Genomic DNA, 57,671 nt, shown 5'->3' on the forward strand with positions numbered 1-57,671 from the left:
CCCGGCGGCCCCCCCCCCCCCCGCCCCCCCCCCCCCCCCCCCGGCCCCCCCCCCGGGCCCCCCCCCCGGGGGGGGCCCCCCCCCCCCGGGGGGGGGGGGGGGCCCCGCGCCGTTTCCGCCGTGCGGCGTGACGCGGTGAGGCGTCAGCCGCCCAGGATCTCGCGAGCCAGCTTGGCGGTCTCGGTCGGCGTCTTGCCGACCTTCACGCCCGCGGCCTCGAGGGCCTCCTTCTTGGCCGCGGCGGTGCCGGAGGAGCCGGAGACGATGGCGCCCGCGTGGCCCATGGTCTTGCCCTCGGGGGCGGTGAAGCCCGCGACGTAGCCGACGACCGGCTTGGTGACGTTCTTCGCGATGAAGTCGGCGGCACGCTCCTCGGCGTCGCCGCCGATCTCGCCGATCATCACGATGAGGTCGGTCTCCGGGTCCGCCTCGAACGCCGCGAGGGCGTCGATGTGCGTGGTGCCGATGACCGGGTCGCCACCGATGCCGACGGCGGAGGAGAAGCCGATGTCACGGAGCTCGTACATCATCTGGTAGGTCAGCGTGCCGGACTTGGACACGAGACCGATGCGGCCGGGCTTGGTGATGTCGCCCGGGATGATGCCGGCGTTGGACTGTCCGGGGGTGATCAGGCCGGGGCAGTTCGGGCCGATGATCCGGGTCTTGTTGCCCTTCGAGCCGGCGTACGCCCAGAAGGCGGCCGAGTCGTGGACGGCGATGCCCTCGGTGATCACGACGGCCAGCGGGATCTCGGCGTCGATCGCCTCGGCGACGGCGGCCTTCGCGAAGGCCGGCGGCACGAAGAGGACGGACACGTCGGCGCCGGTCTTCTCCATCGCCTCGGCGACGGAGCCGAACACGGGTACCTCGGTGCCGTCGAAGTCGACGGTGGTGCCCGCCTTGCGGGGGTTCACGCCACCGACGATGTTGGTGCCGTCGGCCAGCATGAGCTTGGTGTGCTTCATGCCCGTGGCGCCGGTCATCCCCTGGACGATGACCTTGCTGTCCTTGGTGAGGAAGATAGCCATGGTGTTGGAGTCCCTCGTCCCTTACTTCGCAGCCGCGGCGAGCTCGGCGGCCTTGTCGGCCGCGCCGTCCATGGTGTCCACGCGCTGAACGAGCGGGTGGTTGGCGTCGGAGAGGATCTTGCGACCCAGCTCCGCGTTGTTGCCGTCGAGGCGCACGACCAGCGGCTTGGTGACGTCCTCGCCCTTGGACTTGAGCAGCTCCAGGGCCTGGACGATGCCGTTGGCGACCTCGTCGCACGCGGTGATGCCGCCGAAGACGTTGACGAAGACGGACTTGACGTCCGGGTCGCCGAGGATGATCTCCAGGCCGTTCGCCATGACCTCGGCGGAGGCGCCGCCACCGATGTCGAGGAAGTTGGCGGGCTTCACGTTGCCGTGGTTCTCACCGGCGTACGCGACGACGTCCAGGGTCGACATGACCAGACCGGCACCGTTACCGATGATGCCGACCTCGCCGTCGAGCTTGACGTAGTTGAGGTTCTTGGCCTTGGCGGCGGCCTCGAGGGGGTTGGCCGCGGCCTTGTCCTCGAGCGCCTCGTGGCCGGGCTGGCGGAAGTCGGCGTTCTCGTCGAGAGACACCTTTCCGTCCAGGGCCAGGATGCGGCCGTCCTTGGTCTTCACCAGCGGGTTGACCTCGACGAGGAGCGCGTCCTCGGCGACGAAGGTGTCCCACAGGGTGACCATGGCCTCGGCGACACCCTCGGCCACCTCGGCCGGGAACTTCGCCTGGGCCACGATCTCGCGGGCCTTCTCGATGTCGACGCCGTCGACGGCGTTGACCGGGACCTTCGCGAGGGCCTCGGGGGTCTTCTCCGCGACCTCCTCGATGTCCATGCCGCCCTGCACCGAGGCCATGGCCAGGAAGGTGCGGTTGGTGCGGTCGAGGAGGTAAGAGACGTAGTACTCCGCCTCGATCTCCGGGGACAGCTCGGCGATCATCACCTTGTGGACCGTGTGGCCCTTGATGTCCATGCCGAGGATGTCGGTCGCGCGAGCGACCGCCTCGTCCGGGTCTGCCGCCAGCTTCACGCCGCCGGCCTTGCCTCGGCCACCGACCTTCACCTGCGCCTTGACGACGGACTTGCCGCCCAGCCGCTCGGTCGCCTCGCGGGCTGCCTCAGGCGTGTCGATGACTTCACCGGCCAGCACCGGTACACCGTGCTTGGCGAAGAGGTCCCTCGCCTGGTACTCGAACAGGTCCACGCGCGTCCGTCCCTTTTAGTGGTCTCGCGGTTCGTTTTCTGCGTGGGCGTGCCGCGAGGGCAACGTGACTGCGCAGTCACTAGGGAGGCGCACACGGTGACCGGGTACGCGGCATGTCCATCCGGCAGGTTATCCCCGCGCTCGTCCGGACCCTAAATTGCGGATCACACCTGGGCGGTGATAACGGTCACAGATCACGCTGGTGGCCGCGTTGCCGGGGACAAAACGGCGCGTGTTCCCCACGGCCGGGAGCCGCTCCGGGGGCGCACGGCCTCGCCGCCGTCCGCGGAGGGCTCTGCCGCAGCGGTCCCCGTCGCAGCGGGCTCTGCCAGGCACGGCGGAGACCGGCCCCCGCCCCGGTCAGACCCCGGTGTCCGGTATCGGCAGCGGCCTCTTCTCGAGCGCGGCCGCCATCACCTCCGGGAAGAGGTCGGGGGTGCAGGCGAAGGCCGGCGCGCCGAGTGCCCCGAGCGCCGCCGCGTGCTCCCGGTCGTACGACGGCGCGCCCTCGTCGGACAGCGCCAGCAGGGTCACGAACTGCACGCCGGACGCCCGCATGGCGGCAGCCCTCTCGATCATGCCGTCGCGGATGCCTCCCTCGTGGAGATCGCTGATGAGCACGACGACGGTGTCGGCAGGACGGGTGATCCTGGACTGGCAGTAGGCGAGCGCCCGGTTGATGTCCGTACCGCCGCCGAGCTGGGTGCCGAACAGGACGTCGACCGGGTCGTCGAGCTGGTCGGTGAGGTCCACGACGGCCGTGTCGAACACGACGAGCCGGGTGGCCAGGGTGCGCATGGAGGCGAGCACCGCGCCGAAGACCGAGGCATGGACGACGGAGGAGGCCATCGACGCCGACTGGTCGACGCAGAGGATGACGTCCTTCCTCACCGACCGGTCCGAGCGCGCGTAACCGATGAGGCGCTCGGGGATCACGGTGCCCGTGCCGCCTCCGCCGGGCAGCGGCACGTAGTGCTTCAGGTTGGCGCGGATCGTGCGGTCCCAGTCGATGTCCCGGTGGCGCGGCCGGCCCACCCGCGCCGAGCGGTCCAGAGCGCCGGTGAGCGTCGCCCGGGTGCGGGTGGCGAGGCGGCGCTCCAGGTCGTCGACCACCTTCCGCACGACGGCGCGGGCGCTCTCCCTCGTGGTCTCCGGCATGGCCTTGCCGAGCGAGAGCAGGGTGCCGACGAGGTGGACGTCGGGCTCGACGGCCTCCAGCATCTCCGGTTCCAGAAGGAGGGTGGACAGCCCGAGGCGGTCGATCGCGTCCCGCTGCATCACCTGGACGACGGGGCTGGGGAAGTATCTGCGGATGTCGCCCAGCCAGCGGGCCACGGAGGGCGCGGAGGCCCCGAGGCCCCCCGTACGCTCGGCCGGGCCTCTGCCGCCCGGCCTCCTCGCGCCGCCCGGCTTCCCGCCTTCGCCGTAGAGCGAGGTCAGTGCCCCGTCCATCTCCGCGTCGCGGCCCGCGAGCGCGGGTCCCGTGGACTCGGCGCCGTCCGCGCCCAGCACCAGGCGCCAGCGCCTCAGCCGCTCCTCGTCCGCCGGATTCGCGGTCATCGCCCTCTCCTCCCCGTCGTCCCTCGTGAGGGCGTCCACCTCACCCACGGGCTCCGCTGCCCTGTCCGTCGTGGGTCGTTGCCGCCCGGAGCCGCCAGTCGCATCGGAATGCCTCGCATCGGAGTGCCTCGTGGCGGCTGTCGCGTCGCCGGCCCTCGCGGCCCCCCGGTCCGGCTGTTCGCAGGGGCTGCTGTTTCGTTGCCATGCCTCGTGCCCCCTGTCCGGACTCCCGCTCCCAGGGCTTCCGGTCCGTGGCTGTGCCTCGTGACCGCCGTCCGGCCGTCCGGCCGTCCGTCGTGGCCGCCCTGCCATCCTGCGCCGGGCCCGTAGGGGATGGGCCGTGCCGTCGACGCAGGTCGCGCCGCCGACGCGGCCCGTACCGTCGATGTGAAGGGCCGCATGCCTCTGGGTCCACCGTCCGGGGCGTCGAGGCCCCACGCCTCGGCGTCCGCCCGCTCCATGGTCATACGGCCCCCGCGCGATCCGCCGGGGTCCCGGGGCCGAGCAGCAGCCGGAGCACCGGGACCACGGCGTCGGCCCGCTCCTCGTCGAGGCCTTCGCCGAAGCCCCGGACGGGGGAACCGCCCGCCCCGTCGGCGCTCCCCGCTCCGGGCCCCCGGCGGACGAGGTCGCCCAGAGCGCGCCGTACGCCCGGCTCGTAGGCCGAGAACGTGCGGCGCAGCAGGGGCAGTACGCCGGTGAACTCGCCGGCGGGTATGCCCGTCAGCCAGCCGTCGACGAGCCCGAGGAGCCGCTCGTCGTGGACGAGCAGCATGGCTCCGCCCGAGGCTGCGCCGACGAACCCCTCGATCCATGCCGCAGCCTCGGCGGGCGGGGTACCCGGTGAGAGGGCCAGGCTCATCAGCCGTGCCGGCTCACCCCCCGGGAGCCGCCCGTCGTCCAGCAGCAGTCGCGTGGCCCGTCCCCGGATCACACCGGCGACGGCGTCCCTGGCGGCGAGCCTGCGCAGGGTGTCCGCCCAGCGGTCCGCCGGCCCCTCGGACCCCACGGCGCCGGTGAGCAGTCCGATCGCCGTGTGCACCCCGTCCAGCCGGCCGTGCATCTCGGCCGCGGCGTCGGCGTCGATACCGGTACAGGCGGGCGGCAGGCCGATGCAGACGCGCTCGGCGATGCCGACCGCGACCTCGCCCAGCGCGGCACCGTCGGTGGACCGGACGTCCCCGTACCGCAGGGAGCGGGCCAGGGCGGGCAGCGCGTCGGCGAGGTGGCTTACGTCCGCGTCGAGTGCGGCCCGGTCGGCGAGCGCCCGCATCACGACGGGCAGGACGTCCGACAGCCCTCCCAGCAGACACCGCTCGGCCAGCGCGGTGACTCCGGCGAGTGACGGGACCGACAGGGCGTCCGCCTCGGCCTTCGCGGTCGCCGCGCCGAGGACGGTCGTTCCCCAGACCCCGGCCTCCGCGATCCGTACGAAGAGCTCGGGCTCCCAGCGCACCCGCCAGCTCTCGCGGAAGGTCCCCGTGCTGCCCCGGCCCGCGACGGGGACGCCCCAGTCCACCCCGAGGAGCCGCAGCCGGTGCAGCAGTCTGCTGCGGGCGGCATCGGTCTCCTTGCGCAGGTCCAGGTCCACCTCCCGCTCGCGCGCTTCGGGTCTGAGCCTGAGAGAGCGCTGCTGTCCGTCCAGGTCCCGCTGGAGGGGGACGGCCGGGGCACTGTCCGGGACCTCCCCCAGGATCTCGCCGACGACGAGCCGGTCCCGCACCAGATCGAGCGGCACGTCCGACCCTTCGCACATGACGGCCCGGACCGCGTCGGTGGCCTCGGTCAGACCGACGGCCGGGCGGTCGCGCAGGGCGGCCAGCGTCCCGGCGAGCCGGACCGCCTCGATGACGTCCGCGGAGGAGACGTGCCGGTCCTCCTCCCGCAGCAGTCCGGCCACCTTCGTCATCCAGCGCTCCACCGGGCGGTCCTGGGCAGCGAACACGTGCCCGTACCAACCGGGTGACTCGATCCCCGCCCCGTATCCGCTGCGCCGGGCGAGCCTGCGATGCGTCCAGGGCACCCAGGTCAGCTCCGTCCTCACCTTGGGAATGCCCTTGAGCAGCGCCCGGTCGGCGGCGACGGTCGTCCTCGCGGCCAGGGCCGGGACGTGCCACGCACCGCACACGACGGCGACGTCGTCGCCGAACTCCCTGCGGGCGGACCGCAGCTGAAGGCGCATACAGGCCTCGCGGACGGCGTCCTGAGGGTGGCCCCCGTCCCCGTGGGCCTCGCGCAGCGCCGTCATCGCCTCGGCCAGTGCCGCGAAGGACGCGAGGGGGTCGGCCGTCCGCCCGTCCGCGCCACGGTGCTCGACGACGTCCTCCCACCAGCGCTCGGGGTCGTCGTAACCCGCGGTCGCCGCGAGGATCCCGATCGGGTCGACGGCCCGTCCCGCCTGCCCCTGCTCCTTCGCCGCATGCTCGGCCAGGGCCAGGGAGTTGGCGGCGGGGAGGTCCACGAAGCGCACCGGAATGTCATGGGCCAGCGCCCAGCGGATCGCCACCCACTCCGGCGAGAAGTCGGCCATCGGCCAGAACGAGGCCGACCCCGGGTCGTCCACGGCATGGGCGAGCAGCGCGACCGGCGGCTTCATCCGGTCGTCCGCCGCGAGCGGCAGCAGCGCGTCGCCCTCGGGCGGACCCTCGACGAGCACCGCGCTGGGACGCGCGGCCTCCAGGGCCGCGCGGACCGCGCGGGCGGAGCCGGGACCGTGGTGTCGCACCCCGAGCAGCAGCGGACCGTCGTGCCCCGGGTCCCGGGGCGTCATCCGGCCGCCTCGCGGCAGGCGCGGTAGAAGTCCTTCCAGCCGTCCCGCTCCCGGACGACGGTCTCCACGTACTCCTGCCATATGACGCGGTCCGACGTGGGATCGCGGACGACCGCACCGAGGACGCCCGCCGCCACGTCCCCGGGGCGCAGGACTCCGTCGCCGAAGTGGGCGGCGAGCGCGAGGCCGCCGGTGACCACGGAGATGGCCTCCGCCGTGGACAGCGTGCCCGACGGTGACTTGAGCTTCGTGCGGCCGTCCGTGGTGACGCCGTCACGCAGTTCGCGGAAGACCGTGACGACGCGCCGGATCTCGGCCATGCCCTCGGGCACCGCCGGGAGGTCGAGCGTGCGCCCGATCTGGGCGACGCGCCGGGACACGATGTCCACCTCGGCCTCGGGTGTGGCGGGCAGGGGGAGCACGACGGTGCTGAACCGGCGGCGCAGGGCGCTGGAGAGTTCGTTGACCCCGCGGTCGCGGTCGTTCGCCGTGGCGATGAGGTTGAACCCCCGGACCGCCTGCACCTCCTCGCCCAGCTCAGGCACGGGGAGGGTCTTCTCCGAGAGGACCGTGATGAGAGCGTCCTGCACGTCGGAGGGGATGCGGGTGAGCTCCTCGACGCGGACCGTCATGCCCTCGGCCATGCCCCGCATCACCGGACTCGGCACCAGGGCCGCGAGGCCGGGCCCCTGGGCCAGCAGCTGCGCGTAGTTCCACCCGTAGCGGACGGCCTCCTCGGGGGTGCCCGCGGTGCCCTGGACGAGCAGCGTGGAGTCCCCGCTGACGGCCGCCGCGAGATGCTCGGACACCCAGGTCTTGGCGGTGCCCGGCACGCCGAGCAGAAGGAGCGCGCGGTCCGTGGCCAGGGTGCTCACGGCGACCTCGACGAGACGGCGCGGGCCGACGTACTTCGGCGTGATCAGGGTGCCGTCGGGGAGCGTCCCGCCGAGCAGATAGGTGGACACGGCCCAGGGCGAGAGCTTCCAACGGGCGGGCCGGGGACGGTCGTCGGCGGCGGCCAGCGCCTTGAGCTCGTCGGCGAACACGTGCTCGGCGTGCGGCCTGAGGACATCGCCTGCTGCGTCGGTCGCTACGGACGTCGGTGCGGACACGGTCATGGATCCCCCTCCGGATCGGTCGACCCGATGTGGTTTCCACCGTGCACCATGCCACTGACAATCGGCCCCGGCCCTGGGCCCGGGGCCGATGTGGAGCCGACGGGGGGCGTGAACGTCAGCCGGTGACGCCTGAGATGGCCCTCTCGAACTTCGGCTCCCCGCCATCGCCGCCGCCGTGCAACCGGATCTCGTCCACGCCGGTGACGGCGACCTCGCGAGTCCCGCCCACGCGTTCGTCCCGCCTGCGCTCACCGTCTCCTCGGCGGAGCCGGGCACGCGCCGGCACCGGGGGCGAGGGCACCGACGGCCGGCGCGGACACCGCCGCACGGACGGTGCGTCCGAGACGGGTCGCTCCTCCTTGCGGGAAAGAGCTCCCGCACAACGCTCGGCTCCGCCCGGAACGCACGGAGCCGCAGCTCAGGGCGCGTTGTCAGTGGCGCGCTCTACCGTCAGTCGCATGGTGCTATCCGACGGGGGAGATCCGGTCCGGACCGAGCGGGGACCGGCAGACAGCCGAGCCGCGTCACCGGACGCCGCCCGGTCGCCGGCGGCCGTCCGGCGGGCGGACCGCAGAGCCGGTCGTGTCACCGGCGGGACGCGGGAGCTGGAGCAGCGTCTCGCCGATCTGCTGCGCGGCGGGCTCGCCGCGGCCGACCGGCCCGGAAACGGACTGTGGGAGGAGACGGCCGCCCGCATGGTCGACGCGCAGGCCCCTGGGCTGGCCGCCCGTGTGAGGGAGTTGGGGGCGCTGCCTGCCTCCGGAGCGGGCTGGCCTGCGCGGTTGCTCGAGGAGTGCGCGCTGCTGCACCTGCTGGACTCCGCCTGGCTCGGCCTCGACCGGCTGCCCGCTCCCCTGGCCGCGACGGTGCGCACGCGCGTGGGGCTGACGGCCTCCCCCGAGGGGCCGGCCGTCCGCGACCGCTGGCTGGTCCTCGCGCAGTACGACACCCCGGAGGGCAGGATCGTCACCCGCCGCATCTGGTTGTACGGCGGGGAGTCGGACCGCACGGCGCTCGTGCTGTCCTACGGTGCGCCGGGGCGCGTCCCCGCGCAGACGCTCCCGGTGGGGGCGGTCGTCGACGCCGAGGTGACTCCGTATCCGGGGGGTGGACGCCTGCGGGTGGAGCTGGGCGCGCGACTCGCCGATCCCGTGTGCACGGCGGTGCCTCCTCCGGGCGTCACACCGGCCGGCGCCGTGGCGGCCTACGGTCGCGCCCTGCGTGACGATCCCTGGCTCGAGGCCTGGCCGGTCACCCTGGACGGCGTCATACCCGCGCCGTCCGGGGACGGCTGGCAGCTGATCGACCCGGGGGACGGCTCCGCCCTGCCGCTCGCTCCCCCGGCGCTGTCCCGGCCCGGTTTGTGGAAGCTCGTGGCGCTCTCCGGTGGCAGCCCTCTGACCGTCTTCGGCGAGTGCGGGCACCGGGGCTTCGACCCGATCGCGGCCTGGTCCCCGGAACCGTCCGGCGAGGGCGGACCGGTGGCGCTCGTCTGACTCACCGCTTCTCCTGATCCACCCGTCGCCGGCCAACGGAGGGGACCCGATGCCCGCCACTGACTTCACCCCCACGACGTACGGCGCGCCCATGGAGACGTGGGAGGAACTCGTCACCTCGGCGCTGCTCGGCACCGACCGGCGACCCCTGCGGCCGACCGGGGGCGCTGCGGGCGGACCGGCGGCGCTGCTCGACGCCGCGGCGGTGCACACGGTGCGGCGCAGGGCCGGGCTGCGGCCGGCCGTCGGGGCCGCGCTCCCGGCGCCCGCACCCGACGACCCGCGCCCTGCGCTGCCGGCCGCCGCGCGGGACCGGCTCGCGCAGCTGCTGGCCGACCGTTCGGCGCCGCCGGGTGGTGGACGGCGGGGCACGGCTCCCGATCTCACCGAACTCATCCCCCAGTGGCTGGCCCTCGCGGGGGCCCGGGGCTTCCGTCCCCCCGCGGAGCTGCTGCCCGCGCTGCTGGACGCCGCCCGCGCGCGTACGGACCTGCGACCGCTCGCCCTGGCGTTCGCCGGGCCGCGCGGGCTCTGGCTGGCCTCGCTGAACCCGGAGTGGAGGTTCGCGCTGCGCGCCTCCTCCCGGGTCGCGCACCGGCCGGACACCGAGGACCCGGAGGCGGTACGGCGGCTCTGGGAGGAGGGCCTCTTCGCGGAGCGGGTCGCGCTGCTCGACGCCGTACGGGAGCGGGATCCCGCAGCCGCCCGGTCCCTGCTCGCCGCCACCTGGTCCACCGAGCGGGCCGAGGACCGGCTGATGTTCCTCGACTCCCTGCGGGCCCGCCTCTCCGGAGCCGACGAGGCCTTCCTCGAAGAGGCTCTGGCCGACCGCAGCCGCAATGTCCGCTCCACGGCGGCCCAACTGCTCTCCGCCCTGCCGGAATCGGCGCTCGCCCGGCGGATGGCGGCCCGTGCCACCTCCTGTGTCAATCCCGACCGCACGGACGGGGCTGTCTCGATCGCGGTGGAGGCGCCGCACGAGTGCGATCCGGCGATGCAGCGGGACGGCCTCGTGCCCGTGCCCCCCTCGGGGCGGGGCGAACGCTCCTGGTGGCTGGGCCAGTTGGTGGAGGCGGCACCACTGGACGTCTGGCGGGAGACGTTCGGCGGTCGCACGCCCCAGGAGCTCGTGTCGCTTCCGGTGGCGGACGGCTGGGCGGGCGAACTGCACGCAGCCTGGTGCCGGGCTGCGGTCCGGCAGCGGGATCCCGAGTGGGCACGGGCTTTGATCGGCGCCCCTTCCACGCCTCCGGCGGACGGCCCGGGAACCGCCTCCCTGGCCGAGAGGTCCACGCTCCTGTCCACCCTGCCCTCGGGAGAGCGAGCCCTCTGGGTCGCCGGATTCATAGCGGCGCACGGGTTGTCCGAGGCCTTTCAGCTGCTCGGCGTCTGCGCCGTGCCCTGGGACGGGCCGCTCGGCCGGGCGGTGGTCGACGCGCTGGACATCGCCCGGGACGCGGGGAGCTACCCCTGGAGTTTCAGCGGAGTGATGGGCCTCGCCGAGCGCTGTCTGAACCCTGCGGAGGCGGACCGGCTCGCGGTGCTCACCACCACACCGGACGAACCGGAGGGTGCGTCACCAGGTGCGGGCGGCTACTGGTCGGAGGCGTTCCAACGCCTGGTCTCCACCCTGCGTCTGCGCGCCGCGATGGACGCGGAACTCGCGGAGGACGGACAGGAAGGCAACGACGACGGAACGGTCTGACCCACGGCACGCCCGGCACGGGCACCGGGTCCCCGAGCATCGGTACCCCGCCAGGGGCGCGACCTGGCCGCGCGGCGCTCACCCGCGCACACGAGCCGCCGGCCCCGGGGCCCGGACGGTGCACTCGAGCCGGGCACCGCCGTCGCCTGCCCTCGCCTGCGCGCGCGGGGCGGCGGGCCCGTCACGTACGCGAGCGGGGCAGCGGCCCTGGTGTCGGGTGCGTACCGGGAACGAGCCGCCCGGCTGAACCGGACGGCCCCCGCGCCGGAACCGCACACGCATGTCACGCACATGCGCCCGGCACCGGCCCGTCACGCACGTGCGCCCGGCACCGGCCCGTCACGCACGTGCGCCCGGCGCCGGCCCGTCACGCACGTGCGCCCGGCGCCGGCCCGTCACGCACGCGAGCCGGGCAGCGCCCTGGTCGCATGCGTGGGCCAGTCACCCGGGCGCCTGCCTCAGCCCAGCGCCCCCTGGCGCATGCGCGCGCCGGACACTCCCGACCGCCTGCACCTCTCCCGCCCGCCACGGACCGGCGGAGTCACGTCTTCCCCGGCCCCGCCCGCCACGGACCGGCGGAGTCACGTCTTCCCCGGCCCCGCCCGCCACGGACCGGCGGAGTCAGGTCTCCCCCGCCCCCGCGCGCCACGGACCGTCGGGGTCAGGCCTCCCCCGCCCCCGCGCGCCACGGACCGTCGGGGTCAGGCCTCCCCCGCCCCCGCGCGCCACGGACCGTCGGGGTCAGGCCTCCGCGGGCTGTCGTACGTGTGCGTTCACCCAGTCGACGATCGACGCGGTCGTCGCGCCCGGGGTGAAGATCTCCGCGACGCCCTGCTCCTTCAGGGGAGCGATGTCCGCCTCCGGGATGATGCCTCCGCCGAACACCTTGATGTCCGCCGCCTCGCGCTCCTTCAGCAGCTCGATCACCTTGGCGAAGAGCGTGTTGTGGGCACCGGAGAGGATCGAGAGGCCGATGGCGTCGGCGTCCTCCTGGATCGCCGTGTCCACGATCTGCTCGGGGGTCTGGTGGAGCCCCGTGTAGATGACCTCCATGCCCGCGTCCCGCAGCGCCCGAGCGATCACCTTGGCCCCGCGGTCATGGCCGTCGAGGCCCGGCTTCGCCACCACCACACGGATCGGACCGGTCACACCCATCAATGCCTCCACATGCGTCTCCCGTGCCTGAAGGCCCGGCAATGTGAACGAACGTTATCCACAGCATCCCGCACGGCGTCGTTTCGCGGTGGACCGGGAGGGGGAAATCACACATGGGACATGTTCGCCACGCGTCGATCCCCGCACCGAGCGGCCCGAGGGCCAGGCAGGGGACCGCCGCCACGGGAGCCGCAACGAGGTCGCCGTATCACCGCGCCGTCAGCCGCACGGCACGGTGATACGGCCCTCGGCCGCAGCAGAGCGGCCGACCGCCTCCGCGACTCCCACGAGGGCGTGCGGGGCACAGGAGCCGCCTCCCCGCAGGCCAGTGCAGGAGGTCGGCCATGAAGGTCCTGTCCTTCCTACCCCTACTGCTGCGCAGCACCTGTATGCACCCTGTCCGGCTGCCGTCGGCACTGGTCAGAGCGACCGTGCTGGATCTGCTGATCCTCGCCGGGCATGTGCTCATCTACCCCTCCGGCCTCACTCCCGAGCGCCGGACCCCCATGCCCCTGCCCGGCTCCACGGACGCCACGGGCACGGAACCGGAGGCACGACCGGGCACGGGGACGGGCTCGGAAACGGGGGCGGACACCGGCCCCCCGACGACCACGCCCTCCAGAGCGGCGAAGGACAGCACACCCGCCGACCGAATCACCCGTTCGGCCGACACGGCCCTGCTGCCCACCGTCGGCGACCGCCCGCCCGTCGTCCTGCTGCACGGCTTCATCGACAACCGCTCCGTCTTCGTCCTGCTGCGCCGTTCCCTGGCCCGGCACGGCTGGCGTCACCTGGAGTCGCTGAACTACTCGCCGCTGACCTGCGACATCCGCACGGCGGCCGAGCTGCTCGAACGCCATGTGGAGGAGATCTGCGCCCGCACCGGCCACCGGGAGATCGACATCGTCGGTCACAGCCTCGGCGGCCTGATCGCGCGGTACTACGTGCAGCGACTCGGCGGTGACCGCCGGGTGCGCACCCTGGTCAGTCTCGGCACCCCCCACGGCGGAACGGCGGTCGCCCGCCTGGCCGGCGCGCACCCCATCGTCCGCCAGATGCGCGGCGGCTCCGATCTCATCCAGGAGCTGCGCCGTCCCGCCCCGGGCTGCCGGACACGGTTCGTCAGCTTCTGGAGCGAGCTGGACCGGGTGATGCTGCCCGTCGAGACGGCGTGCGTCGACCACCCCGACCTCGACGCCGTGAACGTACGCGTCACGGGCATCGGTCATCTCGCGCTCCCGGTGCACCCGGCGGTCGCGTCCGCGATCCGCGAGGCACTCGAGTCGGACGGCACCTCCCTCAGCACTCCGGGAACGGCGTCCGTCGCCTGACTCTCCCGCAGCCGGCCCCCTGATACCCCCAAAACCCTCCGGCGAATAGAACGAATTTCGAACATAGGGCCAAGCCTGACTCTCCGGTCCACCGAAAGGCGGCCGATTGCCCGTTTCCTGGAGGGTCGTGTGCCTCCGAAGATTGTCGTCCTCACGTACCGCCGGGTACAGTCGCGGCCACTGCTCACCCGGGGATCCCCCCATCGGAACCCGGAAACAGGTCCTGCTGCCGAGGCGAGAGAGAAGTTGGTGAACGACCAGCACCCCCACGCCGGGTATGCCGGATACGACAGCCAGTCAACCGGCAGCTTCGACACCGACCCGCTCTTCGGAACACTGCCGGGTCAGCACGACACCAGCCACCAGCCCACGTACGACGCCGGTTACGCCACGGCGTACGACGGCGGTTACGGCGCTCACGACACCTCCCAGTGGGACACCGGAGCGCATCAGCAGGCCACGTACGACTCCTACGACGCGCAGGCCCATCCGCAGGCGCCGCAGGGGTACGAAACCACGGCGGCCTGGATGCCCGAGGCCGCGGTCCCCGGGCCGACGGCCACCGCCGAGGGCACCGGCCAGTGGGACACCGCCGCTTGGGGCCACACCGGCCAGGGCGACCAGTGGGCGACGGGCGACACCGGGGCCTTCCCCACCACGACGTTCGACAGCACGGCCTACGCCACCGGCACCTTCACCGCCCCCGTCTTCGAGACCGGCGGCTACGCGGGCTACGGAACGGCCGACACCGGCGCCTACGACGCGACCGCCTGGAACACCGGCGCCACGCCCGAGAACGCGACGTACGCACCCGAACAGACGTCGTATCCCGCGTACGAACACCGGACTGCCGCTTACGAGCCGTACGAGAGCGCCGAGTCCGGCGCCCACGACTCCCTCGGCGCCCACGGCGCGCACGACTCCCACGAGCGGCCCGAGGTCCAGGACTCGCACGACGCGGTCGCCGCCGACGAGACGCCCGTCACCGCGGGTACCGCGCACGCGGACGCCTGGGACGAAGCCCCGGAAACCGGCATGGCCGAGCCGCTGCCGGACCTCACCGACGTGACCGCGGACCACTCCCACGAGTCCGCCGCCCCCTCCGCCCGCCCGGTGGGCCCCCCGGCCACCGCCCCGCGCGGCGGTGGCCGGGGCGGCAGGCGCCGTACCCCCGCGAAGCGTTCCGCGCTGCTCACCGTGGCCGTGCCCTCCGCCTGCGTCATGAGCGTGGCGGGCATCGCCGCCGCCTCCGTGAGCGGTGTGGGAGCCGAGGAGACGAAGGACGACACCACCTCCATGGCGGCGGCCGACACGGTCAAGCCCGCCGTGGCCAACAACAAGCTGGACACCCAGCTCGCCGCCCTCAACGCCGACGCCGAGAACTTCGCCGACCGCGCCAGCCGCACCCAGGAGCGCATCGACCTGAAGGAGCGGCAGGCCGCCGAGAAGAAGAAGCGCGAGGAGGAGGCCGCACGTCGCGAGGCGGCGCGCCCCAAGTTCATGCTGCCGGTGAAGCAGCACGGCCTCAGCGCCACTTACGGTCAGGCCGGCGTCAACTGGATGTCCGTGCACACGGGCGTCGACTTCCCGGTCTCCTACGGCACCCCCGTCATGGCGGCGACCGACGGCACCGTGCGCACCCAGTGGAACAGCGCCTACGGGAACATGGCCATCGTCACCGCGGCCGACGGCACGGAGACGTGGTACTGCCACCTCAGCACGACCAAGATCCGCTCCGGCTCGGTCAAGGCGGGCGACGTCATCGCCTACTCGGGGAACTCCGGCAACTCCACCGGCCCGCACCTGCACTTCGAGGTACGGCCCGGCGGCGGCTCGGCGATCGACCCGATGCCGTGGTTCCGCAGCCACGGCATCAACCCGTACTGAGTCAGAGCTTCTCGACCGGCGCGTAGCGCAGCAGGAGCTTCTTGGGCCGCTCGTCTCCGAAGTCGACGGTGGCCTTGGCCTGGTCGCCGAAGCCCTCGACCGCCGTCACCGTGCCCAGACCGAACTGGTCGTGCGTGACGCGGTCCCCGACCACGAGGGTGACCACCGGCTTCTCGGAGGTGCGCCGGGTCGCGAACCCCGAGGGCCCGGACTTTGAGCGCGACGAGGACAGCGACGAGGTGATGCCCGAGGTCGGTCCCGCCGGAGCGGCCATCGGGCCCTTGCGCTTCCACTCCAGGTGCTGGTCCGGGATCTCCTCCAGGAAGCGTGACGGCGGGTTGTACGAGGGCTGGCCCCACGCACTACGCATCGCCGCCCGGGTCAGGTAGAGCCGCTCGCGGGCGCGCGTGATGCCCACGTAGGCGAGCCGGCGCTCCTCCTCGAGCTCCTTGACCTGCCCCAGTGCCCTCATGTGCGGGAAGACGCCGTCCTCCATGCCGGTCAGGAACACCACGGGGAATTCCAGGCCCTTGGCGGTGTGCAGGGTCATCAGCGTGATGACGCCGGAGCCGTCCTCGTCCTCGTCGGGGATCTGGTCGGAGTCCGCGACGAGCGCGACCTTCTCCAGGAACTCCGCGAGCGTCCCCGTGCCCTCCTCCTCGGCACGGTCCTGCTCGAACTCCAGGGCGACCGCGGCGAGTTCCTGGAGGTTTTCGATACGGGTCTCGTCCTGCGGGTCGGTGGAGGCCTGGAGTTCGGCGAGGTATCCGGTCCGCTCCATGACCGCCTCCAGCACGACGGCGGGGCCCGCGCCGGACTCCACGATCGTGCGGAGCTCCTCCATGAGCGTGTTGAACCGCTTCACGGCGTTGGCCGAGCGGGCCGCCATGCCGTACGCCTCGTCGACGCGGCGCAGTGCCTGCGGGAAGGAGATCTTCTCGCGCATCGACAGGGCGTCGATCATCGCCTCGGCCCGGTCGCCGATGCCCCGCTTGGGCACGTTGAGGATGCGGCGCAGCGGGACGGTGTCCTCGGGGTTGGCGAGGACACGGAGATAGGCCAGGACGTCCCTGACCTCCTTGCGCTCGTAGAAGCGCACCCCGCCGACGACCTTGTAGGGCAGCCCGACGCGGATGAAGATCTCTTCGAAGACACGGGACTGGGCGTTCGTGCGGTAGAAGACGGCGACGTCGCCCGCCTTCGCGTCGCCCGCGTCCGTCAGCCGGTCGATCTCCTCGGCGACGAACTGCGCCTCGTCGTGCTCGGTGTCGGCGACGTAGCCGGCGATCCGGGTGCCTTCGCCCGCGTTCGTCCAGAGGTTCTTGGGACGGCGGCTCTCGTTGCGCTCGATGACGGCGTTGGCGGCGGAGAGGATCGTCTGCGTGGAGCGGTAGTTCTGCTCCAGCATGATCGTGGTCGCGTCCGGATAGTCCTCCTCGAACTGGAGGATGTTGCGGATGGTCGCGCCGCGGAAGGCGTAGATCGACTGGTCCGCGTCACCGACGACGCAGAGCTCCCCGGGGGCCTCCGCCTCTCCGGAGGGCCCCACCAGCTCGCGCACCAGGGTGTACTGCGCGTGGTTGGTGTCCTGGTACTCGTCGACCAGGACGTGCCGGAAGCGGCGGCGGTAGTGCTCGGCGACGTCCGGGAACGCCTGGAGCAGGTGCACCGCGGTCATGATGATGTCGTCGAAGTCCAGGGCATTGGCCTCGCGCAGCCGTGCCTGGTAGAGGGCGTAGGCCTGGGCCAGCGTCTTCTCGAAGCCGTCGGCGGCCTGGCCGGCGAAGGTCTCCTCGTCGATCAGCTCGTTCTTGAGGTTCGAGACCTTCGCGGTGAACGACTTCGGGGGGTAGCGCTTCGGGTCCAGGTCCAGATCACGGCAGACGAGCGCCATGAGCCGCTTGGAGTCCGCCGCGTCGTAGATCGAGAACGACGAGGTGAAGCCGAGGCGCTTCGACTCGCGGCGCAGGATCCGCACACAGGCGCTGTGGAAGGTCATGACCCACATGGCGTTGGCGCGCGGTCCGACGAGCTGCTCGACGCGCTCCTTCATCTCGCCCGCGGCCTTGTTGGTGAAGGTGATCGCGAGGATCTGCCCCGGGTGCACCCCGCGCTCGGCCAGCAGGTGGGCGATCCGGTGGGTCAGCACCCTGGTCTTGCCCGAGCCGGCCCCGGCGACGATGAGCAGCGGGGAGCCCGCGTGCACGACGGCGGCGCGCTGCTCGGTGTTCAGCCCTTCCAGCAGCGCCGCGGAGTCGATGACGGGGCGCGGGGCGCCGTCGCGGTAGTACGCGTCGCGCGGGGGCGGAGGCGCGTCGAAGACGTCCTCGAAGAGGCCCTCGGGCACCGCTTCGGGTGCGTGCTCCTCCGGGGGCGGCGGGGGGCCGTCCTCCCCTTGCTGGAGGCCGGTCAGGAAACTGTCGTCAAAGAGGCTGCTCATCGCCTCACGAGTCTAGGCCGCCGCACCGACAGCCCGGGCCGCATCGGCGACAAGGGGCCGAGCCGTGCGCGTACCGAGACCCACCGCCCACGGAGTGTGAGATTCCGGTGCCCTTCCGGCCGCGTGGACCGCCCCCGGGAAAAGGTCACGGAAATGTATCGGGCATATCGAACATCAACCTTCACAGGGACACCACGGGTTGGTTAGCGTGCTCCGACGGGTGCGCCGTATCCCCTTGAGGCGAACCGCGCCGCACGGGCACCCCCGCCGAATCCGTACTCCTGCACGGGAGCCCGGAACCGGGGACCCACACGCAGCACCGGGGTGAATCGGTCCGTCTCCACCGGACCGTAGGGCAGCCTTCCGTTCCGCCCGAACCCGACAGCTAACCCGGTAGGCGGTCCACGGAAGGAGATGCCGGCCTTGGCGTCGCATCGCAAGCCGCGCCCCCGGGTGCGCACCACCACCCCTGCCGTCGGTCTCACGACCGCGGCGCTCGCCTCCGTCACCCTGCTCTCCACCCAGAGCGCGACGGCCGCCCCCGCCGAGCCGAAGCCCAGCATCGAGGAAGTCCAGAAGAAGGTCGACGCCCTCTACCGGCAGGCCGGCACCGCGACGCAGAAGTACAACGAGGCGAAGACGGCGCAGACCGAGCAGCGCTCCAAGGTCGACGACCTGCTGGAGGCCGCCGCGAAGCGTGCCGACAAGCTCAACGAGACGCGCCGGGAGCTGGGCAACTACGCGGCCGCGCAGTACCGCAGCGGCTCGATCGCCCCGACGGCGACGTTCTTCCTCGCGGACGACCCGCAGTCGTACTTCGACCAGGACCAGCTGATGGCCCGGATGACCAGCCGGCAGCAGAAGGCGGTCGCCGACTTCCGTACGCAGCAGAAGGAAGCCGCAGCGAAGCGGGCCGAGGCGACGAAGAGCCTGGAGACGCTCACCGAGTCGCAGGCCACGCTGCGCACCAGCAAGCAGGACGTGCAGGCGAAGCTCGCCGAGGCGCGCACGCTCCTGTCGGAGCTGACCGCCGAGGAGAAGGCGCGGCTCGCGGAGCTGGAGCGCGAGAAGGAGGCGGAGGCGAAGCGCAAGGCCGAGGAACTGGCCAGGCAGCAGGCCGCCGCCGCGCAGGAGAAGGCCGACCAGGCCGCCGAGGAAGCCGCGAAGGAGGAGGCGGGCACGGGGACCGGCGGCACGGGCTCCGACAGCGGCTACGCCTCGAAGGCCGACAAGGTCCTCGCCTTCGCCGCCGCCCAGATCGGCAAGCCCTACGTCTGGGGGGCCACGGGCCCGTCCTCGTACGACTGCTCCGGGCTCACCCAGGCCGCCTGGAAGGCGGCCGGCGTCGACCTGCCGCGCACCACGTGGGACCAGGTCGAGGTGGGCACCCGGGTGGCCACGGCGGACCTCCAGCCGGGAGACCTGGTCTTCTTCTACGACGACATCAGCCACGTCGGCATCTACAAGGGCGACGGCATGATGATCCACGCGCCGAAGCCGGGTGCGAACGTCCGCGAGGAGTCGATCTACTACATGCCGATCTACGGCAGCGTGCGCCCGGCGTAGCCACGCCGCCCGCACACGGCAGAGGGCCCGGGGTGATCCCCGGGCCCTTTTCCGTACGACCGCCGGCCGCTCAGGTCCAGAGCGTGGCGATGAAGATGTTGGCGACCGTCAGCCCGCCGACCGCGGCGAACGCGCCCCTCTCCACCCTCTCCTCGTCCCGCTTCACGTAGACGAGCGCCAGGATCACGATCAGGACGAGCAGCTTCACGCCGATCTTGACGTTGTTCACGGTCTGGTCGTCGGCCTGGTTGAGGCCGACGAGGGCGACGCCCGTCACGAGCATGGTGAGCGCACCGTGCAGCATGGCCGGCACGAAGCGCGCCGTGCCCGCCCCCATGGCCTTCATCTGGGTCAGGAAGCCGCCCAGCAGGGAGGCGATACCGATGATGTGCAGGGCCACGAAGACATTGATGAGTACGTCCATGGCCGCAGCCTAACCACGCCCATACCAGCACTCTTCGGCCAGGTACGACTTCCCGATGAATTACCCCCGAGCCTGCGCGGATTGTCGGACTCCGGTTGATTTTTCCGGTCATTCGACGGAAGTGAAACAGCACATGCGGGCAATAGCTGTCATTACGCCTCTTCCCGGTGCCCCGGGTTTAGCGTCCCTCCCAGGTGACCGTCTCTGCACCGCCGCCCCGTACCGGGCGGCACCCCGGTCACCCCGCCAGGAGATCCGGCGGCGGGCCACTCCCCCTGTGGTGGCCCGCCGCCGGACCCGGGCGGGCCCGCCGGCACCCCCCCGACGGGCAGTCGAACGGAAGGACGCACCACCCTCGTGGCCGCGCATCGTAAAGCCGCTCACCGCAAGCCCAAGCAGAGTCTGTTCACCGGCACTGCTGCCCGCACCGCCGCGACACTCGCCCTGGCCGGGGCCGCGACCGCCACCGGCCTGGAGGGCGCCGCCCAGGCCGAGCCCCAGCTCACACCGGCCCAGGTGAAGAGCAAGGTCGACCGGCTGTACCACGAGGCCGAGGTGGCCACCGAGAAGTACAACGGCGCCAAGGAGACGGCGGCCCGCTCGGAGAGGTCCGTCGACGCCCTGCGCGACGAGGCCGCCCGCAGGACCGAGCGCCTCAACACCGCGCGGGACGCCCTCGGCGCGTACGCCACCGCCCAGTACCGCAGCGCGGGCGTCGACCCCGCCGTCCGGCTGGCCCTCTCCTCCGACCCGGACGAGTACCTGGAGCGCGCCGCCTACGAGGACCGGGCCGGCGACCGCCAGGCCGGTGCGATCAACGGTGTACGCCGCCAGATCACCGAACTCGCACAGCTGCGCGCCCGCGCCGAGGGCGAGCTCGCGGTCCTCGCCTCCCGCCGGGCCGAGCTCAAGGAGCACAAGGACGCGGTCCGCACCAAGCTGGCCGGTGCCAGGAAGCTGCTGGCCACCCTCACCGCAGCCCAGCGGGCCGACTACGAGCGCTCCGCGGACGCCGCGCACGGTGGCGGCACCGTCCGCGCCGACCGGAGCGCCCCGCGCGGATCGGTGGCGGCGCCCAACCCCCGCGCGGCACAGGCCGTGGGCTTCGCGTACGGGGCTCTCGGCAAGCCGTACGTCTGGGGGGCCACCGGGCCCTCCTCCTTCGACTGCTCCGGACTCACGCAGGCCGCCTGGCGCGCGGCGGGCGTCTCCCTGCCCCGCACGACGTACACCCAGATCAACGCGGGCCGACGGGTCTCCCGCTCCGAACTGGCCCCCGGTGACCTGGTGTTCTTCTACCCCGGGGTCACCCATGTCGGGCTGTACATCGGCGGCGGGCAGATGATCCACGCCCCGCGGCCGGGCGCACCTGTCCGGATCGCGCCGATCAGCGAAATGCCGTTCGCCGGAGCGACCCGGGTCGCCTAGGCTCCCCGTCCCATGGACAAGGACATCCAGAACTACGCGCGCACCCTGGCCCTCCGCTCCCCGGACCACTACCGGGTCGGGCCGTTCACGGTGCGCCACAACCCGGGCTGGGAGCTGAAGTTCGCCAACTACGCCATCCCCGACCGGGGGGCCGAGCCCACCTCGCAGGACATCGCCGACCTGATCGAGGCGTTCCGCGAGCACGAGCGGCTGCCCCGGCTGGAGTTCCTTCCCTCCTGGGCGCCCGCCGTCGAACCGGCCCTGCTGGCGGCCGGTTTCACGGTGGAGAACCGCGCCCCGGTCATGGCCTGCACCGCCGCCTCCCTGCTCACGCCGAAGCCGGTGGACGGGCTGCGCATCGCCGAGCCCGTCACCGCCGACGAGTTCGCCTCGGCAGCGGCCGTCCAGCACACCGGCTTCGGTGGTGAGGGCGGCCCCGACGAGGGCGAGATCGCCTGGCTGCGCGGGGCGACGGCGGACGGTGGTGTCTCCGCCCTCGCCACCGTCGACGGCCTGCCCGCCGGCGCGGGCGGCTGCTCGGCCCCGGCCGAGGGCATCGGCGAGCTGGCCGGGCTGGCCGTCGCCGCGTCCTTCCGCCGCCGGGGCGTCGGCGCGGCCCTCGCCGCGTGGCTGACCCGCACCGCCTTCGACCGCGGCTTCCACACCGTCTGGCTGGAGCCTGGCGGCCCCGACGTGGAACGGATCTACGCCGGGATCGGCTACCGCAGGACCGGCGAGAAGCTCAACATCTCGCTCGGCCCGGAGTGACCGGGTCCGGCGGCGAGTGACGAGGGCCGGCCGCGAAGGACACCGGCCGGGCGGGGCACGGTGGCCGGCCGCGAAGGGGACCCGGCGGCCCGCCTCAGACCAGCCGTCGCGCCGTCGCCCAGCGGGTCAGCTCGTGCCGGTTGGAGAGCTGGAGCTTGCGCAGCACGGCGGAGACGTGGGACTCGACCGTCTTCACCGAGATGAACAGCTGCTTGGCGATCTCCTTGTACGCGTATCCCCGGGCGATCAGCCGCAGCACCTCGCGCTCGCGCTGCGTCAGCCGGTCCAGGTCCTCGTCGACCGGCGGGGCGTCGGTGGAGGCGAAGGCGTCCAGGACGAATCCGGCCAGCCTCGGCGAGAACACCGCGTCGCCGTCCTGGACGCGGAAGACGGAGTCGACCAGATCGGCGCCGGTGATGGTCTTGGTGACGTACCCACGGGCGCCGCCCCGGATGACCCCGATGACGTCCTCGGCGGCGTCGGAGACGGACAGCGCCAGGAAGCGCACCGGGTTCTCGACCGCGCCCATCATCGGGGCGCAGCGGCGCAGCACCTCGACCCCGCCCCCTCCCGGGAGGTGGACGTCGAGGAGGACGACCTCGGGGCGGGTCGCGGTGATCACGGTGACCGCCTGGTCGACGTCGGCGGCCTCGCCGACGACCTCCACCCCGGTCTCCTCGGTACGGCCGATCTCGGCCTGGACCCCGGTGCGGAACATCCGGTGGTCGTCGACGAGCACGACCCGTACCCGGCGCTCCGGGCCCCCGGTCGCTTCGGTGTTCGCGTTCATTCGCTCGCCCTCTCCATCTCCAGCTCGACCTCCGTGCCCCCGCCGGGCACCGAACGCAGCCGCGCCGTGCCGCCGTTGCGCTGCATCCGGCCGATGATCGATTCTCGTACGCCCATCCTGTCGCCCGGTACGGCGTCCAGGTCGAATCCCGGCCCCCGGTCCCGCACGGAGACGAAGACCGTGCGGCCCTCGACCTCCGCGAAGACCTGGACGGCACCGCCCTCGCCACCGTACTTGGCGGCGTTGACCATCGCCTCGCGTGCGGCCTGCATCTGCGCCACCAGCTTCTCGTCGAGCGGGCAGTCGCCGACGACCACGACCTCCAGCGGGACCCCGTGCTTGTCCTCGACCTCGGCGGCGGCGCGCTTGACGGCCTCGGCGAGGCTCGAAGGCTCCTCGGCCTCTTCCTTACCCGTGCCCTCCGGGTTGTACAGCCAGTTGCGCAGTTCGCGTTCCTGGGCGCGGGCGAGTCTGCGGACCTCTCCGCCGTCGTCCGCGTTGCGCTGGATCAGGGTGAGCGTGTGCAGGACCGAGTCGTGGACGTGTGCGGCGACCTCGGCGCGCTCCTGGGCCCTGATGCGCATCAGGCGCTCCTCGGAGAGGTCCTGGGTCATCCGGACGAGATAGGGGCCGGCGAGCAGCGCGATGCCCGTGAGCACCGCTATGGCGGCGGTCAGCGCCGTGCCGAGCTGGGCCGCCGACCCCCGCACCACCATGAAGGCGGCGAGGCCGAGGCCCACCAGGGCGACTCCGGCCAGACCCCGGGCGAGGTGCAGCACCCTGCGGCGGCGGCCGACCTCGATCCAGCGGGCCCGCCGCGCGTTGTCGGCCTGGCGCCACACCAGGACGGAGCCCGCGCCGATCAGCAGCGCGGGCCAGACGTAGCGGTCCGCCTTGCTGCCCATGTCGACGTTGCCGACGAAGATCATGGCGCCGATGAGCAGGGCGACGAGGGCGAAGACCTGGCCCTTGTCCGGCTTGCGGAGTCTGCGCCTGCCGTCCGGGGCGGTCTCGAAGAGGGACCGCGGCGTCTCCACCCCGCCGACGCCGAGCGGGACCACGATCCAGAAGACGGCGTAGAGCAGCGCCCCGAGGCCGTCCGCGAAGAAGAGTCCCAGGAAGACGAACCGGACCCAGGCCACGGGCAGTCCCAGGTGTCCGGCCAGGCCGCGCGCGACGCCGCCGAGCATCCGCCCGTCGGCGCTGCGGTACAGCTTGCGCGGCGCGGGCTCCTCCGGCTCCGGGGCGTGGGAGCTCGTGGCTCGGGTCGTGGCTGCTGGCATGGACCGATGGTCACACGTGCGGGCGTGCCTCGGCATCAGGGTCGGCCCCGGACTCGACCCTGATGCCCGGCAGGTCCCCCCTCCCGCCGTGGCCGGGCCCTCAGGGGCCGCCGGGCGCAATATCAGGGAACGGCCAGGGTCGTCGCGGGTCCCACGAGGGCGTACGGGCCGTCACCATGGACCCATGACCGTTCCCCAGGACGCCCCTCCCGGCGTCACGCCGCCCCACGGGCCGCCGCCGCGGCTTCGGCGCACCCCGCGCCAGAAGGTGGTGGCCGGAGTCTGCGGCGGCCTCGGCCGGTACTGCGACGTGGACCCGGTGATCTTCCGGATCGTGATCGGTGTCCTCGCGGTGACGGGCGGCATCGGCCTGATCTTCTACGGCTTCGCCTGGCTGCTGCTCCCCCTGGACGGCGAGGAGGAGAACGAGGCCCGCCGGCTGCTGTCGGGCCGGGTGGAGGGCGCGTCCCTGGTCGCCCTGCTGCTGGCGCTGGTGGGCTGCGGGCTGCTGCTGTCGATGCTGCACAACGGCGGGATGCTGGCCTTCGCCGCGATGCTGTCGCTGAGCGTCGTCGGTTTCTCGGTCTGGACGCAGCACCGCAGGACGGCCGCGCCCGAGGACACTCCGGGGGCCTCGGCGCACGCCCCGGGCGGCGCGCCGCACGCCGCCGGGCACGGGGCGCCGCCCGAGGTGAAGGCGCCGCCCACTCCGGGCAGCCCGTCCTGGTGGCGGGACCCGATCGTCAAGGACGGCACGACGGGCCCGGCGGGGACGGGCTACCTGTGGGGCCCGGCGAACGCCACGACGGAGGCCGCGGAGATCAGCAGGGGCGGCGCGACGGCCGAGGCTCCCTACCGTCCTCCGTACCGTGCGACGGGCACCCGGGGCCCGCATTCGATCGGCGGTCTCGTCTTCGTGCTCGCCCTGGTGGCGGGTGGCCTGGGCACGGGGCTGAGCTGGGACACCCACGCGCTGGGGGTCAGTCTGCAGATCGGCTTCGCCTCGGCGCTCGCGGTCTTCGGCCTCGGCCTGCTGATCGCCTCCGTGCTCGGCAGGACCGGCTTCGGCACGGTTCTGCTCGCCATGATCACGGCGGGTCTGATGGCCGGCGCGTCCGTCGTACCGGAGGACATCGGCACCGACTGGGTCCGTGAGGAGTGGCGTCCGGCCACGGTCGCCACCGTCCAGCCGCGCTATGAGCTGGGCACCGGGGACGCGAAGCTCGACCTCTCCCGGGTCGACGTCCCGAAGGGCGGCGTCCTGCGTACGCAGCTCGGCGTCGGGGCGGGCCGTGCCCGGATCGTCGTACCGGCGGGGGCGACGGTGAAGGTGAACGCCGAAGTGGGGCTGGGCGACGTCCGGTTCCCCTCGGACCCGCGCACGGACGTGCGCATCGCCCCCGACCGTCACACCCGGCGGACCCTCGCGCCGCCCCGGGGGAGCGAACCCGCCGGCACGCTCGAACTGAGTGTGGAAGTCGGCGTCGGACAGCTGGAGGTCACCCGTGCTTCGTCATGAGTTCCGCCCCGGCCGCGCGGTCGCGGGCCTGGCCATGCTGGCCCTGGCCGGCGGCTACGCGGCCGACGCGGCGGGCGCCTGGGACGCCTCCTGGACGTTCTTCGCCCCTCTGTTCGCCGGCGGCCTGTGGCTCGCGGCCACGGCGACGTGGGTGAGCTACCGGCTGCGCCGGCGCCGGGAGGCGAGGAAGGCGTCCGCGGAGAACTCCGCCGCGCCCGCGAGCAGCAGCGGCAGCCAGGCCATGAGGTAGATCAGGTCGTTGCCGTAGTAGTACGGCTCGGTCTGCCAGCTCACGGTCAGCCACAGGCTCAGAGAGATCAGGGCGCCCCCGAGGGCCGCGAGCCGGGCCCACAGACCGGCCAGGATGCCGAGACCGACGAGGAGTTCCCCGATCGCGATGGCGTAACCGAAGCCTTCGGGGCTCTTCAGGGCGAGGTCGACGAGGCCCGGGATCGCCGAGCTGTCCCGTACGGCGTGCATCATCTCGCCGATCGAGCCGGCTCCGGTCGCCGACAGGAACGCGCTGTCGGTCAGCTTGTCGAGCCCCGCGTAGACGAAGGTGACGCCGAGGAAGACGCGCAGGGGCAGGAGCGCGTACTGCCGTGCCCGGTCGCCGAGCCTGCGCGGCTCCTCCAGTCCGTAGGAACCGCCGCCGTACCCGTGCATCGTCACTGCCCCGCCTTCCGTTGGCCTTCGACAGACCATACGTACGCCGGTTCGGGGCCGCTCACCAGGTGGGCGGTTCAGTCCGTGACGTCGATGAGACAGGAGTTGGTCTCGACACCGGCAGCGGTGACCACCTGGACCTCCACGGCGCCCGGTTCAACCTCGACGGGCACGGGCACGGTGAGCACGGTGTCCGCCGGGTTGGCGAAGCCGCCGGTGACCGGGATGAGGGGGACGTGGACGTGCACCCTGCCGATCCTGACGACGACCCGGGCGAGCCGGTCGGGGCTGCCGGCGCCCGGCGGCACGAATCCGGCACCCCGGATCTCGATGTCGTCGCCGGTACGGATCGGCGCGTCCAGATCCCCGGCCTCCCTGGCCCGTACGACCGACAGGATGACCGGGCGCCCGCCCTCCGCGTACTTCCCGGCGAAGTACGTCGCCGCCGAGACCCCCACGAGGACCGCGAGGCCCCACGGCAGATCCGGCAGCTGCTCCGGGCGGCGGGCCAGGCGGACCGCGGCGAACAGCACGGCGACGGTGCTGACCAGCACGTACTGCACGTCGGTGAAGCTGCCGCGACCGGAGTCGTCGGTCAGCAGGTCGGCGGCGCGCGGCCGGTCGGCGCGCAGCTTCTGCAGGCGCTGGGACAGGACGCGGACGGTGACCACCCGGCGCACCACGACGGCGACGGCGCACACCAGGGCGAGCACGGACAGCACGCCGGCCGAGCGGACGAGGTCCAGGCCCTCGATCAGCCGGTCGCGATCGCCGTGGTCGGACGCCCCGGCCAGTTGCAGGGCGAGGACGAGCACGGCGAAGACGGCGAGCAGCACCCAGGAGGCGGCGATCGTACGCGAGGTGGAGAGCCGGTTGTCCTCGCCGATCAGCGGGGCGAGGAGCCCGCCACGGGCCCGGTGGACGCGGGCGGCGCCGGTCAGCAGGCCGGCGGTCACGCAGGCGGCGACGAGGCCGGCGGTGCGGGCGGTGGACCAGCCGGCTCCGACGGCGGTGGCGGCCTCGCCGACGACCAGCAGGGCCACGCCGCCCCAGACCACGGTCAGGGTGCGCCGCCACAGGGTGTGGAGCCAGGCGTCACCGGCCTCGCGGCTGCGTTCGGCGACGCTGCGGGCCGACTCGGTCAGCTCGTCCGACACCCACTGCCGGGACGCGGAGACGGACTGGGCGACCCCGCCGGGCAGCCCCCGCCCGGCGGCGAGTTCGTCCCGCTTGGCGAGGAAGGCTGCCACGGCCCGCCGGTGACCTTCGCGTGCTCCGTGCGGGCAGTCGCCACACGTACAGCCACCGCCGTGCGTGCTTTTCGCCCTCGCCTCGTCCAACGCCACGGAGAACGCCGCCCTTTCCCACCCGATCGAACCAACTCGCCGCTTATTCCTGCGAATTGTGCCGTACGGAGCGGCCTTCGCCCGCATCGGGGCGGACCGGGGGCGCGTGTCGCCGGAATGTGCGATTCCCGGGCGCTGAGGACGGGGATCCCCCGGGCGCCGGGGCCTCGGTCCTCAGGCGCCGGCGCCCGGGGTCCTCAGGCGCTCAGGACGAGGTAGGCGAGGCCGAGCGTGCCCCGGTATCCGCCGTAGTAGCCGCCGCGGCGCGCGTCGACGGCCTCGGTCATCCCGGCGTGCAGCGGGTGTCCCGGATGAGCCAGCGCCCAGCGCTCGCCGCGTCCTATGACGGCGGCGGACTCGAAGAGGTCCCACTCGCGCTGGTCGGCGACGGTCACCTGGAGCGGCCTGAGGCCCGCCGCCTCCGCCGCGCGGATCAGCTGGAGGAGCGAGCCGAAGTCGTCCCGCTCGGCGCCCAGTCCCGCCAGGGCGGCGGCCGAGGGTTCGCGCTCCCAGAAGCCGTCCCCGAACAGCACCCGCCCACCGGGACGCACGGCTGCCCGCAGGGCCTTCAGCGCGTCCGGGGTGCCGCCGGGCCACGCGTGCGAGGACCCGACGGAGACGGCGAGGTCGTAGCCGTCACCCGGAAACTCCGCCGCAGGCACCTCGTGGAACCGCACCCGGTCGGCGAGCCCCCGCTCCCGCGCCAGCCGCTGGCCGCGCGCGACGGCTTCCGGGTCGGTCTCGATGCCGTCCCCGGTGGATCCGGACGCCGCTTCGACCAGGCGCATGAGCAGTTCACCCCAGCCGCTCCCGAAGTCGGCGATCCGGGCGCCGGGGGCCGGGGCGCAGGCGGCGATCAACTGGGCGGCGTGTTCCTCGGAGAGCGGGGTGTTCCATGTGAGGCGGTCGTTCCCGGGGGCGGCCATGAGGGCGCGGATCTCGTCGTTCGGCATGGCCGGGAGCCTGGCACGGGTCGCCGGCGGACGCCATGGGTTTCCACGGACCCCGGGGGTGGACCTGCGCCCATGAGTGCTCCCGTGCCGCACCCCCGGTGGATACGACGATGCCGCCGCCCGGACGAAGGAGCGACGGCATCGGCATCGGCCTCAGGGAGCAGGGGTCACTCCCACTCGATGGTCCCCGGCGGCTTGCTCGTCACGTCGAGCACCACGCGGTTGACCTCGGCGACCTCGTTGGTGATACGGGTCGAGATCTTCGCCAGCGTCTCGTACGGCAGACGCGACCAGTCGGCCGTCATGGCGTCCTCGGAGGACACCGGGCGCAGCACGATCGGGTGACCGTAGGTGCGGCCGTCGCCCTGGACACCGACGCTGCGCACGTCGGCGAGCAGGACCACCGGGCACTGCCAGATGTCGCGGTCCAGGCCGGCGGCGGTCAGCTCCTCGCGGGCGATGGCGTCCGCCTCGCGCAGGAGGTCGAGCCGCTCCTTGGTGACCTCGCCGACGATGCGGATGCCGAGACCGGGGCCGGGGAAGGGCTGGCGCTGGACGATCTCCTCCGGCAGGCCGAGCTCCTGGCCGACCATCCGGACCTCGTCCTTGAACAGCTGGCGCAGCGGCTCGACGAGCTGGAACTCGATGTCGTCGGGGAGGCCGCCCACGTTGTGGTGGGACTTGATGTTGGCGGTGCCGGTGCCGCCGCCGGACTCGACGACGTCCGGGTAGAGGGTGCCCTGGACGAGGAAGGCGACCTCGGGGCCGTCCTCCTGGAGGATCTCCAGCTGGGCCTGCTCGAAGACGCGGATGAACTCGCGGCCGATGATCTTCCGCTTCTGCTCGGGGTCGGAGACCCCGGCCAGGGCGTCGAGGAAGCGCTTCTCCGCGTCGACCACCTTCAGCTTCGCGCCGGTCGCGGCCACGAAGTCCTTCTCGACCTGCTCGGTCTCGCCCTTGCGCATCAGACCGTGGTCGACGTACACGCAGGTGAGCTGGGAGCCGATGGCCTTCTGCACGAGGGCCGCGGCGACCGCGGAGTCCACGCCTCCGGAGAGGCCGCAGATGGCGCGCTTGTCGCCGACCTGCTCGCGGATGAGGGCGATCTGCTCCTCGACGACGTTGGTGGTCGTCCAGGTCGGCTCGATGCCCGCACCCCGGTAGAGGAAGTGCTCCAGGACCTGCTGGCCGTGGGTCGAGTGCATGACCTCCGGGTGGTACTGGACGCCGTACAGCTTCTTCTCGTCGTTCTCGAAGGCGGCGACCGGTACGACGTCGGTGGACGCGGTGACGGTGAAGCCCTCCGGAGCGGCGGAGCAGGCGTCGCCGTGCGACATCCAGACCGGCTGCTCGGCGGGGGTGCCCTCGAAGAGGGTGGAGCCGGTCTTGGAGACCGTGAGCGGAGTGCGGCCGTACTCGCGCGCGCCGTTGTCGTCGACCGTGCCGCCGAGGGTGGTGGCCATCAGCTGGAAGCCGTAGCACATGCCGAAGACCGGGACCCCGGCCTCGAACAGCGCACGGTCGATGCTGGGCGCGCCCTCCGCGTACACCGACGAGGGACCGCCGGACAGGATGATCGCCCGGGGGTTCTTGGCCAGCATCTCGGCCACCGGCATCGTGGACGGGACGATCTCGCTGTAGACCCGGGCCTCACGGACGCGGCGGGCGATGAGCTGGGCGTACTGGGCGCCGAAGTCGACGACGAGGACCACGTCGGTGGTGATGTCGGCGGCGGCGGGGGGTGCTGCTGGCACGAGGCGGCCTTCCGGCGGTGGAGAGGGGGTCGGTCCTCCCAATTCTACCGGCCGTGGAGCGGCGCCCCGCCGGACGGCCGTCTCACCATCCGGGCCCGCCGTGGACCGGGCCCGGCACGGGGGCCATACTTGCTCCCATGCGTCAGCACACGATCTTCGTCTTTACCTATGGCATCCGGTCCGCCGGCTGCCATGGTCGTGCTGCTTGAGCAACTGACAAGCAACTTTCCAGGCGCCCCGGACCGACAGGTCCGGGGCGTTCTGGCGTTCCGGGTCTGTCGCGCCGGGGCCGGCAGCCCCCGGGAGACACCGATGAACAGCACAGCACCCACCAGGACCGCCGCCGAACTGACCGGCGCCCACACCGACGAGGCCGCCACCCTGATCGGGGACGCCCGCGCGCGCATCGACGCCCTGGACGACCGGATCATCGGTCTCGTCCAGGAACGGATGGCCGTCTCGGCGGTCATCCAGGAGGCGCGGATCACGTCGGGGGGCCGCCGGGTGAACCTCTCCCGCGAGATGGACGTCCTCGGCCACTACAGCGAAGCGCTGGGCAAGCCGGGCACGGCACTGGCCATGACGCTGCTGGAGCTGTCCCGCGGCCGGGTGTGACGTACGGGAGGACCGCACGGGCCGCCCAGGGCCTTGCCGCGCCGGCCCTGGCAGCGCCGCGCGGGCGCGCCGGGAGCCTGGACGTCCGTGCGGCGAGGCTGTACGGCCGCACCCGCGTTCGGGCCCGGTCTCACCCGTACGGCGCGTGACCGGGCCGGAGGAGGCCTCGTTGGTCCCTGTGTCCGTGCCAGCCAGGGGCGGAAACATCGGTAGGAATCCACGCGTGGCTCCGCCGGGACGTGTGGCGTACCAGCGGTACGCCGTGGGACCACGTTCCGGCGCGTGTGACCGGTCGGCAGGGGACAGCAGCCCGGTCACCCATGTGCGGCCGGCCCCGGGGACGCCCGGGACCGGCCGCCCTCGGTCTTCCGTACGGCGATTACAGACGGCCTCTTCTTCACGGCGGGTGCGAGACCCGTCCGGCGCGGTCACGGCGCCCCCGGTGCGCGGAGTCGCGCGGTACGGGGTCACGGGGTCAGGCGCCCCCCGTCAGGCACGGCGCACAGCGCGTGGCGAGGGTCACATGAGGATGGTGTGAATCCAGGGACAACCGTTTCCCCACCTCACAGGTCATGCAGGGCGAACACCACAGGTCCGTCCGTGGCGGCGAAGGTGCCTGTCCCCGTGACGGAGCCGGCGGCCGACACCGCCGGGATCACCGGGAGCCTCGCCGAAACCGGTTCCTCCTCCAGCACGCCGATGGTCGCCCTCGCGGGCGGCGCGGACGTGGTGCTGGGTGCCGGCGATGTCGGTCGTGCGGCGGCGCAGGAACGGTGACTCCGCCGCCAGAGGCGCGCGTCACCGGCGGGTACGGGGAGGGGCTGCACTCGGAGGGGGGTGCAGCCCCTTCTCGCCGTCCGGGCCCGCTCCGCCCGCCGCCGGGCTCAGGCCTCGGTGACGGCCGGCTTCGGGGGTACGACCGGGACGGCCAGGAACGGCAGCTTCAGGGCGCCGAAGGCCTGCTCCGGCACGGCGGGTGACTTCGGCGCGACGGCGGAGAGGCGCTCGTAGGCCGCCTCCTGCGCGGGGCGCGGGTCCTCCTCGCCCTTGTTGGGCCAGAACGACATCGCGCGCTCCGCCTGCGCCGTGATGGTCAGCGACGGGTTGACGCCGAGGTTGGCGGAGACCGCGGAGCCGTCGACCACGGAGATGCCCGGGTGCCCGTACAGCCGGTGGTAGGGATCGATGACCCCCTCGTCCGGGCCCGCTCCGATGGGGCAGCCCCCGAGGAAGTGCGCGGTGAGCGGGGTGCCCATCAGCTCCCCGATGTTGGAGCCCGCGAAGCCGTTGATCTCCTCGGCGAGCAGGGTCGCGCCCTGGGTGGCCTCCGCTATCTGGGTCGGGTTGGGCGAGCCGTGCCCCTGCCGGGCGGTGAGCAGTCCCTTGCCGACGCCGCGGGGCTTGCGGTACGCGGTCAGCGAGTTGTCCAGCGACTGCATGACGAGGCCGATGATGGTCCGCTCCGACCAGCGCCGGTTGGACAGCGAGCGCATCGTGAGCCACGGGTGCCGGGCCACGTTGCCGAACCAGCTCAGCACCCGGTGCGTGCTGTAGGGCACCTGGAGGATGGTGAGCGCACCCATGGCGTTGGAGCCCTTGCCGTAGCGCACCGGCTCGATGTGGGTGTTCTCGTCGGGGTGGATCGACGAGGTGATGGCCACGCCCTGGGTGAAGTCGGCCTTGGCGATGCCGTGCTTCTTGCGGTAGCGGCGGTCGCTGGTCTGCGCTCCCACGAGGCCCTCGGAGTTGGTGCGGGTGAGCTCGCCGAGCCGTGGCGACAGCCGGGGCAGCAGCCCTTCGTCCTTCATGGTGTGCAGCAGGGTCTGTGTGCCGTACGTACCGGCCGCGATGACCACCTTCCGGGCCCGCAGCACGGTCGGGGCCGCCTTGCGGCGGTTCGTCGGGACGGTCGACACCCGGTGGCCGCCGTCGGCGTCCTCGGTGACCGCGACGACGGACGTCATCGGGTGGATGACGGCCCCGGCCTTCTCCGCGAGGTACAGGTAGTTCTCGTTCAGGGTGTTCTTCGCGCCGCGGCGGCAGCCCGTCATGCACTCGCCGCACTCGGAGCAGGCCTTGCGGGCCGGTCCGGCGCCACCGAAGTAGGGGTCGGCGACCTCTCCTCCGGGCTTCGTCCGTGCCGATCCGTCGGCGTCGCGGCCGTCCCCGAAGAACACGCCGACCGGGGCGAGGTGGAAGCTGTCGCCGACGCCCATGGACTCGGCGACGGCCTTGAGGTGGACGTCGGCCGGGGTCACGGTCGGGTTCAGCCGTACGCCCAGCATCCGCTTCGCCTGGTCGTAGTACGGCGCCAGCTCCGTCTTCCAGTCGGTGATCCCGGCCCACTGGCTGTCTTCGAAGAACGGGGCGGGCGGCACGTACAGCGTGTTGGCGTAGTTGAGGGAGCCGCCGCCGACACCTGCGCCCGCCAGGACCATCACCTTGCCCAGCAGGTGCACGCGCTGGATGCCGAACAGGCCGAGGGCGGGGGCCCACAGGTAGTTCTTGATGTCCCAGGAGTTCTTGGGGAGCGTCGCGCGCGTGAAGCGGCGGCCCGCCTCCAGGACGCCCACCCGGTACCCCTTCTCACTGAGCCGCAGGGCCGAGACCGCGCCGCCGAAGCCCGAACCCACGACGAGGACGTCGTAGTCGTACGCGTCGTCGTCCGCGGCCGGAGCGGCCGGTCCGGCCTGGTTCTGGGCAGGGCTGTCCTGGGACATGGCTCTCCTCGGTACGAAAAGGGCAGGTAGGAGCGGGTGAGGGCGCGGGAGGGCCCGCCGGGCGGTCAGCGCAGCCGGAAGGCCTTCATCACCTGGAGGCTGCGGCTCATGAAGGCCGCGTACTTCTCGTCGTCCATCCCGAAGGCCGGAGCGAGGGGGATCAGCCGCTGCTGGGCGACCGTCTGCGCCTCGGTGTACTTGAGGATGCCCTCGGAGCCGTGCCGCCGGCCGAGACCGGAGTCCTTCATGCCGCCCATGGGCGACTGGACGCTGCCGTACGCGGGGGCGTACCCCTCGTTGATGTTGACGGTGCCGGTCCGCAGCCGCGCGGCGACGCGGTGGCCGCGCCGGGCGTCCTTCGTCCAGACGCTGGAGTTCAGGCCGTACGGGGTGGCGTTGGCGAGGGCCACGGCCTCCTCGTCGTCGCTGAAGCGGTAGACGGAGACGACGGGGCCGAAGGTCTCCTCGTCGCACACGGCCATCGGTGCCTGGACGCCGTCGAGGATGGTCGGCTCGTAGAAGAGCGGGCCGATGTCGGGACGGGCGACGCCGCCCGCGACGAGGGTGGCACCCTTCTCGACGGCCTCGGCGACATGCCTGCTGACGGTCTCCAGCTGCCGTTCGCCGACCAGGGAGCCCATGTCGGCGCCGTACGCCAGGGAGTTGCCGAGGCGCATCGCCTTCGTGCGGGCGGCGAAGCGCTCGAGGAAGGCGTCGGCGACCGAGGCGTGGACGTAGAGCCGCTCGATGGAGATGCAGAGCTGCCCGGCGGAGGAGAAGCAGGCGCGGACCGCACCCGCGGCGGCCTTCTCCACGTCGGCGTCCTCCAGGACGAGCATGGCGTTCTTGCCGCCGAGTTCGAGGGAGACGCCGACGAGCCGGGCGGCGGCGCCCTGCGCGACCTCGCGGCCGGTACGGGTGGAGCCGGTGAAGGAGACGTAGTCGGCGTGGCTGACGACCGCCGGGCCGACGACCGGCCCCTCGCCGATGACGACCTGGAACACCCCGGCGGGCAGTCCGGCCTCGATGAGCAGGTCACGGGCCCACAGGGCGGTCAGCGCGGTCTCCGTGTCCGGCTTCATCACGACGGCGTTGCCGGAGACGAAGGCGGGGAGCGCGTCACCGACGGAGAGTTCGAGCGGGTAGTTCCAAGGGGCGATCTGGCCGATCACCCCGCGCGGCTGGCGCAGTTCGGTGACCTTGGTGAGGGTCGGCACGACACCGGTGTGCCGCTTCGGCTTCAGATACGAGACGGCCCTGCGCCCGTAGTGCCGGGCGGCGACCGCGACGGCCTGCACCTCCTCGTGGGCGTGCAGCCTGGCCTTGCCCGTCTCCAGCTGGATGAGGTCGAGGACCTCGGACTGGCGCTGCAGGACGAGGTCGTGGAAGCGGAGCAGCACCGCGGCCCTGGCCCGTACGGAGGTCGCGGCCCAGGCGGACTGGGCCGCGCGGGCGCGGTCGAACGCGATCTCGACGTCCTCGGGGGTGGACTCGGGCAGGTCGGCCAGCTTCTCCCCGGTGAAGGGGCTGTGGTTGGCCGTGCGGCCGGAGCCGACGATGTCACGGGTCAGCTGGGCGATCACCTCGGGCGTGACCACGTCGGCGGCGGTGCGTGCGCCCGCGGGGGCGGCTGCCACCGGGTTGGTGCCGACGCGGGCGCCGGGGGCGGCCGAGGTGGTCGTGGAGGCCTGCGAGTCCGTCATGAGGGCGAGAGTATGTCCACTCGACCACTTTGGGTACCCGTGGGTAACAGGTTTTCACAGACCCGGCCGGAGAGTCCTTCCGCCCACGGATACCTAGCCAGTGATCACTGGCGGCATAACTGCTGATCAGGAGCGATACGCGGTGCATCCGTGGATGCGCGCGCCAGGAATCGTGAATCTTCGCCCTCCCGCACCGTCACGCCGGTCCGAAGGTGCGCCACGGCGTTCCGGGGGCGGGTAGGGCGGTCCGCAGGGGTCGCGGGTGCGCCTGTCCGGGGCCGGGCGCACCGAGTCGGGGCGGCCACCCCGGTCCGGAGGCGGGTGCGGCGGTTGTCACCCCGCGCTCTCCGGCGGCTGCCAGCTCCGCAGCATCGTCTCGAAGAGCTGCCGCGTCTCCTCCCGGTCCTCCGCGGGCCCGGTCAGGTAGAGCGCGTACTCGGGACCGCCCGTCCCGGCGAAGTACATCTGGTCGATCCCGTGACGCGGGCCCGGGTGGTCCTTGGACTCCACCCAGGTGAACTCCCAGCGGGAGCCGGGGCGGTCGCGGAAGGTGTTCGACTCCATCGTCAGGCGTGCGTACCCCGGGAGCCGTGCGGCGAGATCCTTCTCGATGCTCCGCATGTGGTCGAGGGGGTTGTCGAAGTCGGGCTGCGGATCGAGGCTGATCCTCATGCGGTGGGCGCCGCCGTCCGGCGTGTAGTCGATCTGCCCGTTCTCCGTCCGGCGCTCCCAGCCCTCGGGGACGAGGAGACTGAAGCCCTCGGGATCCTGGACCCGCTTCCAGCCGTCGGGTGTCTCGTCCGGCGCGGACTCCTCCACCGCCGGGTCGGCGCTCGGCACCGTCGAGGACGAGGGCGAGGGGGCCGGACCGGCGGTGCTCCGCTCCCTCGTGCCGCCCGAGGTGTCCGCGCTCTCGTCCCCGAACTTCATCGCGGCGAGGCCGGCCGCACCGCCCAGCAGCGCGGCCAGCACAAGCACCAGCAGGACGACGCGCCACCGGCCCCCGCCGCTCCCGGGGGCGGAGGTGTACGGGGGCGCGGGCGGCGGGGGCAGGGGCTGGGCGAGGTGGGCCGTCGAGCCGTCCGGTGCGGCGAAGGCGCGCAGCTGCTCCTCGGAGACCCGCTGCGTCGGTACGTGCGCCTGCGCGGCCCGGGGCCTGCGCCCCTCCATCGCGTCCAGGAGCATCCGCTCGGTCTCCTCGGCCGTCGGCCGGTCCGCGGGGTCCTTGCGCAGCAGCGCGGTGATCACGGGTTCCAGGGCGCCGCCGCGCAGCGGCGGAGGCGGCTCCTCCGTGACGACGGCCTGCATGGTGGAGATGGGTGAGCTGCGGCGGAAGGGCGAGGTGCCCTCGACGGCCGTGTAGAGCGTGGCACCCAGCGACCAGAGGTCGGACGCCGGACCCGGATCGCCCCCGCGCACCCGCTCGGGTGCCAGGTAGTCGATGGAGCCCACCAGCTCACCCGTCCTGGTGATGGTGGAGTCCCCCTCGATCGCGGCGATCCCGAAGTCGGTCAGGAGCACCTGCCCGTCACGGGCGAGCAGGACGTTGGCCGGCTTCACGTCACGGTGCAGCACACCGGCGCCGTGGGCGGCCCGCAGGGCGCTCAGCACGTGCAGCCCGATCCTCGCCGCCTCGCGCGGCTCGACCTCGCCGGACTCCTTCGCCGCGTCGGCGAGCGAGGGGCCGTCGACGTACTGCATGACGATCCAGGGGCGGTGGTCGTACTCGATGACGTCGTGGACGGTCACGACCCCCGGGTGGGTGATGCGGGCCGCCGCACGCGCTTCCTTCTGCGTGCGGGCGTGCAGCACGGCCCGGTCCGCCTCGGCGGCGTACAGTCCGGCGGTCAGCTCCTTCACCGCCACCGTCCGGTGGAGCACCTCGTCGTGGGCCCGCCACACCTTGCCCATGCCGCCCCGGCCCAGGACGTCACCCAGCCGGTACCTCCCGGCCAGTACGATCCCCGCGTCCGTTCCCTGCGCGTGTTCCACGTGTGTCCCCGCCCCGTTCCTCGGGACGACAGATTACGGACGGGGGCGGCACGGCGTAACCTCGCACCGCCCACGAGACCGCACTGTGACGCTTGTCGCGTCGCCCCGGCGGTCCGTCAGGAGCCCACGCGGTACGAGGAGATGGCCTGCTCGTAGATGTCGGAGACCTTGTCCCGCTCGTTCTCCGGGCCGATGACCTGCAGGATGTGGTACCTGCCGTCGACGATCATGACCAGGTTGCGGACGTACACCTGCCGGCCGCCGCTCTCCTGCCAGGTGAACTGCCCCTCCGCCATGGCCTGTTTGCCGACATCGACGCGGCGCAGCCCCGTCGAGGTGGCCCAGCTGGACTCGCGGAAGGGCTTCAGCTCGGGTTCACCGGTCCGCTGGTAGTCCAGCGGATCGCTGCCGTGCGCCTTGACGGTGTCCCGGCCGGGCACGACCAGGACGCTGAACCCGTCGCCGCCGTAACGGATCTGACGGTCCGCGTTGGCGGGGCTGCGCTGCCAGTCCTCCGGCACACCGATCTCGAAGCCCTCCGCGTCCTCACGGAGCTTGTAGCCCGGCGCGAGGGCGACGGCCGAGCGGCTGGTCTGCGGTTTCTCGGAGCCCGACGAGCCGGAGGACGCCGAGGCGCCGGAGGACGCCGTCGCCCCTGCGGACGGGCTGCCGGAATCCGGGTCCGCGGGCGCGACGGAGTCCGCGGGCGCGGCTCCCGCCCCTGATCCGGAATCCGCCTTGGGCATGAACATCACCGCGTAGGCCACGGCCGCGGCCATGAGCAGCAGGATCAGCACCAGCAACAGCCGTCCGAGCCGCCGGGGCCCCCGGCGGCCGGGCGGCGGCTGGCGCAGCACCTTGGGCCCCTTGGGCTCGCGGGGCGCGCGCGGCGGCTTCTCGTACGCCTGCCGGCTCTCGTACTGCTTCTCGCCGCGCTGCGACCTGCCCTGCCGGTGCCTGCCGTGCGCCGCACCGCGGCCCCGGCGCCGCCGCACCAGCTCGCCACGGCGACGGACCACCGGCAGGCGGGTGGCGTCGGCGGGCGGCATCGCGACGATGTCGGCGCCGGCCTCGGGCTCGGGGGCCGAACGCACGAGGGAGCGCAGCCAGCCGCGCAGCTCCTCGAAGTCGGGGCGCTCCGTGGGGTCCTGGCGCAGCAACGACTCCACGACGGGGCGCAGCGGGCCGCACTCCTCCGCGAAGGCGGGCGGCTCTCCACAGACCATCTGGACGAGCTCGGCGGCATTCTCCTCGGGGTACGGGGCATGGCCCTGCACGGCGCGGTAGAGGAGGGCGCCGAGCGCCCACAGGTCGGTCGAGGGGCCGATGGGCGGGGCCAGCTGCCAGTTGTCGTGCACCGGCCCGGCCTGCTCGGGAGCCCACCGCTCGGTGACCGCGCCGACGACGGCGATACGTGCCTGCCGGGCGCGTTCGGCGGCCAGAGGGGTCGCGGGGCCGCGATAGGCGGGTGCCTCGCCCCTTCCGGCCACGACCTCGTCCCACCCGCCGGCGGGCCGTCGGGCCGTCGCGGGCTGCGGAAGCCGGTCCCGGCGCTCCACGGCCCCGCCGCCGAGACGCTGGGCGTCGGCGCGCAGCGCGTCCTCGCCGGAGCGTCCCGGTCCTCCCGAACTGCCTCCGGCGGGCACGGGGCGGCCGGCGCCGGGGCCGTCGCCCCAGGTGCCGGCGAGGTGGACGCGACGGCCGGGAGGCGGCGGGCCGCCCGGGTCCTCGTCGTCGTCCTCGTCGTCCTCGTCGTCGTACGGGTAGGCGTCGCCGGCCGCCCTGCCCCAGCTACCGCCGGTCAGCTGCGGGGGGCCGGAGGCGGGAGGAGCCGCCGGCTCCTCGCGCCCGGCCTCGCCCGCCTCACGCTCGCGGTCCGCCGGTTCCGCTTCCGCGCGCCTCTGCTGTTCGCCCGCACGGGCCGCCGCGCGGGCGCCCGCGCGGTAGGCGGCGATGGCACCGGCACGCGCGGCACGCAGCTGCGCCGCGCTCCCGGCCCCGGGCGGGGCCGGGAGCTGGGCCGGCTCGGCGCGGGACGCCGGGGTGGGCGGACCGTCGCCGGAGGCCCTGGGCGCGGGCAGGGCTTCCTGGGCGGGCGGCTCACCGGCCCGCCGGGCGTCCTGGGCGGGGAGAGCCTGCGGCGCGTACGGAGGGCTGTCCGGAGCCGGGAGGGCGTACGGCTCGTGCGGAGCGTCCTGGGCCGGGAGGCCGTACGGCTCGTGCGCTCCCTCCCGAGCGAGCGGTCCACCGGCGTACGGAGCGTCCTCGGCGGGGAGTCCACCCGCGTACGGAGCGTCCTCGGCAGGCGGTCCGCCCGCGTAGGGAGCGTCCTCGGCGGGCAGGGCGTGGGGCGTGTGCGGAGCGGGGTCCGGAGCGGGAAGGGCGCCGGGGGCGTGGAAGGCGTCGCCCGGCGGGAGAGGTGCGGGCCCGGCGCCGCGCTCGGGCGGCTCGTACGGGCCGGTGGGGCCCGTCTCCACCGCGGGGGGCCCGTAGGTGTCCTCCCCGTCCGGCTGCGGCACGGGAACGTATCCGCACAGCGCTTCCTCGGCCGCCCCCGCCGCCAGTCCGGTCAGCACGACCCGGCCGTCGTCGCAGACCAGCACCGTGCGGACGGTGATGTTGCGGTGGGTCCAGCCGTGGGCGTGCAGCACGCGCAGCGCCGTGAGCACGTCGGAACCGATCTCCGCGGCCCGGTAGGGATTGAGCGGCCGTTCCGCGAGCAGCGCGGCGAGCGGCCGGGCGGCCACCAGTTCGCTCACTATCCAGAGCGATCCGGCCTCGGCGAACACGTCGAAGACCTGGTCCAGACGCGGATGGTCGGGCACCTGGGCCGCCGCCTGCGCGGCCTCGATGGCCCTCCGGACCGCCGGGTCCGTCGAGCGCCGCACCGTACGCCCCGAGGCGCGCCTGGCGGCCGAGGGCAGCCCCTCGCCGTCGAGCACCTCGGCGTCCACGACCTCCGGCAACGGCACCTGCCGGACCAGGACTTCTTGCCCGCTGTAGGTGTCGAACGCCCTGGTTTCCGCCAGTTCGTACGCATCGGAAGGAGGCAGCGGAAGGCGGTAGCGGTCGGCCAGTACCCGACCCGCGTAGTCGTCCACGACGCCTCCCCAGAGCGCGCTGTCCCCCGGTCATGAAGACCGCATAATCCATCAATTGCGGTCACTTACTGTGCAATTGATCCACGATTGCGGCTGCGTACGGTCCTCGTCCTCTCACAATACGTGGCAAGTCGCGGCTGCGCGGCCGGGTCACCACAACCCGGCCGCCCGTTCGGCCTCCGAGCAGGTCAGTCGGTGGGCTCGAACGTGGCGAACGCCGTCTCGCGCAGCGTCCTGCACTCCTCGCCGTCCCACTCGTCCGCCTTGCAGCTGATCATGATGGAGTAGCCGTGGGTGGCGTCGGCCTTGAAGCCCCGGTTGAGGACCCTGACCCGCATGCCCTGCTGGTTGCGGGTGAACTCCCAGTCGGCGACGGTCGGGTAGCCGTTGTACTCGACCTTCTTTATGCCGATGTGCTTGTAGCCGTTGCTGAGGCTCCTGGTCGCCGCGACCGCCCCCGCCCAGGCAGCCGCCGCGTCGTCCTTCGGGGAGGCGTTGTAGTCGATCTGGATGCGGGGGAAGCCGCCGTCGGCGTTGTAGATCGCGCCGGAGTTCTGTCCCGCTATGGCGTCGAACTTGAAGTCACCGGGCATCGCCACGGAGAAGTGGAACTGCTTGCTGGTGACGGCCTTGTACCCGGAGGGCAGTGCGTCCGGGTCGGGCTCGCCGCTCTCCTGCGAGGGGGAGGGTTCGACGGACGCCTCGCCCGTCTTCTTCCCCTGGCCGTCCTCTCCGCCCTTGCCCGTCCCGCTGGTCTCGTCCTTTCCCGATCCGCCGCCGGTGGCCTCGGCGTCCCCGCCCCCCGCGGCACCAGCCGACGTGGTGGTGTCGCCCTTGGCGCCGCCCTTGTCGCCCGCGTCGTCGTCGCCGAGGGAGAGGGCCAGGACCGTACCGAGGACGGCGAGCACGACGACCCCGGCGATGACCGCCAGCGTGCGGCGGGGCACGACGTCGGTGATCGACGCCGTGGCCCTGGAGGGCCGTCCGGCGGGTCCGGAGGCCGACGCCATGGCGGCGGGAGTGCCCGGCGCGCGCGGGGGCGCGGGCGGCACGGCGGTCCCGGCCGTCCCGGCCGTCGGAGTTTTCGCGTTGCGTACGGAGCGCAGCGCGCCGCGCAGCCGGTCGCGAGCGCTGTCGGCAACGCCCTGCGCGCCGGAGGTGGAGGTCCCGGCGGTGGTGGAGCCGGACGCGGGAGTTCCGGCCGCCGGGCTCCCCGCGGACGGGGCCGCGGAGGCCGCCGCGTGGGCCGCCCCGGCGGCAGCCGCGCCGGCCGCCGCCGCCTTTCCGCCGTTGCCGGAGTCACCCCTGCCGGCCTTCGCCGCCTTGGCGCCCTTGCCGCTCGGGGCGTCGCCGATCGTGGGCAGCGCCATGATCTGGGTGGAGTCGGCGGGGGGCGTGACGGGCTGTTCGGGAGCGTTGATCACCGCGTTGAGCAGGACGCGCGCGCCGGCGTCGTCCAGGCGCTGGTCGGGGTCCCTGGCCAGCAGGCCGTAGATGACCTCCTCCAGCGGACCGGCGTTCACCGGGGTCTCGACCGGCTCCGTCATCACCGCGGTCAGCGTGGCGATGGCCGAACCCTTGTCGTACGGCGGGCGGCCCTCGACGCTCGCGTACAGCAGCCCGCCCAGCGACCAGAGGTCGGCGGGAGGTCCGGGCTTGTGCCCGCGTGCGCGCTCGGGCGAGATGTAGGAGGGGGCGCCGACGAGCATGCCCGTCGAGGTGACGGAGGGGTCGCCCTCGACCTGGGCGATCCCGAAGTCGGTCAGGACGACCCGGCCGTCCTCGGAGATCAGCACGTTGGACGGCTTCACGTCCCGGTGGAGGATGCCCTCGCGGTGCGCCGAACGCAGCACGTCGAGAATGGCGAGACCGACCTCCGCCGCCCGTCTCGGCGTCAGCGTCCCGTCCTCACGGATCACCTCGGCGAGGGACTTGCCCTCGATGAGTTCCATGACGATCCACGGCCGGTCGTCCTCGTCGACCACGTCGTAGACCGTCACGGCGCTGGTGTTGCGGATCCTCGCGATGGCCTTCGCCTCGCGGAGGGTGCGCGTGATCAGACGCCGCTTCTCGTCCTCGTCGATGGAGGACGGGAACCGCAGTTCCTTGACGGCGACCGTGCGCCCCAACGTCTCGTCGGCAGCACGCCAGACCGTGCCCATGCCGCCCCGGCCGAGCACCTCCCCAAGGCGGTACCGCCCCGCGAGGAGACGTCCGTCCTTGTCCCGTTGGGGCTCCTGCGCCTGCTCCGCCTCCGACATGCGTCCCCTCTGCGATCAACCCGCCCTGGCAGAGCGTTCATTGTCCCTCACCCCGGGACCGGTCGTGGTGCCGGGTCCGGGGCGGCCCCGGTGCGGCCGGAGGGAGGAACCCCCCGCCATGCGGACATCCGGGGCTCTTCGCGTCCGCCCGTCCGTACCGGCTCCCCTCACTCCGGGAACCGCGAGCCTGCCCAGCGAACCACACCTCACGCCCGGCATCACCCCGCCCCCTCCCGCTCGTGCCGAGGACCGCGCCCCGCCGCCCGCCGTCCCGGCAGGTGGCGGACCCCCGGCAGCGGCGGGAAGCCGCCCGCTCCCCTCGCGCCCCGTCACCTCCGTTACGCCACAACGTCCTTGCCCGTGCGCGCCCCCGCCGAGCACACCGGGCTCCGGCCGGGCCGGGCCGGGCCGGGAACCCCGGCCCGGCCCGGACCTGCGGGTCCTAGAGCGGCACGATGTCGGGTGCCCCCAGGCGCGCCGCGTCGGCCGTGAGGTCGTCCGGCTGGCGCTGCGACTCCCTCTCCGCCTCCACCCGCTTGCGGTAGTGCTCCACCTCCCGCTCGACCTGGTCCGTGTCCCAGCCGAGCACCGGCGCCATCAGGTCCGCGCACTCGCGGGCACACCGCGTGCCCCGGTCGAAGGTCTCGATGGAGATGCGGGTGCGCCGCGTCAGGACGTCGTCGAGGTGCCGGGCGCCCTCGTGCGAGGCGGCGTAGACGACCTCCGCGCGCAGGTAGTCCTCCGCGCCGGCGAGCGGCTCGCCCAGCGTGGAGTCGCCCCGGACGAGATCCAGGACCTCCTCCGCCATCGAGCCGTACCGGTTGAGCAGGTGCTCCACCCGGACCACGTGCAGCCCCGTCCTGGCGGCGATCCTGGCGCGGGCGTTCCACAGGGCGCGGTAGCCCTCGGCGCCCAGCAGCGGGATGTCCTCCGTGACGCAGTCGGCCACCCGCTGGTCCAGCGCGTGCACCGCCTCGTCCACGGCGTCCTTCGCCATGACCCGGTAGGTCGTGTACTTGCCGCCCGCCACGACGACGAGCCCCGGCGCCGGATGGGCCACCGTGTGCTCACGCGACAGCTTGCTGGTGGCGTCCGACTCCCCCGCCAGCAGCGGGCGCAGCCCGGCGTAGACACCCTCGACGTCGTCCCTGCCCAGCGGGGTGTTCAGCACCGAGTTGACGTGTTCGAGCAGATAGTCGATGTCGGCGCTGGACGCGGCCGGGTGGGCCTTGTCGAGATCCCAGTCGGTGTCCGTGGTGCCGATGATCCAGTGCCGCCCCCAGGGGATCACGAAGAGCACCGACTTCTCGGTGCGCAGGATGAGCCCGGTGGAGGAGTGGATGCGGTCCTTGGGCACGACGAGGTGAATGCCCTTCGACGCCCGGACGTGGAACTGCCCGCGCTCGCCGATCAGCGCCTGGGTGTCGTCCGTCCACACCCCGGTGGCGTTGACCACCTGCTTGGCCCTGACCTCGTACTCCCCGCCGCCCTCGACGTCCTGCACCCGCGCGCCGACGACCCGCTCCCCCTCCCGGAGGAAGCCGGTCACCCGCGCCCGGTTCGCCACCTGCGCGCCGTAGCCCGCGGCCGTGCGCACCAGGGTCGCCACAAAGCGCGCGTCGTCCATCTGGGCGTCGTAGTACTGGAGGGCGCCCACCAGGGCGTCCTTCCTGAGCGCGGGGGCGACCCTCAGGGCGCGCCGGCGGGAGAGGTGGCGGTGGACGGGCAGGCCCCGGCCGTGGCCGGAGGACACCGACATCGCGTCGTACAGCGCGACCCCGGAACCGGCGTAGAGCCGCTCCCAGCCCTTGTGCTGGAGGGGGTAGAGGAAGGGGACGGGCTTGACCAGATGCGGGGCGAGCCGCTCCAGCAGCAGTCCACGCTCCTTCAGCGCCTCCCGCACGAGCGCGAAGTCCAGCATCTCCAGGTAGCGCAGCCCGCCGTGGATCAGCTTGCTGGACCTGCTCGACGTCCCTGACGCCCAGTCGCGTGCCTCGACCAGCCCGGTCGAGAGCCCTCTGGTGGCCGCGTCCAGCGCGGTCCCGGCGCCGACCACGCCCGCTCCCACGACCAGCACGTCCAGTTCGCGCTCGGCCATCGCGGCCAGCGCTTCGGTGCGCTCCGCGGGTCCCAGTGTCGCTGTCCTCACTGCTGCCTCCCGGTATTCCCGGTGCATCGGGGTGGGTGGTACGGCACGGGAGCGGGGACCGGCCGGAGGGCCGGGCGCCCGTGCCCACCACTCGATTCTGTCCGCGGTCCACGACTTCAGCCACTGCCTGTGGACAACACCCGCCCCACACGCGCCCAGGAATGCGACATATAGGTCATATTTACGCCTAGTCTGACATTGCGCTGTCCCCAGCGGTTGCGCTTTCTGCCTTCTTGGTCTTAGGGAAAGGACGGCCCACATGCCGGCAGACCTTGCTGTCATCGGACTCGGTCACCTCGGCCTGCCCCTCGCCCAAGCAGCCGTCGGCGCGGGGATCCAGACCGTCGGCTACGACACCGACCCCCGTCCCTTCGCCGAACTCTCGGCGGGCCGTACGCCGGTCGAGGGATCCCTCAGCGCCTCCGACATCCGCCGCATGGTCTCGGGGGGCTTCCGGCCCACCGCCGATCCGGCGGAGCTGGGCCGGGTCCGCACCGCCGCGATCTGCGCCCCCACCCCCCTCGGACCGGACCGCACCCTCGACCTCGGCGCCGTGACCGAGGCGGCCCGGGCGCTCGCCCTCCGGCTCAGGCCGCACACCACCGTCCTGGTGGAGTCGGCCGTACCGCCCGGCACCACCGAGAACCTCGTGCGTCCCCTCCTGGAGGAGGGTTCCGGGCTGCGCGCCGGGCGCGACTTCCACCTCGCCCACTCCCCCGGGCGCCTCGACCCCGGCAACCGCACCCACGTCTACGCCCACACCCCCAAGGTCATCGGCGGCCTCACGCCCGCCTGCACCGAGTCGGCCGCGGCCTTCTACGGACGGCTCACCGACAAGGTCGTCCGGGCCCGGGGACCGCGCGAGGCGGAGATGACGAAGGTCCTGGAGACCAACTTCCGGCACGTCAACATCGCGCTGGTCAACGAGATGGCGGTGCTCTGCCACGACCTCGGGGTGGACCTCTGGGACGTCATCAGGTGCGCCGAGACCAAGCCCTTCGGCTTCCAGCCCTTCCGCCCCGGACCCGGCGTCGGGGGCCACGGTGTCCCGGTGGACCCCGGATACTTCCCGTACAGCAGCCGTACGCCCGGACATCCGCTGCGCATGGTCTCGCTGGCCAAGGAGATCAACGACCGGATGCCCGGCTATGTGATCCAGCGCTGCGCCACCCTGCTCAACGAGCACGGCAAGTCCGTGCGGGGCGCCAGGGTCCTGCTGCTCGGGGTCACCTACAAGCCGGACCTGGCCGACCAGGAGGCCTCCCCCGCCCGGGAGATCGCGGGCCGGCTGATGGACATGGGCGCCCAGATCGGTTACCACGACCCGCACGTCCTGGACTGGCGCGTGCGCGACCTGCCCGTACCGCGCGCGGATTCGCTCTACGAGGCCGCCGCCGGGGCTGACCTGACGGTGCTTCTGCAGCACCACCGCACGTACGACCTCCAGGGCCTCGCGGTGAAGGCCCAGCTCCTCCTGGACACCCGGGGCGCCACCCCGGCGGGCGCCGCGCACCGGCTGTAGCGCGGCCCCGGGAGGTGACCGCCGGGATTCCGGTGGGCTGTGTCGGCGCGGGCTGCTAGCCTGCGGCGTCACTTCTCGCACACCCGTGCGCATCGTCCCAGGGGGATCACCACCATGAGCCAGCCCGTGCAGCCGCCGAACCCGCCACAGCAGCCCTACGGCGGCCAGCCGGCCGACGGCAACCCGTACGCGGGGCAGCAGCCCACGCCCGGCAACCCGTTCGCCGGCCAGCAGCCCGGCGCGCCGACGGGCAACCCCTTCGCCGGTCAGCAGGGCCAGCAGCCCGCCCAGTTCGGCGGCGGCTTCCCGCCCGCCCCGCCGGTCCGGAGCGGCTCCGGTGTCGGCCTCGGCGTGCTGACCGCCCTGGGCACGGCGATCGTCGCGGCAATCCTGTACGGCGTCATCGCCGGCTCCATCGAGCGCGAGGTCGGCTACGCGGCCATCGGTGTCGGCTTCCTGGTCGGCTTCGCGGCGAGCAAGGTCGGCGGCCCCCTCCCGGCCATCGGCGCGGCCAGTGCCGTCTTCTCCCTGGGCGCGGTCTTCGTCGGTCAGCTCGTCGCGATGTCGATGATCCTCGCGGACGGACTCGGCGTCGGCTTCTCCGAGGTCTTCTTCGAGCACTTCGGCGATGTCGTCGACGTCTGGAAGGAGGAGGCCGACTTCATGACGTACCTCTTCCTGCTCCTCGGCCCCGTCGCCGCCTTCGGTGGCGCCCGCAAGGCCGGCTGACACCCCGTACACGCGCGACGGCCCGGACCACCACGGTGGTCCGGGCCGTCGCGCGTGTGAGCGCGGGAGATCAGCGGCGGTGCTGCGAGTCCGCCACCGTCACCTCGACGCGCTGGAACTCCTTCAGGTCGCTGTAGCCCGTGGTGGCCATCGCGCGGCGCAGCGCGCCGAAGATGTTCATCGAGCCGTCCGGGGTGTGCGAGGGGCCGGTGAGGACCTCCTCCGTCGTGCCGACGGATCCGAGGTCGACCAGCTTGCCGCGCGGCACGTCCTCGTGGACGGCCTCCATGCCCCAGTGCCGGCCGCGGCCGGGCGCGTCCGTGGCACGGGCCAGCGGGGAGCCCATCATGACGGCGTCCGCGCCGCAGGCGATGGCCTTGGGAAGGTCGCCGGACCAGCCCACACCACCGTCGGCGATGACGTGGACGTACCGGCCGCCGGACTCGTCCATGTAGTCGCGGCGCGCCCCGGCCACGTCGGCGACCGCGGTCGCCATGGGGACCTGGATGCCGAAGACGTTGCGCGTGGTGTGCGCGGCGCCGCCGCCGAAACCGACGAGGACGCCGGCCGCACCGGTACGCATCAGGTGCAGGGCGGCGGTGTACGTGGCGCAGCCGCCGACGATGACCGGGACGTCCAGCTCGTAGATGAACTGCTTCAGGTTCAGCGGCTCGGCCGCGCCGGAGACGTGCTCGGCGGAGACCGTCGTGCCGCGGATGACGAAGATGTCCACGCCCGCGTCGACGACGGCCTTGGAGAATTGGGCGGTGCGCTGCGGCGAGAGCGCCGCCGCGGTGACGACACCGGAGTCGCGCACCTCCTTGATGCGCCGGCCGATCAGCTCCTCCTGGATGGGGGCGGAGTAGATCTCCTGGAGCCGCGGGGTGGCGGTCTCGAGGGGCATCTCGGCGATCTCGTCGAGCAGCGCCTGCGGGTCCTCGTGCCGGGTCCACAGCCCCTCGAGGTTGAGGACACCGAGGCCGCCGAGCTCACCGATGCGGATCGCGGTCTGCGGGGAGACCACCGAGTCCATGGGCGCGGCCAGGAAGGGAAGCTCGAAACGGTAGGCGTCGATCTGCCAGGCGATCGAGACCTCCTTCGGGTCACGGGTGCGCCGGCTCGGTACGACAGCGATGTCGTCGAACGCGTATGCCCGCCGGCCGCGCTTGCCGCGCCCGATCTCGATCTCAGTCACGATGGTGTGGCCTTTCCTCTACGTCTGCGCTGTCCAGTATCCCCGACGCACACGTGAGGGGCGGTCCCGGGAACCCCGGTCCGCCCCTCACCCGGGCTGTTGCCTTACTTCCTGCTGTAGTTCGGCGCTTCCACCGTCATCTGGATGTCGTGCGGGTGGCTCTCCTTGAGACCCGCCGAGGTGATCCGCACGAAACGGCCCTTGCGCTCCATCTCGTCGACGGAGGCGGCACCGACGTACCCCATGGTCTGGCGGAGGCCGCCGACCAGCTGGTGGAGCACGTTGGCCAGCGGGCCGCGGTAGGGCACCTGGCCCTCGATGCCCTCGGGCACGAGCTTGTCGTCCGAGGACACCTCGGCCTGGAAGTAGCGGTCCTTGGAGTACGACCGCCCCTGGCCGCGGGACTGCATGGCACCCAGCGAGCCCATGCCGCGGTACGACTTGAACTGCTTGCCGTTGATGAACATCAGCTCACCCGGGGACTCCTCACAGCCCGCGAGGAGGCTGCCCAGCATCACGCTGTCGGCGCCGGCGGCCAGCGCCTTGCCGATGTCGCCGGAGTACTGGAGGCCGCCGTCGCCGATCACCGGGACGCCCGCGGCCCGCGCGGCGAGCGCGGCCTCGTAGATCGCGGTGACCTGCGGGACGCCGATGCCGGCGACCACGCGGGTGGTGCAGATCGAGCCGGGGCCGACGCCCACCTTCACGCCGTCGACACCGGCGTCGATCAGGGCCTGGGCCCCGTCGCGGGTGGCGACGTTACCGCCGATGACGTCGATGCCGACGCTCGACTTGATCTTCGCCATCCAGTCGAGGGCGTTGCTGTTGTGGCCGTGCGAGGTGTCGACGATCAGGAAGTCGACACCGGCGGACGCGAGCGCCTGGGCACGGTCCAGCGCCTCGGGGCTGGCACCGACGGCCGCGCCGACCAGCAGGCGGCCCTCGGCGTCCTTGGCGGCGTTCGGGTACTGCTCGGCCTTCTTGAAGTCCTTGACCGTGATGAGGCCCTTGAGGACGCCGGCGTCGTCGACCAGCGGGAGCTTCTCGATCTTGTGGCGGCGCAGCAGCTCCATGGCGTCCACGCCGGAGATGCCGACCTTGCCCGTGACCAGCGGCATGGGCGTCATGACCTCGCGGACCTGACGGCCGCGGTCCGACTCGAAGGCCATGTCGCGGTTGGTGACGATGCCGAGCAGCTTGCCCGCCGCGTCGGTCACCGGCACGCCGCTGATGCGGAACTTCGCGCACAGCGCGTCGGCCTCGCCGAGCGTGGCGTCGGGGTGCACCGTGATCGGGTCGGTGACCATTCCGGACTCGGACCGCTTGACCAGGTCGACCTGGTTCACCTGGTCCTCGATCGAGAGGTTGCGGTGCAGCACGCCCACGCCGCCCTGACGGGCCATGGCGATGGCCATCCGCGCTTCGGTCACCTTGTCCATGGCGGCCGAGAGCAGGGGGATGTTCACCCGTACGTTGCGCGAGATGAGGGACGAGGTGTCGACCGCGTTGGGCAGCACCTCGGACGCGCCGGGCAGCAGCAGCACGTCGTCGTATGTCAGCCCGAGCGTCGAGAACTTCTCGGGCACTCCGTCGACGTTTGCAGTCATGACACCTTCCCCAAATGGCCTTGATCGGTGCGGATGTCCATGCTAACGGCCTCGCGGGGTGTCTCATTCCACGAGCAAGATCACCTAGCGGTTCTGTGGCTTCCTCCAGGCCCGCCGGAGCGGCCGGACCGGCTGGGGAGCCCTCCGCGCGACCGGCTCCCCTACTGGCCCGCGAGAGCCCTCAGCCTGCTCAGGGCACGGTGCTGGGCGACCCGGACCGCACCCGGGGACATGCCGAGCATCTGCCCGGTCTCCTCGGCGGTCAGACCGACCGCGACCCGTAGGACCAGCAGTTCCCGCTGGTTCTCCGGAAGATTGGCGAGCAGCTTCTTGGCCCAGGCGGCATCGCTGCTGAGCAGCGCGCGCTCCTCCGGGCCGAGGGAATCGTCGGGCCGCTCCGGCATCTCGTCGGAGGGCACGGCCGTCGATCCGGGGTGGCGCATCGCGGCGCGCTGGAGGTCGGCGACCTTGTGGCCCGCGATGGCGAAGACGAAGGCCTCGAAGGGACGGCCGGTGTCCTTGTAGCGCGGGAGCGCCATCAGGACCGCGACGCAGACCTCCTGGGCGAGGTCCTCCACGAAGTGACGGGCATCACCGGGCAGCCGGTTCAGCCGGGACCTGCAGTAGCGCAGGGCGAGGGGGTGGACGTGGGCCAGGAGGTCGTGCGTCGCCTGTGCGTCGCCGTCGACGGCACGGTGCACCAGAGCACCGATCACCGTCGTCCCGTCCTCACGCATCGGACCATGGTGCCTTGACGCCGTCCGATCCGAGGCATCGCGTCCGGAGTTGTGCACCGAAGCGTTATCAGCGCGTGCGCCGCCGGGCCCGTGCGCGGGCGCCTCCTGCGACCGGGCGTCGCGCGCGTCCCCGGCCCGCACGGCGGCCGGGCCGGGCGTGCGTTCCGCAGCCGCGCCGCCGGCCGGTGCGCCGTCGGTGCGATCGGCCGGTACGCCCTCCTGACGGCCGGCGGACGTCGCGTCGGCGCGGCCGGCCTCCGCCTCGTCGGCCGGCACCGCGTCAGCCGCGTCGTGGGCGAGTGCTCCAGAGTTCTGAGCGGGTGCGCCGGATGTCATGTCCTGCGCCCTCCCCTTCCGCTCGACCGAATGTTCCCCGAGGAACTCCACACCTCAAGGATGCGGCATCGGCCGGGAAGCGTCACACCGCGCCGATGGGGAGGTCCCGGCCGCAGGTCCGCCGCCACCGCCGTCCCGTCCGCCGCCGTGCGGACGGGATCGGGTCACCGCGTACCGCGCCGCGAGGTCAGCGGACCAGGCCCCAGCGGAAGCCGAGCGCGACGGCGTGCGCGCGGTCCGAGGCCCCGAGCTTCTTGAACAGACGCCTCGCGTGTGTCTTCACCGTGTCCTCGGAGAGGAACAGCTCACGCCCGATCTCCGCGTTGGAGCGGCCGTGGCTCATCCCTTCGAGCACCTGGATTTCCCGCGCGGTGAGCGTCGGCGCCGCACCCATCTCCGCGGACCTGAGCCGGCGCGGGGCGAGCCGCCACGTCGGGTCGGCCAGCGCCTGGGTGACGGTGGCGCGCAGCTCGGCGCGCGAGGCGTCCTTGTGCAGATAGCCGCGGGCCCCGGCGGCGACCGCGAGCGCGACGCCGTCCAGGTCCTCGGCGACGGTCAGCATGATGATCCTGGCGCCGGGGTCCGCCGAGAGCAGTCGCCGGACCGTCTCCACACCCCCCAGCCCGGGCATGCGTACGTCCATCAGAATCAAATCCGAGCGGTCGGCTCCCCAGCGGCGGAGGACTTCCTCGCCGTTGGCCGCCGTCGTCACCCGCTCGACGCCGGGCACGGTCGCAACCGCGCGACGGAGCGCTTCTCGGGCAAGCGGGGAGTCGTCGCAGACGAGGACGGATGTCATGACCGTCCTCCGCAGCTGATGCGCGTCACCTTGAGCCTCCAGGCTGATTCAAGTCGTCACCTGTGCGGTTGACCCCCTCGGACATCTGCCCGAGCTCGATCTCCGTCAACCGCCTCGCCCTCATCAACGACGGTCACTCGAAAGAGTTACGGGCCGAAGCACCCGGTTCGGCACTCTAAGTGAGGGGGTGTGCACGGAGAAGAAGGACACGAGTTCATTCACCCCTCAACTGCTCCCCCGCGCTCCGACCTGCCCCATTTAGCGGGTTTTCTTCCCTTTTGCTGGCGTCTGAGGCTAGATTCGCAATCAGTCATATTTACATCTACTAACACCGTAGATGTACGGTCGGGACTCAGGTCGCCGACGAGCAACGACGGTCGAGGACGCCGTTTCCGACTCAGCAAGGTTTCGAGGGGACACGCAATGGCAGATTTCTCCCGCCTTCCCGGACCCAACGCGGATCTGTGGGACTGGCAGCTGCTGGCCGCCTGCCGCGGGGTCGACAGTTCGCTGTTCTTCCACCCCGAAGGAGAACGCGGAGCAGCCCGGAGCGCTCGCGAGACCTCGGCGAAGGAGGTCTGCATGCGCTGCCCGGTACGCGCCGAGTGCGCGGCGCACGCGCTCGCGGTACGGGAGCCCTACGGCGTGTGGGGCGGCCTGACCGAGGACGAGCGTGAGGAGCTCATGGGCAGGGCCCGCAACCGCCTGATCTCCGCCCATTCAGGGCCGGCCCCCGAGGCCGGCGACAGCTGACACCCCGCACGACCCGCCGACAGAAGAAACGTTTCCCCTGACCCGGTGCACGCCCGCCGCCGGACGGGTGACACCGGGCGCCAGGGCGGTTTGCGTCAGCGCGAGGCCGCCAGGGACAACTGGTCCAGGGTGGCCGCCACCGCCGGTACGCGCGCGAGGTCGGGCAGGGTGAGCGCGACGATCTCCCGCTCCACGGCAGGCTCCACCGTCACGGTGCGGGCCCCCTTGGGACGTACCGACTCGATGGCCAGCTCCGGCAGCACGGCCACGCCGAGGCCCGCGCCGACGAGCCCGATCACCGCCGGGTAGTCGTCCGTGGCGAAGTCGATCCGCGGAGTGAATCCGGAGGCCTCGCAGACCTCCACCAGCTGCCGCCTGCACCGCGGGCAGCCGGCGATCCAGGACTCCTCGGCCAGCTCGGCGATGCCCACCGCGTCCGTACCGGCCAGCCGGTGACCGTCGGGGACGAGGCCGATCAGCCGGTCCACGAGCAGCGGACGCACGACCAGGTCGTCCCACTCGCCGCCGACCTTCCCGTAACGGAACGCCAGCGCGATGTCGCAGTCGCCGTCGCGCAGCATCTCCACCGAGCGCGGCGGCTCCGCCTCGACGAGCGAGACCTGGGTGCCTGGGTGCGCGGCGCGCAGCGCCGCGAGCGCGCCCGGGACCAGCGCGGAGCTCCCGCTCGGGAAGGACACGAGCCGGACCCGGCCCGCCCGCAGTCCCGCGATCGCGGCGACCTCCTCCTCGGCCGCCGTCAGCCCCGCGAGGATGCCGGACGCGTGCCGTACCAGGGCCTCGCCCGCCTGGGTGAGGCGCATCTCGCGGCCCGTCCGGATCAGCAGCGGGGTGCCCGCGGAGCTCTCCAGGGCCTTCATCTGCTGACTGACGGCGGGCTGGGTGCAGCCCAGCTCCCGCGCGGCGGCGGAGAACGAGCCGGTGGTGGCCACGGCGCGCAGGACACGGAGATGACGGGCTTCGATCACCCTTCAACCATAAGCGCATCTTGCAGGTTCAGTCGATTAATCCCGAGCCCCTTTGAGGGTGTCACGGCTACCCTGTCTCCCCATGAAGGTCCTCACCGTCAACATCGGCCGGCCCGCTCCCTCCGCGCACACGGACAGCCCGGGCGGCCTCACCGGCATCGGCAAACGCCCGGCCGACGGCCCGGTGCCGGTGGCCGACCCGGGCCCCAGGGGCACCGGCGGCAGTGGCCTGGCCGGGGACGCGGTGTGCGATCTCCGCCACCACGGGGGCTCCGACCAGGCGGTCTACGCCTACGCCCGCGAGGAGCTCGACGCCTGGGAGAAGGAGCTCGGCAGACCGCTGCCCAACGGCGCCTTCGGGGAGAACCTCACGACCCTCGGCATCACCGTGAGCCACGCCCGGATCGGGGAACGCTGGCGGATCGGCGACGAGGTGCTCCTGGAAGTTACGTCGGGCCGCATCCCGTGCCGGACGTTCGCGGGCCACCTCGGCGAGCGCGGCTGGGTGCGCCGCTTCACGCGCGAGGGCGCGACGGGGGCGTATCTGCGGGTGATCCAGCCGGGAACGATCCGCTCCGGCGACCCGGTCGAGCTGGTGCACCTGCCCGGCCACGACATCACCGCGGCCATGGAGTTCCGGGCGACGACGACGGAGCGGGAACTGCTGCCCCGTCTGCTGGCCGCCGGGGACGCACTGCACGAACAGAGCCTGCGCGCCGCGCGGGAGTACGTGGCGAAGCACGGGGCCGGCGCGCCCTCCTGAGGGAGCCGTCGCGCACGGGGCCGCCGGGCGGCACGGGACGAGGACCGCCCGCGCTGCTCCCGGCGTCCCGGACGCGGGGTGCCCAACGGCCGCCGGGCGCGCGGCAGTCGGGTCCGGGGCCGAGGCGGCGGGGACGAGGCGGGTCGGCCGCCGGGTGCGCGGGGCACTAACGTGCCGCGTATGACGACTGCACTGATTACGGGCGCGACGGCGGGGATCGGGGCCGCCTTCGCACGGCGGCTCGCGGGTGACGGGCACAACCTGGTGCTGGTGGCCCGCGACACCGAGCGGTTGCGGAACCAGGCCACGGAGCTGCACGACGGACACGGCATCGAGGCCGAGGTGCTGACGGCCGACCTGTCCACGGACGCCGGGATCGAGGCGGTCGAGGCCCGGCTGGGTGACCGTGTGAGCCCGGTCGACCTGCTGGTCAACAACGCCGGCTTCGGTAACAAGGGGCGCTATCTCGACGTCTCGATGGCCGACGAACTGACGATGCTCAAGGTCCACTGCGAGGCGGTGCTGCGGCTGACCTCGGCTGCCGCGGGCCCGATGCGGGAGCGCGGCCGGGGCGGGGTGGTCAACGTGGCGTCGGTCGCGGCCTTCCTGCCTCGCGGGACGTACGGGGCCTCGAAGTCGTGGGTCGTGCAGTTCACCCAGGGCGCGGCGAAGGACCTGGCGGGTTCCGGGGTGCGGCTGATGGCGCTGTGCCCCGGCTTCGTACGGACCGAGTTCCACGAGCGGGCCGGGATGGGGACGGGCAACATCCCTGACTGGATGTGGCTGGACGCCGACAAGCTGGTGGCCGAGGCACTGGCGGACCTGGCCCGGGGCAGGACGGTGTCGGTCCCGGACCCGCGCTACAAGGCGCTGATGGGCCTCGTGAAGCTGACGCCCCGCAGCCTCCTCGGCGGTGTCACCTCCCGAGCGGGCCGGACGTACGGCCCCAAGTAGCCGGACCGCGGCGCCCGGGGGCGCGGACACCAGAAACACCGAGGCCCGGTGCCCCCGCGACGGGGGTACCGGGCCTCGGTGGCGTACGGACCTGCTAGTGGGAGTGGCCGTGGCCGCCGTGACCGGCGTCGGCCTCGTCCTCGGCCGGCTTCTCGACGACCAGGGTCTCGGTCGTGAGCAGCAGCGACGCGATGGACGCGGCGTTCTCCAGGGCGGAGCGGGTGACCTTGACCGGGTCGATGACGCCGGCCTTCACCAGGTCGCCGTACTCGCCGGTCGCGGCGTTGAAGCCCTGGCCCTTGTCGAGCTCGGCGACCTTCGAGGTGATGACGTAGCCCTCGAGGCCCGCGTTCTCCGCGATCCAGCGGAGCGGCTCGACGGCGGCGCGGCGCACGACCGCGACACCCGTTGCCTCGTCGCCGGTCTTGCCGAGGTTGCCCTCGAGGACCTTGACGGCGTGGACCAGAGCGGAGCCACCACCGGAGACGATGCCCTCCTCGACCGCGGCGCGGGTCGCGGAGATGGCGTCCTCCAGACGGTGCTTCTTCTCCTTGAGCTCCACCTCGGTGGCGGCACCGACGCGGATCACGCACACGCCGCCGGCCAGCTTCGCGAGGCGCTCCTGGAGCTTCTCCCGGTCCCAGTCGGAGTCCGTGGACTCGATCTCGGCCTTGATCTGGTTGACGCGGCCCTTGACGTCGGCGGAGTCGCCGCCGCCGTCGACGATGGTCGTGTCGTCCTTGGAGACGGTGACACGGCGAGCCGTGCCGAGCACGTCCAGACCGGCCTGGTCGAGCTTGAGGCCGACCTCCTCGGCGATGACGGTCGCACCGGTGAGGGTGGCGATGTCGCCGAGCATGGCCTTGCGGCGGTCACCGAAGCCCGGGGCCTTCACCGCGACGGCGTTGAAGGTGCCACGGATCTTGTTGACGACGAGGGTGGAGAGCGCCTCGCCCTCGACATCCTCGGCGATGATCAGCAGCGGCTTGGAGCCACCCGCCTGGATGACCTTCTCCAGGAGCGGGAGCAGCTCCTGGATGGAGCCGATCTTGCCCTGGTGGATCAGGATGTACGGGTCGTCGAGGACGGCCTCCATACGCTCCTGGTCGGTCACCATGTACGGGGAGAGGTAGCCCTTGTCGAAGGCCATGCCCTCGGTGAACTCGAGGTCCAGACCGAAGGTGTTGGACTCCTCGACGGTGATGACGCCGTCCTTGCCGACCTTGTCCATCGCGTCCGCGATGAGCTCGCCGACCTGCGGGTCCTGCGCGGAGAGCGCGGCCACGGCGGCGATGTCGGCCTTGTCGTCGATCGGGCGCGCGCTCGCGAGGAGGTCCTCGGACACGGCCTTGACGGCGGCGTCGATGCCCTTCTTCAGGGAGGCCGGGGAGGCGCCCGCGGCGACGTTGCGGAGGCCTTCGCGGACGAGGGCCTGGGCGAGCACGGTGGCGGTGGTGGTGCCGTCACCCGCCACGTCGTTGGTCTTGGTCGCCACCTCCTTCACCAGCTGGGCACCGAGGTTCTCGTACGGGTCGTCGAGCTCGACCTCGCGCGCGATGGTGACACCGTCGTTGGTGATGGTGGGGGCACCGAACTTCTTGTCGATGACGACGTTGCGGCCCTTCGGGCCGATCGTCACCTTCACCGTGTCGGCAAGCTTGTTGACGCCGCGCTCAAGGGCGCGACGGGCGTCCTCGTCGAACTTCAGAATCTTCGCCATGGGCTGAGCTGTCCTCTCAAACGAACTGCGCCCCTCGCCGCCCGGCTAGTTGTCTCGCAGGGGGCCAGGGGCGCAGAACAGAAGCAAACGTGGGTGAATTACTTCTCGACGATCGCGAGAACGTCGCGAGCCGAGAGGACGAGGTACTCCTCGCCGTTGTACTTCACCTCGGTGCCGCCGTACTTGCTGTACAGAACGACATCGCCGGTCTTGACGTCGAGCGGAAGGCGCTCGCCGTTCTCGAAGCGGCCCGGGCCCACGGCCAGGACGACGCCCTCCTGGGGCTTCTCCTTGGCGGTGTCCGGAATGACCAGGCCGGAAGCCGTGGTCTGCTCGGCGTCGAGCGGCTGGACCACAATGCGGTCCTCGAGCGGCTTGATCGCAACCTTGGAGCTGGTGGTCGACACGATCCGGTCTCCCCCTTCGGAGATCTCACGGGGTTTAACAGTCTGTGGGTGGCGACCAGGTCGATCCGTCGTCGCGGGTGCCGGACCTGCCGTGTCGCGCAGTGCTGCTGGCACTCTCCCTCGGGGAGTGCCAGCACTGAGACTATGGCGGCGATTAGCACTCGGTCAAGCGGAGTGCCAATTCACCACCCAGGCGTGGCGTCGCGCGACCGGCGCACGCCCGGCACAACGCGGGAGAGGGCCACGGTGTTCCGGTGGCGTACGCCCGCCCACATCTGACGGCTGGTCCGGCGGCGAGACGCGCGGACACCGACCGTCCGCACGGCCCGGCGAGACCTCCGCACGCCGGCCGGTGGCACGGCCCGAGCAGGACGCCCACGGCACCAACCGGGCAGAGGCACCGCAGAACCCCTCGCCCTCACCACCCGCCGC

43 protein-coding genes and 1 riboswitch are annotated in these 57,671 nt (G+C 72.7%); of the genes, 16 read left to right on the plus strand and 27 right to left on the minus strand.

All coding sequences use genetic code 11. The features are described 5' to 3' along the window. Positions 1 to 143: 143 nt before the first annotated feature. From sucD to ACFY8O_RS04360, 5 genes are all read right to left on the minus strand, one after another. Complete coding sequence (sucD, locus tag ACFY8O_RS04340) at positions 144 to 1,028, minus strand: succinate--CoA ligase subunit alpha (RefSeq protein WP_387898702.1); 885 nt, start codon at positions 1,026 to 1,028, stop codon at positions 144 to 146. 21 nt (positions 1,029 to 1,049) lie between these two features. Beyond that, complete coding sequence (sucC, locus tag ACFY8O_RS04345) at positions 1,050 to 2,231, minus strand: ADP-forming succinate--CoA ligase subunit beta (protein WP_145803923.1); 1,182 nt, start codon at positions 2,229 to 2,231, stop codon at positions 1,050 to 1,052. Positions 2,232 to 2,591: 360 nt separating this feature from the next. After that, positions 2,592 to 3,791: a VWA domain-containing protein gene (locus ACFY8O_RS04350; RefSeq protein ID WP_387898704.1), complete on the minus strand. Its 1,200-nt coding sequence runs from the start codon at positions 3,789 to 3,791 to the stop codon at positions 2,592 to 2,594. 463 nt (positions 3,792 to 4,254) lie between these two features. Beyond that, the gene (locus ACFY8O_RS04355; RefSeq protein ID WP_387898706.1) at positions 4,255 to 6,561 is read right to left on the minus strand and encodes a DUF5682 family protein; all 2,307 of its coding nucleotides are present in this window, start codon (positions 6,559 to 6,561) and stop codon (positions 4,255 to 4,257) included. After that, positions 6,558 to 7,679, minus strand: coding sequence for an ATP-binding protein (locus ACFY8O_RS04360; RefSeq protein ID WP_387898708.1), 1,122 nt, complete (start codon positions 7,677 to 7,679; stop codon positions 6,558 to 6,560). Before ACFY8O_RS04360 ends, ACFY8O_RS04355 begins: the two co-directional genes overlap by 4 nt. A gap of 458 nt (positions 7,680 to 8,137) precedes the next feature. On the opposite strand from ACFY8O_RS04360, the gene ACFY8O_RS04365 reads away from it, so the two are divergent. Continuing rightward, complete coding sequence (locus ACFY8O_RS04365) at positions 8,138 to 9,175, plus strand: hypothetical protein (RefSeq protein WP_387898711.1); 1,038 nt, start codon at positions 8,138 to 8,140, stop codon at positions 9,173 to 9,175. Between the two features lie 49 nt (positions 9,176 to 9,224). Next, positions 9,225 to 10,880 (plus strand): DUF5691 domain-containing protein, encoded by a 1,656-nt coding sequence (locus ACFY8O_RS04370; protein WP_387898714.1) that lies wholly within the window; start codon positions 9,225 to 9,227, stop codon positions 10,878 to 10,880. A 741-nt stretch (positions 10,881 to 11,621) separates the two neighbouring features. Here ACFY8O_RS04370 and ACFY8O_RS04375 read toward each other — a convergent pair. After that, complete coding sequence (locus tag ACFY8O_RS04375) at positions 11,622 to 12,035, minus strand: cobalamin B12-binding domain-containing protein (protein ID WP_145803936.1); 414 nt, start codon at positions 12,033 to 12,035, stop codon at positions 11,622 to 11,624. Positions 12,036 to 12,379: 344 nt separating this feature from the next. On the opposite strand from ACFY8O_RS04375, the gene ACFY8O_RS04380 reads away from it, so the two are divergent. Continuing rightward, entirely contained in the window at positions 12,380 to 13,366 is a 987-nt protein-coding gene (locus ACFY8O_RS04380; RefSeq protein WP_387898717.1) for an esterase/lipase family protein, read from the plus strand. 249 nt (positions 13,367 to 13,615) lie between these two features. Next, positions 13,616 to 15,253, plus strand: coding sequence for a M23 family metallopeptidase (locus tag ACFY8O_RS04385; RefSeq protein ID WP_387898720.1), 1,638 nt, complete (start codon positions 13,616 to 13,618; stop codon positions 15,251 to 15,253). A 1-nt stretch (position 15,254) separates the two neighbouring features. Here the strand turns inward: ACFY8O_RS04385 and pcrA are convergent, their stop codons facing one another. Next, positions 15,255 to 17,693 carry a DNA helicase PcrA gene (pcrA, locus tag ACFY8O_RS04390; protein ID WP_387898723.1) on the minus strand — a complete coding sequence of 813 codons (2,439 nt, stop codon included), beginning with the start codon at positions 17,691 to 17,693 and terminating at the stop codon, positions 15,255 to 15,257. Between the two features lie 255 nt (positions 17,694 to 17,948). Continuing rightward, positions 17,949 to 18,109: riboswitch (cyclic di-AMP (ydaO/yuaA leader) on the plus strand. Here pcrA and ACFY8O_RS04395 point away from each other — a divergent pair. Next, complete coding sequence (locus ACFY8O_RS04395) at positions 18,108 to 19,259, plus strand: C40 family peptidase (RefSeq protein WP_387898726.1); 1,152 nt, start codon at positions 18,108 to 18,110, stop codon at positions 19,257 to 19,259. (Overlaps the previous riboswitch by 2 nt.) Before the next feature lie 70 nt (positions 19,260 to 19,329). Here the strand turns inward: ACFY8O_RS04395 and ACFY8O_RS04400 are convergent, their stop codons facing one another. Then, positions 19,330 to 19,683 (minus strand): hypothetical protein, encoded by a 354-nt coding sequence (locus tag ACFY8O_RS04400; protein WP_387898729.1) that lies wholly within the window; start codon positions 19,681 to 19,683, stop codon positions 19,330 to 19,332. 357 nt (positions 19,684 to 20,040) lie between these two features. On the opposite strand from ACFY8O_RS04400, the gene ACFY8O_RS04405 reads away from it, so the two are divergent. After that, entirely contained in the window at positions 20,041 to 21,111 is a 1,071-nt protein-coding gene (locus ACFY8O_RS04405; RefSeq protein WP_387898732.1) for a C40 family peptidase, read from the plus strand. Between the two features lie 12 nt (positions 21,112 to 21,123). After that, positions 21,124 to 21,879 carry a GNAT family N-acetyltransferase gene (locus ACFY8O_RS04410; RefSeq protein WP_387898735.1) on the plus strand — a complete coding sequence of 252 codons (756 nt, stop codon included), beginning with the start codon at positions 21,124 to 21,126 and terminating at the stop codon, positions 21,877 to 21,879. 94 nt (positions 21,880 to 21,973) lie between these two features. Here ACFY8O_RS04410 and ACFY8O_RS04415 read toward each other — a convergent pair whose 3' ends face one another. Both ACFY8O_RS04415 and ACFY8O_RS04420 read right to left on the minus strand, forming a co-directional pair. Further along, positions 21,974 to 22,669, minus strand: a complete 696-nt coding sequence (locus tag ACFY8O_RS04415) for a LuxR C-terminal-related transcriptional regulator (protein WP_145803952.1) — start codon at positions 22,667 to 22,669, stop codon at positions 21,974 to 21,976. Next, positions 22,666 to 23,952 (minus strand): PspC domain-containing protein, encoded by a 1,287-nt coding sequence (locus tag ACFY8O_RS04420; RefSeq protein WP_145803954.1) that lies wholly within the window; start codon positions 23,950 to 23,952, stop codon positions 22,666 to 22,668. Before ACFY8O_RS04420 ends, ACFY8O_RS04415 begins: the two co-directional genes overlap by 4 nt. 184 nt (positions 23,953 to 24,136) lie before the next feature. On the opposite strand from ACFY8O_RS04420, the gene ACFY8O_RS04425 reads away from it, so the two are divergent. Continuing rightward, entirely contained in the window at positions 24,137 to 25,471 is a 1,335-nt protein-coding gene (locus ACFY8O_RS04425) for a PspC domain-containing protein (protein WP_387898740.1), read from the plus strand. After that, positions 25,458 to 25,721, plus strand: coding sequence for a hypothetical protein (locus ACFY8O_RS04430; protein WP_145803958.1), 264 nt, complete (start codon positions 25,458 to 25,460; stop codon positions 25,719 to 25,721). Before ACFY8O_RS04425 ends, ACFY8O_RS04430 begins: the two co-directional genes overlap by 14 nt. Here ACFY8O_RS04430 and ACFY8O_RS04435 read toward each other — a convergent pair. The 4 genes from ACFY8O_RS04435 to guaA all read right to left on the minus strand — a co-directional run bounded on the left by ACFY8O_RS04435 (position 25,628) and on the right by guaA (position 30,190). Beyond that, the gene (locus ACFY8O_RS04435) at positions 25,628 to 26,137 is read right to left on the minus strand and encodes a DoxX family protein (RefSeq protein ID WP_387899577.1); all 510 of its coding nucleotides are present in this window, start codon (positions 26,135 to 26,137) and stop codon (positions 25,628 to 25,630) included. The two genes, ACFY8O_RS04430 and ACFY8O_RS04435, sit on opposite strands and share 94 nt — an antisense overlap. Before the next feature lie 77 nt (positions 26,138 to 26,214). Further along, positions 26,215 to 27,483, minus strand: a complete 1,269-nt coding sequence (locus ACFY8O_RS04440) for a hypothetical protein (protein ID WP_387898743.1) — start codon at positions 27,481 to 27,483, stop codon at positions 26,215 to 26,217. A 197-nt stretch (positions 27,484 to 27,680) separates the two neighbouring features. Next, positions 27,681 to 28,436 (minus strand): SAM-dependent methyltransferase, encoded by a 756-nt coding sequence (locus tag ACFY8O_RS04445; protein WP_387898746.1) that lies wholly within the window; start codon positions 28,434 to 28,436, stop codon positions 27,681 to 27,683. A gap of 167 nt (positions 28,437 to 28,603) precedes the next feature. Beyond that, positions 28,604 to 30,190, minus strand: coding sequence for a glutamine-hydrolyzing GMP synthase (guaA, locus tag ACFY8O_RS04450; RefSeq protein ID WP_145803963.1), 1,587 nt, complete (start codon positions 30,188 to 30,190; stop codon positions 28,604 to 28,606). A 312-nt stretch (positions 30,191 to 30,502) separates the two neighbouring features. Here guaA and ACFY8O_RS04455 point away from each other — a divergent pair, with 312 nt between their 5' ends. Then, entirely contained in the window at positions 30,503 to 30,805 is a 303-nt protein-coding gene (locus ACFY8O_RS04455; RefSeq protein WP_145803964.1) for a chorismate mutase, read from the plus strand. Between the two features lie 624 nt (positions 30,806 to 31,429). Continuing rightward, positions 31,430 to 31,582 (plus strand): hypothetical protein, encoded by a 153-nt coding sequence (locus tag ACFY8O_RS04460; RefSeq protein ID WP_387898749.1) that lies wholly within the window; start codon positions 31,430 to 31,432, stop codon positions 31,580 to 31,582. Between the two features lie 107 nt (positions 31,583 to 31,689). Here the strand turns inward: ACFY8O_RS04460 and ACFY8O_RS04465 are convergent, their stop codons facing one another. The 6 genes from ACFY8O_RS04465 to ACFY8O_RS04490 form a co-directional block, all read right to left on the minus strand. Continuing rightward, on the minus strand, positions 31,690 to 33,525 hold the full coding sequence (locus ACFY8O_RS04465) for a GMC oxidoreductase (RefSeq protein ID WP_145803965.1): 1,836 nt from the start codon (positions 33,523 to 33,525) through the stop codon (positions 31,690 to 31,692). A 65-nt stretch (positions 33,526 to 33,590) separates the two neighbouring features. Beyond that, positions 33,591 to 35,228 carry a succinic semialdehyde dehydrogenase gene (locus ACFY8O_RS04470; protein ID WP_387898752.1) on the minus strand — a complete coding sequence of 546 codons (1,638 nt, stop codon included), beginning with the start codon at positions 35,226 to 35,228 and terminating at the stop codon, positions 33,591 to 33,593. Between the two features lie 333 nt (positions 35,229 to 35,561). Beyond that, a complete protein-coding gene (locus ACFY8O_RS04475) occupies positions 35,562 to 37,220 on the minus strand; it encodes a protein kinase domain-containing protein (RefSeq protein WP_387898755.1) in 1,659 nt (552 codons plus the stop codon). A gap of 116 nt (positions 37,221 to 37,336) precedes the next feature. Further along, on the minus strand, positions 37,337 to 40,321 hold the full coding sequence (locus tag ACFY8O_RS04480; protein ID WP_387898758.1) for a protein kinase: 2,985 nt from the start codon (positions 40,319 to 40,321) through the stop codon (positions 37,337 to 37,339). A 188-nt stretch (positions 40,322 to 40,509) separates the two neighbouring features. Next, on the minus strand, positions 40,510 to 42,582 hold the full coding sequence (locus ACFY8O_RS04485; RefSeq protein WP_387898760.1) for a serine/threonine-protein kinase: 2,073 nt from the start codon (positions 42,580 to 42,582) through the stop codon (positions 40,510 to 40,512). Between the two features lie 442 nt (positions 42,583 to 43,024). Beyond that, entirely contained in the window at positions 43,025 to 44,731 is a 1,707-nt protein-coding gene (locus ACFY8O_RS04490; protein WP_387898763.1) for a glycerol-3-phosphate dehydrogenase/oxidase, read from the minus strand. A gap of 259 nt (positions 44,732 to 44,990) precedes the next feature. Between ACFY8O_RS04490 and ACFY8O_RS04495 the strand changes: the two genes are divergently transcribed. Together ACFY8O_RS04495 and ACFY8O_RS04500 are read left to right on the plus strand one after the other, a co-directional pair. Beyond that, positions 44,991 to 46,253 carry a nucleotide sugar dehydrogenase gene (locus ACFY8O_RS04495; RefSeq protein ID WP_145803971.1) on the plus strand — a complete coding sequence of 421 codons (1,263 nt, stop codon included), beginning with the start codon at positions 44,991 to 44,993 and terminating at the stop codon, positions 46,251 to 46,253. A 114-nt stretch (positions 46,254 to 46,367) separates the two neighbouring features. Beyond that, on the plus strand, positions 46,368 to 46,982 hold the full coding sequence (locus ACFY8O_RS04500) for a hypothetical protein (RefSeq protein ID WP_145803972.1): 615 nt from the start codon (positions 46,368 to 46,370) through the stop codon (positions 46,980 to 46,982). 70 nt (positions 46,983 to 47,052) lie between these two features. On the opposite strand, the gene ACFY8O_RS04505 is transcribed toward ACFY8O_RS04500, so the two are convergent. The 4 genes from ACFY8O_RS04505 to ACFY8O_RS04520 all read right to left on the minus strand — a co-directional run bounded on the left by ACFY8O_RS04505 (position 47,053) and on the right by ACFY8O_RS04520 (position 51,656). Continuing rightward, positions 47,053 to 48,177 (minus strand): GuaB3 family IMP dehydrogenase-related protein, encoded by a 1,125-nt coding sequence (locus ACFY8O_RS04505; protein ID WP_145803973.1) that lies wholly within the window; start codon positions 48,175 to 48,177, stop codon positions 47,053 to 47,055. A 104-nt stretch (positions 48,178 to 48,281) separates the two neighbouring features. After that, positions 48,282 to 49,784, minus strand: a complete 1,503-nt coding sequence (gene guaB / locus ACFY8O_RS04510) for an IMP dehydrogenase (RefSeq protein WP_145803974.1) — start codon at positions 49,782 to 49,784, stop codon at positions 48,282 to 48,284. Positions 49,785 to 49,945: 161 nt separating this feature from the next. After that, positions 49,946 to 50,521 carry a sigma-70 family RNA polymerase sigma factor gene (locus ACFY8O_RS04515; RefSeq protein ID WP_030123887.1) on the minus strand — a complete coding sequence of 192 codons (576 nt, stop codon included), beginning with the start codon at positions 50,519 to 50,521 and terminating at the stop codon, positions 49,946 to 49,948. A 523-nt stretch (positions 50,522 to 51,044) separates the two neighbouring features. Continuing rightward, the gene (locus tag ACFY8O_RS04520; protein WP_003948568.1) at positions 51,045 to 51,656 is read right to left on the minus strand and encodes a response regulator transcription factor; all 612 of its coding nucleotides are present in this window, start codon (positions 51,654 to 51,656) and stop codon (positions 51,045 to 51,047) included. 423 nt (positions 51,657 to 52,079) lie between these two features. Between ACFY8O_RS04520 and ACFY8O_RS04525 the strand changes: the two genes are divergently transcribed. Next, positions 52,080 to 52,409, plus strand: coding sequence for a WhiB family transcriptional regulator (locus tag ACFY8O_RS04525; protein WP_387898770.1), 330 nt, complete (start codon positions 52,080 to 52,082; stop codon positions 52,407 to 52,409). Positions 52,410 to 52,504: 95 nt separating this feature from the next. Here the strand turns inward: ACFY8O_RS04525 and ACFY8O_RS04530 are convergent, their stop codons facing one another. Beyond that, on the minus strand, positions 52,505 to 53,395 hold the full coding sequence (locus ACFY8O_RS04530) for a LysR family transcriptional regulator (RefSeq protein ID WP_145803978.1): 891 nt from the start codon (positions 53,393 to 53,395) through the stop codon (positions 52,505 to 52,507). 82 nt (positions 53,396 to 53,477) lie between these two features. Here ACFY8O_RS04530 and ACFY8O_RS04535 point away from each other — a divergent pair, with 82 nt between their 5' ends. Both ACFY8O_RS04535 and ACFY8O_RS04540 read left to right on the plus strand, forming a co-directional pair. Then, the gene (locus tag ACFY8O_RS04535) at positions 53,478 to 54,158 is read left to right on the plus strand and encodes an MOSC domain-containing protein (protein WP_145803980.1); all 681 of its coding nucleotides are present in this window, start codon (positions 53,478 to 53,480) and stop codon (positions 54,156 to 54,158) included. 180 nt (positions 54,159 to 54,338) lie between these two features. Continuing rightward, positions 54,339 to 55,112 (plus strand): SDR family NAD(P)-dependent oxidoreductase, encoded by a 774-nt coding sequence (locus ACFY8O_RS04540; protein ID WP_387898774.1) that lies wholly within the window; start codon positions 54,339 to 54,341, stop codon positions 55,110 to 55,112. Between the two features lie 94 nt (positions 55,113 to 55,206). On the opposite strand, the gene groL is transcribed toward ACFY8O_RS04540, so the two are convergent. Further along, entirely contained in the window at positions 55,207 to 56,832 is a 1,626-nt protein-coding gene (gene groL / locus ACFY8O_RS04545) for a chaperonin GroEL (protein ID WP_145803984.1), read from the minus strand. A 98-nt stretch (positions 56,833 to 56,930) separates the two neighbouring features. Beyond that, positions 56,931 to 57,239 carry a co-chaperone GroES gene (gene groES, locus ACFY8O_RS04550; protein ID WP_003966899.1) on the minus strand — a complete coding sequence of 103 codons (309 nt, stop codon included), beginning with the start codon at positions 57,237 to 57,239 and terminating at the stop codon, positions 56,931 to 56,933. Between the last annotated feature and the right edge of the window lie 432 nt (positions 57,240 to 57,671).

This window comes from Streptomyces argenteolus (assembly GCF_042902585.1).
Lineage (GTDB): Bacteria > Actinomycetota > Actinomycetes > Streptomycetales > Streptomycetaceae > Streptomyces > Streptomyces argenteolus.

Coding starts and splice junctions, on each gene's coding strand:
- sucD (WP_387898702.1), bottom strand. CDS start 1,028: ATGGCTATCTTCCTCACCAAGGACAGCAAGGTCATCGTCCAGGGGATG.
- ACFY8O_RS04350 (WP_387898704.1), bottom strand. CDS start 3,791: ATGACCGCGAATCCGGCGGACGAGGAGCGGCTGAGGCGCTGGCGCCTG.
- ACFY8O_RS04355 (WP_387898706.1), bottom strand. CDS start 6,561: ATGACGCCCCGGGACCCGGGGCACGACGGTCCGCTGCTGCTCGGGGTG.
- ACFY8O_RS04360 (WP_387898708.1), bottom strand. CDS start 7,679: ATGACCGTGTCCGCACCGACGTCCGTAGCGACCGACGCAGCAGGCGAT.
- ACFY8O_RS04365 (WP_387898711.1), top strand. CDS start 8,138: ATGGTGCTATCCGACGGGGGAGATCCGGTCCGGACCGAGCGGGGACCG.
- ACFY8O_RS04370 (WP_387898714.1), top strand. CDS start 9,225: ATGCCCGCCACTGACTTCACCCCCACGACGTACGGCGCGCCCATGGAG.
- ACFY8O_RS04375 (WP_145803936.1), bottom strand. CDS start 12,035: ATGGGTGTGACCGGTCCGATCCGTGTGGTGGTGGCGAAGCCGGGCCTC.
- ACFY8O_RS04380 (WP_387898717.1), top strand. CDS start 12,380: ATGAAGGTCCTGTCCTTCCTACCCCTACTGCTGCGCAGCACCTGTATG.
- pcrA (WP_387898723.1), bottom strand. CDS start 17,693: ATGAGCAGCCTCTTTGACGACAGTTTCCTGACCGGCCTCCAGCAAGGG.
- ACFY8O_RS04395 (WP_387898726.1), top strand. CDS start 18,108: ATGCCGGCCTTGGCGTCGCATCGCAAGCCGCGCCCCCGGGTGCGCACC.
- ACFY8O_RS04400 (WP_387898729.1), bottom strand. CDS start 19,683: ATGGACGTACTCATCAATGTCTTCGTGGCCCTGCACATCATCGGTATC.
- ACFY8O_RS04410 (WP_387898735.1), top strand. CDS start 21,124: ATGGACAAGGACATCCAGAACTACGCGCGCACCCTGGCCCTCCGCTCC.
- ACFY8O_RS04415 (WP_145803952.1), bottom strand. CDS start 22,669: ATGAACGCGAACACCGAAGCGACCGGGGGCCCGGAGCGCCGGGTACGG.
- ACFY8O_RS04420 (WP_145803954.1), bottom strand. CDS start 23,952: ATGCCAGCAGCCACGACCCGAGCCACGAGCTCCCACGCCCCGGAGCCG.
- ACFY8O_RS04425 (WP_387898740.1), top strand. CDS start 24,137: ATGACCGTTCCCCAGGACGCCCCTCCCGGCGTCACGCCGCCCCACGGG.
- ACFY8O_RS04435 (WP_387899577.1), bottom strand. CDS start 26,137: ATGCACGGGTACGGCGGCGGTTCCTACGGACTGGAGGAGCCGCGCAGG.
- ACFY8O_RS04445 (WP_387898746.1), bottom strand. CDS start 28,436: ATGCCGAACGACGAGATCCGCGCCCTCATGGCCGCCCCCGGGAACGAC.
- ACFY8O_RS04455 (WP_145803964.1), top strand. CDS start 30,503: ATGAACAGCACAGCACCCACCAGGACCGCCGCCGAACTGACCGGCGCC.
- ACFY8O_RS04465 (WP_145803965.1), bottom strand. CDS start 33,525: ATGTCCCAGGACAGCCCTGCCCAGAACCAGGCCGGACCGGCCGCTCCG.
- ACFY8O_RS04470 (WP_387898752.1), bottom strand. CDS start 35,228: ATGACGGACTCGCAGGCCTCCACGACCACCTCGGCCGCCCCCGGCGCC.
- ACFY8O_RS04485 (WP_387898760.1), bottom strand. CDS start 42,582: ATGTCGGAGGCGGAGCAGGCGCAGGAGCCCCAACGGGACAAGGACGGA.
- ACFY8O_RS04495 (WP_145803971.1), top strand. CDS start 44,991: ATGCCGGCAGACCTTGCTGTCATCGGACTCGGTCACCTCGGCCTGCCC.
- ACFY8O_RS04500 (WP_145803972.1), top strand. CDS start 46,368: ATGAGCCAGCCCGTGCAGCCGCCGAACCCGCCACAGCAGCCCTACGGC.
- guaB (WP_145803974.1), bottom strand. CDS start 49,784: ATGACTGCAAACGTCGACGGAGTGCCCGAGAAGTTCTCGACGCTCGGG.
- ACFY8O_RS04515 (WP_030123887.1), bottom strand. CDS start 50,521: ATGCGTGAGGACGGGACGACGGTGATCGGTGCTCTGGTGCACCGTGCC.
- ACFY8O_RS04520 (WP_003948568.1), bottom strand. CDS start 51,656: ATGACATCCGTCCTCGTCTGCGACGACTCCCCGCTTGCCCGAGAAGCG.
- ACFY8O_RS04525 (WP_387898770.1), top strand. CDS start 52,080: ATGGCAGATTTCTCCCGCCTTCCCGGACCCAACGCGGATCTGTGGGAC.
- ACFY8O_RS04535 (WP_145803980.1), top strand. CDS start 53,478: ATGAAGGTCCTCACCGTCAACATCGGCCGGCCCGCTCCCTCCGCGCAC.
- ACFY8O_RS04540 (WP_387898774.1), top strand. CDS start 54,339: ATGACGACTGCACTGATTACGGGCGCGACGGCGGGGATCGGGGCCGCC.
- groL (WP_145803984.1), bottom strand. CDS start 56,832: ATGGCGAAGATTCTGAAGTTCGACGAGGACGCCCGTCGCGCCCTTGAG.